The 54,435-nt window shown below is 42.6% G+C and carries 44 protein-coding genes and 4 pseudogenes; 8 read left to right on the forward strand and 40 right to left on the reverse strand.

The features are described 5' to 3' along the window. Positions 1–423: 423 nt before the first annotated feature. Together R7Z10_RS11890 and R7Z10_RS11895 are read right to left on the reverse strand one after the other, a co-directional pair. Positions 424–846, reverse strand: a complete 423-nt coding sequence (locus tag R7Z10_RS11890) for a DUF805 domain-containing protein (protein WP_005379526.1) — start codon at positions 844–846, stop codon at positions 424–426. Between the two features lie 162 nt (positions 847–1,008). After that, complete coding sequence (locus tag R7Z10_RS11895; RefSeq protein ID WP_017820736.1) at positions 1,009–1,356, reverse strand: 5-carboxymethyl-2-hydroxymuconate Delta-isomerase; 348 nt, start codon at positions 1,354–1,356, stop codon at positions 1,009–1,011. 269 nt (positions 1,357–1,625) lie between these two features. On the opposite strand from R7Z10_RS11895, the gene tpiA reads away from it, so the two are divergent. After that, on the forward strand, positions 1,626–2,396 hold the full coding sequence (gene tpiA, locus R7Z10_RS11900) for a triose-phosphate isomerase (protein ID WP_213971934.1): 771 nt from the start codon (positions 1,626–1,628) through the stop codon (positions 2,394–2,396). A 97-nt stretch (positions 2,397–2,493) separates the two neighbouring features. Here tpiA and galU (R7Z10_RS11905) read toward each other — a convergent pair whose 3' ends face one another. From galU (R7Z10_RS11905) to R7Z10_RS11970, 14 genes and pseudogenes are all read right to left on the reverse strand, one after another. Continuing rightward, a complete protein-coding gene (gene galU / locus R7Z10_RS11905; protein WP_213874570.1) occupies positions 2,494–3,372 on the reverse strand; it encodes a UTP--glucose-1-phosphate uridylyltransferase GalU in 879 nt (292 codons plus the stop codon). Positions 3,373–3,420: 48 nt separating this feature from the next. After that, positions 3,421–4,425: an NAD-dependent epimerase gene (locus R7Z10_RS11910; RefSeq protein ID WP_213874571.1), complete on the reverse strand. Its 1,005-nt coding sequence runs from the start codon at positions 4,423–4,425 to the stop codon at positions 3,421–3,423. Between the two features lie 68 nt (positions 4,426–4,493). Next, positions 4,494–5,660: a nucleotide sugar dehydrogenase gene (locus tag R7Z10_RS11915; protein ID WP_213971933.1), complete on the reverse strand. Its 1,167-nt coding sequence runs from the start codon at positions 5,658–5,660 to the stop codon at positions 4,494–4,496. A gap of 97 nt (positions 5,661–5,757) precedes the next feature. Next, positions 5,758–7,860 carry a YjbH domain-containing protein gene (locus R7Z10_RS11920; RefSeq protein ID WP_213896863.1) on the reverse strand — a complete coding sequence of 701 codons (2,103 nt, stop codon included), beginning with the start codon at positions 7,858–7,860 and terminating at the stop codon, positions 5,758–5,760. Between the two features lie 887 nt (positions 7,861–8,747). Further along, positions 8,748–9,167, reverse strand: a pseudogene (locus tag R7Z10_RS11925) (IS110 family transposase); the annotation flags it as partial. A 721-nt stretch (positions 9,168–9,888) separates the two neighbouring features. Beyond that, positions 9,889–10,284 (reverse strand): type II toxin-antitoxin system death-on-curing family toxin, encoded by a 396-nt coding sequence (locus R7Z10_RS11930; RefSeq protein ID WP_213916540.1) that lies wholly within the window; start codon positions 10,282–10,284, stop codon positions 9,889–9,891. Then, the gene (locus R7Z10_RS11935) at positions 10,284–10,454 is read right to left on the reverse strand and encodes a hypothetical protein (protein ID WP_005397970.1); all 171 of its coding nucleotides are present in this window, start codon (positions 10,452–10,454) and stop codon (positions 10,284–10,286) included. Before R7Z10_RS11935 ends, R7Z10_RS11930 begins: the two co-directional genes overlap by 1 nt. A gap of 555 nt (positions 10,455–11,009) precedes the next feature. Continuing rightward, on the reverse strand, positions 11,010–11,594 hold the full coding sequence (locus R7Z10_RS11940; RefSeq protein WP_318104921.1) for a thrombospondin type 3 repeat-containing protein: 585 nt from the start codon (positions 11,592–11,594) through the stop codon (positions 11,010–11,012). 29 nt (positions 11,595–11,623) lie between these two features. Then, complete coding sequence (locus R7Z10_RS11945) at positions 11,624–11,782, reverse strand: hypothetical protein (protein ID WP_213896859.1); 159 nt, start codon at positions 11,780–11,782, stop codon at positions 11,624–11,626. Positions 11,783–11,824: 42 nt separating this feature from the next. Continuing rightward, a complete protein-coding gene (locus R7Z10_RS11950) occupies positions 11,825–13,060 on the reverse strand; it encodes a type II toxin-antitoxin system HipA family toxin (RefSeq protein ID WP_258512413.1) in 1,236 nt (411 codons plus the stop codon). After that, the gene (locus R7Z10_RS11955; RefSeq protein WP_065274105.1) at positions 13,053–13,328 is read right to left on the reverse strand and encodes a helix-turn-helix transcriptional regulator; all 276 of its coding nucleotides are present in this window, start codon (positions 13,326–13,328) and stop codon (positions 13,053–13,055) included. Before R7Z10_RS11955 ends, R7Z10_RS11950 begins: the two co-directional genes overlap by 8 nt. A 562-nt stretch (positions 13,329–13,890) precedes the next feature. Continuing rightward, entirely contained in the window at positions 13,891–15,237 is a 1,347-nt protein-coding gene (locus R7Z10_RS11960) for an ATP-binding protein (RefSeq protein ID WP_318104922.1), read from the reverse strand. 427 nt (positions 15,238–15,664) lie between these two features. Beyond that, positions 15,665–15,952 carry a hypothetical protein gene (locus R7Z10_RS11965; RefSeq protein WP_031780640.1) on the reverse strand — a complete coding sequence of 96 codons (288 nt, stop codon included), beginning with the start codon at positions 15,950–15,952 and terminating at the stop codon, positions 15,665–15,667. 344 nt (positions 15,953–16,296) lie between these two features. Further along, entirely contained in the window at positions 16,297–16,710 is a 414-nt protein-coding gene (locus tag R7Z10_RS11970; protein ID WP_005397605.1) for a UPF0158 family protein, read from the reverse strand. A 727-nt stretch (positions 16,711–17,437) separates the two neighbouring features. Between R7Z10_RS11970 and R7Z10_RS11975 the strand changes: the two genes are divergently transcribed. The 5 genes from R7Z10_RS11975 to R7Z10_RS11995 all read left to right on the forward strand — a co-directional run bounded on the left by R7Z10_RS11975 (position 17,438) and on the right by R7Z10_RS11995 (position 25,282). Then, positions 17,438–19,084 (forward strand): site-specific integrase, encoded by a 1,647-nt coding sequence (locus tag R7Z10_RS11975; RefSeq protein ID WP_213916536.1) that lies wholly within the window; start codon positions 17,438–17,440, stop codon positions 19,082–19,084. Then, positions 19,059–21,992: a site-specific integrase gene (locus R7Z10_RS11980; protein WP_318104923.1), complete on the forward strand. Its 2,934-nt coding sequence runs from the start codon at positions 19,059–19,061 to the stop codon at positions 21,990–21,992. Before R7Z10_RS11975 ends, R7Z10_RS11980 begins: the two co-directional genes overlap by 26 nt. Next, positions 21,985–23,259, forward strand: coding sequence for a hypothetical protein (locus R7Z10_RS11985; RefSeq protein WP_262602481.1), 1,275 nt, complete (start codon positions 21,985–21,987; stop codon positions 23,257–23,259). The genes R7Z10_RS11980 and R7Z10_RS11985 overlap by 8 nt, the downstream gene beginning before the upstream one ends. A 251-nt stretch (positions 23,260–23,510) precedes the next feature. Beyond that, on the forward strand, positions 23,511–24,674 hold the full coding sequence (locus R7Z10_RS11990; RefSeq protein ID WP_318104950.1) for a DUF3596 domain-containing protein: 1,164 nt from the start codon (positions 23,511–23,513) through the stop codon (positions 24,672–24,674). Continuing rightward, positions 24,671–25,282 (forward strand): hypothetical protein, encoded by a 612-nt coding sequence (locus tag R7Z10_RS11995; RefSeq protein WP_318104924.1) that lies wholly within the window; start codon positions 24,671–24,673, stop codon positions 25,280–25,282. The genes R7Z10_RS11990 and R7Z10_RS11995 overlap by 4 nt, the downstream gene beginning before the upstream one ends. A gap of 217 nt (positions 25,283–25,499) precedes the next feature. On the opposite strand, the gene R7Z10_RS12000 is transcribed toward R7Z10_RS11995, so the two are convergent. After that, a complete protein-coding gene (locus R7Z10_RS12000; protein WP_318104925.1) occupies positions 25,500–26,150 on the reverse strand; it encodes a hypothetical protein in 651 nt (216 codons plus the stop codon). Positions 26,151–26,865: 715 nt separating this feature from the next. Next, positions 26,866–27,360, reverse strand: a pseudogene (locus R7Z10_RS12005) (sugar phosphate nucleotidyltransferase); the annotation flags it as partial. 170 nt (positions 27,361–27,530) lie between these two features. Between R7Z10_RS12005 and R7Z10_RS12010 the strand changes: the two are divergent. After that, the gene (locus R7Z10_RS12010; RefSeq protein ID WP_318104926.1) at positions 27,531–28,562 is read left to right on the forward strand and encodes an acyltransferase; all 1,032 of its coding nucleotides are present in this window, start codon (positions 27,531–27,533) and stop codon (positions 28,560–28,562) included. A gap of 299 nt (positions 28,563–28,861) precedes the next feature. Here the strand turns inward: R7Z10_RS12010 and galU (R7Z10_RS12015) are convergent, their stop codons facing one another. The 22 genes and pseudogenes from galU (R7Z10_RS12015) to wecA form a co-directional block, all read right to left on the reverse strand. Continuing rightward, entirely contained in the window at positions 28,862–29,743 is an 882-nt protein-coding gene (gene galU, locus R7Z10_RS12015; protein ID WP_318104927.1) for a UTP--glucose-1-phosphate uridylyltransferase GalU, read from the reverse strand. A 30-nt stretch (positions 29,744–29,773) separates the two neighbouring features. After that, the gene (locus R7Z10_RS12020) at positions 29,774–30,940 is read right to left on the reverse strand and encodes a nucleotide sugar dehydrogenase (RefSeq protein ID WP_318104928.1); all 1,167 of its coding nucleotides are present in this window, start codon (positions 30,938–30,940) and stop codon (positions 29,774–29,776) included. Positions 30,941–31,017: 77 nt separating this feature from the next. Then, a pseudogene (locus R7Z10_RS12025) lies at positions 31,018–32,564 on the reverse strand (IS66 family transposase). 59 nt (positions 32,565–32,623) lie between these two features. Then, positions 32,624–32,977 (reverse strand): IS66 family insertion sequence element accessory protein TnpB, encoded by a 354-nt coding sequence (gene tnpB / locus R7Z10_RS12030; RefSeq protein WP_061897740.1) that lies wholly within the window; start codon positions 32,975–32,977, stop codon positions 32,624–32,626. Then, complete coding sequence (locus R7Z10_RS12035; protein WP_318104929.1) at positions 32,974–33,294, reverse strand: IS66 family insertion sequence element accessory protein TnpB; 321 nt, start codon at positions 33,292–33,294, stop codon at positions 32,974–32,976. Before R7Z10_RS12035 ends, tnpB begins: the two co-directional genes overlap by 4 nt. A 536-nt stretch (positions 33,295–33,830) precedes the next feature. Beyond that, positions 33,831–35,048: a mannose-6-phosphate isomerase, class I gene (gene manA / locus R7Z10_RS12040; RefSeq protein ID WP_318104930.1), complete on the reverse strand. Its 1,218-nt coding sequence runs from the start codon at positions 35,046–35,048 to the stop codon at positions 33,831–33,833. A 56-nt stretch (positions 35,049–35,104) separates the two neighbouring features. Continuing rightward, the gene (locus R7Z10_RS12045; RefSeq protein ID WP_318104931.1) at positions 35,105–36,523 is read right to left on the reverse strand and encodes a phosphomannomutase; all 1,419 of its coding nucleotides are present in this window, start codon (positions 36,521–36,523) and stop codon (positions 35,105–35,107) included. A 4-nt stretch (positions 36,524–36,527) separates the two neighbouring features. Then, positions 36,528–37,274 carry a glycosyltransferase family 2 protein gene (locus tag R7Z10_RS12050; protein WP_318104932.1) on the reverse strand — a complete coding sequence of 249 codons (747 nt, stop codon included), beginning with the start codon at positions 37,272–37,274 and terminating at the stop codon, positions 36,528–36,530. Next, positions 37,274–38,680 carry a mannose-1-phosphate guanylyltransferase/mannose-6-phosphate isomerase gene (locus tag R7Z10_RS12055; protein WP_318104933.1) on the reverse strand — a complete coding sequence of 469 codons (1,407 nt, stop codon included), beginning with the start codon at positions 38,678–38,680 and terminating at the stop codon, positions 37,274–37,276. The genes R7Z10_RS12050 and R7Z10_RS12055 overlap by 1 nt, the downstream gene beginning before the upstream one ends. Before the next feature lie 18 nt (positions 38,681–38,698). After that, a complete protein-coding gene (locus tag R7Z10_RS12060; RefSeq protein ID WP_318104934.1) occupies positions 38,699–39,160 on the reverse strand; it encodes a GDP-mannose mannosyl hydrolase in 462 nt (153 codons plus the stop codon). Positions 39,161–39,167: 7 nt separating this feature from the next. Then, the gene (locus R7Z10_RS12065; RefSeq protein ID WP_318104935.1) at positions 39,168–40,145 is read right to left on the reverse strand and encodes a GDP-L-fucose synthase; all 978 of its coding nucleotides are present in this window, start codon (positions 40,143–40,145) and stop codon (positions 39,168–39,170) included. Then, positions 40,145–41,251 carry a GDP-mannose 4,6-dehydratase gene (gmd, locus tag R7Z10_RS12070; protein ID WP_318104936.1) on the reverse strand — a complete coding sequence of 369 codons (1,107 nt, stop codon included), beginning with the start codon at positions 41,249–41,251 and terminating at the stop codon, positions 40,145–40,147. The genes R7Z10_RS12065 and gmd overlap by 1 nt, the downstream gene beginning before the upstream one ends. Positions 41,252–41,254: 3 nt before the next feature. Next, positions 41,255–42,154, reverse strand: a complete 900-nt coding sequence (locus R7Z10_RS12075) for a glycosyltransferase family 2 protein (RefSeq protein WP_318104937.1) — start codon at positions 42,152–42,154, stop codon at positions 41,255–41,257. Positions 42,155–42,169: 15 nt separating this feature from the next. Beyond that, complete coding sequence (locus tag R7Z10_RS12080; RefSeq protein ID WP_318104938.1) at positions 42,170–42,718, reverse strand: hypothetical protein; 549 nt, start codon at positions 42,716–42,718, stop codon at positions 42,170–42,172. 8 nt (positions 42,719–42,726) lie between these two features. Continuing rightward, positions 42,727–43,902: a glycosyltransferase gene (locus R7Z10_RS12085; protein ID WP_318104939.1), complete on the reverse strand. Its 1,176-nt coding sequence runs from the start codon at positions 43,900–43,902 to the stop codon at positions 42,727–42,729. After that, complete coding sequence (locus tag R7Z10_RS12090) at positions 43,899–45,044, reverse strand: glycosyltransferase family 4 protein (RefSeq protein ID WP_318104940.1); 1,146 nt, start codon at positions 45,042–45,044, stop codon at positions 43,899–43,901. The genes R7Z10_RS12085 and R7Z10_RS12090 overlap by 4 nt, the downstream gene beginning before the upstream one ends. Further along, positions 45,041–46,219, reverse strand: a complete 1,179-nt coding sequence (locus R7Z10_RS12095; RefSeq protein WP_318104942.1) for a glycosyltransferase family 4 protein — start codon at positions 46,217–46,219, stop codon at positions 45,041–45,043. Before R7Z10_RS12095 ends, R7Z10_RS12090 begins: the two co-directional genes overlap by 4 nt. 4 nt (positions 46,220–46,223) lie before the next feature. Then, on the reverse strand, positions 46,224–46,790 hold the full coding sequence (locus R7Z10_RS12100; protein WP_318104944.1) for an acyltransferase: 567 nt from the start codon (positions 46,788–46,790) through the stop codon (positions 46,224–46,226). A gap of 14 nt (positions 46,791–46,804) precedes the next feature. Continuing rightward, positions 46,805–48,082, reverse strand: a complete 1,278-nt coding sequence (locus R7Z10_RS12105) for a hypothetical protein (protein ID WP_318104945.1) — start codon at positions 48,080–48,082, stop codon at positions 46,805–46,807. Positions 48,083–48,213: 131 nt separating this feature from the next. Beyond that, on the reverse strand, positions 48,214–49,599 hold the full coding sequence (locus tag R7Z10_RS12110; RefSeq protein WP_318104946.1) for a hypothetical protein: 1,386 nt from the start codon (positions 49,597–49,599) through the stop codon (positions 48,214–48,216). Between the two features lie 314 nt (positions 49,600–49,913). Beyond that, positions 49,914–50,915, reverse strand: a complete 1,002-nt coding sequence (locus R7Z10_RS12115; protein ID WP_318104947.1) for an NAD-dependent epimerase — start codon at positions 50,913–50,915, stop codon at positions 49,914–49,916. Positions 50,916–51,292: 377 nt separating this feature from the next. Beyond that, positions 51,293–52,372: a UDP-N-acetylglucosamine--undecaprenyl-phosphate N-acetylglucosaminephosphotransferase gene (gene wecA, locus R7Z10_RS12120; protein ID WP_318104948.1), complete on the reverse strand. Its 1,080-nt coding sequence runs from the start codon at positions 52,370–52,372 to the stop codon at positions 51,293–51,295. A 1,148-nt stretch (positions 52,373–53,520) separates the two neighbouring features. Here wecA and R7Z10_RS12125 point away from each other — a divergent pair. Then, positions 53,521–54,357 (forward strand): annotated as a pseudogene (locus R7Z10_RS12125) (MBL fold metallo-hydrolase); the annotation flags it as partial. Positions 54,358–54,435 lie beyond the last annotated feature (78 nt).

Below are 54,435 nucleotides of genomic sequence, written 5' to 3' on the forward strand. Positions count from 1 at the left end.
TAACAGCCTCTAAATCAAAAGAGTGCGTCATTCTAGCGAGCCTTAGCGAGACTAAGGATCTGGTAACAGCAAGCTCTTACTCTTTCACACTCACCTTAGCCACTGCTCAACCGGATGATAGATTCTGGACCACGCTCATTCCTCGCTGTTCAGAATGACAGTGGCTTTAACAGCCTCTAAATCAAAAGAGTCCGTCATTCTAGCGAGCCTTAGCGAGACTAAGAATCTAGTAACAGCAAGCTCCTATTCTTTCCCGCTCAGCTTAACCACGGCTCAACCGGACGATAGATTCTGAATCACCTCGTTCCTCGCTGTTCAGAATGATGATGACTTTAACAGCCTTCAAACCAAAAAGGAGCGTCATTCTAGCGAGCCTTAGCGAGACTAAGAATCTACTTTCAGCACGCACGGTACTTGAAGCGATTACTCCGGCTCAGGGCCATATTGGTTTGGTCCTGATGTCCCCTTTAAGAGACCACATTCAATTAGAATCCATAAACCACAAATCAGAGAAATGGAAGCGACGAACATCTGTGGGGTCGACGGCTCTTGCGCGGCAGGGCTGGTCATTGGCGTGGCAATTCGTCCGATAATCAGCGGAATATTCAGTGCTAGCCAATAGATCGATTTGTTGCGGTCGTGCCAACGTTTGGTGGTGATCGCCAAATCAGGGATCAGCAGAACCACCAAGAAAATAGGAAGAAGCACATAGGAGAGAGTAGGAAGCAGCTGGCTGATACCGGCACCAAAGCCTAGAATGGACACATAGTAAATGACGTTCCAAATCCAGTAGGTTTTACGGTTTATACGTCCTTGAAAAGAAAACAGTAACTCTTTAGTCGACATCAAATTTTACCCCAAAATAGAAAGGTTATAGATTAGCCGAGTCAATATAGTTTGGAAAGGACACCGATAGCTTGGGTGCCCACAACGCCCATATAACAAGCAGAGCCAGGCTGAGAATTCGTAACAATAACCCCTCGCTATTCTCGGGCAATCCAGCACCACCTAGTTCACTACCTTTTGGAAGCTATCTATATCCATGTCTCGGATATTGACCGTTAAACTGTGCACGTGACTAGCTTGCTCTTGAAGAGTCGCCATCAAGGCTCGTGACAGTTCTCGCTTTTGTTCTTGGGAGCGACCAGATAACAAATCAAAGTTGATATGGATAAAATCGAGGCTATCTCCCTCCTCTCCTATTAACCAATTGTGGCACCGGAGCGTTCTAGATTTCACTGACGCGAGTTCAAAAAGGCCACTTTCTAACGCCGTTTTATGTAAATCCTCCAGCAACCCCTGAACATTGACGCGTTCTTCCACCGAGTTTGAATACTCTAAAACGAGATTTGGCATTTTGATTCCTTTCTACAACAATTAATTCCAGCGCGTAGTAATACCAATCTCAGCAGCAATTTCCGAGGAATGAACTATCATTCTGTCTACGCGATCACCAATCGGTTGCTTTTGACAAAAATAACAGGATCGATGCTTGGTCGAATCAACAAAGAAAGCCGGACAAGACATGACGCCAATCATGATCTGTTCACATTATTCTGTTATATTCCTACGTAGATTTTTTACATTAATTGACTATTTACATTAAAGATAAGGGAGATATTCCTATGCGTCGTCCTGTAGTGATGGGTAACTGGAAACTAAACGGCAGCAAAGCAATGGTAACTGAGCTGCTAACTGGTCTTAACGCTGAACTTGAAGGCGTTGAAGGTGTTGACGTAGCAGTCGCTCCACCAGCACTTTACATCGACCTAGCAGAGCGCGTAATCGCTGAAGGCGGTAACAAGATCATCCTAGGTGCTCAAAACACTGACCTAAACAACAGCGGTGCGTTCACTGGCGATATGTCTCCAGAAATGCTGAAAGATTTCGGTGCTACTCACATCATCATCGGTCACTCAGAGCGTCGTGAATACCACAACGAATCTGACGAGTTCATCGCCAAGAAATTCAACTTCCTAAAAGAAAACGGTCTAACACCTGTTTTCTGTATCGGTGAATCTGAAGCGCAAAACGAAGCTGGCGAAACTGAAGCTGTATGTGCACGTCAAATCAACGCAGTTATCGACACTTACGGTGTTGAAGCTCTAAACGGCGCAATCATCGCTTACGAACCAATCTGGGCTATCGGTACTGGTAAAGCAGCAACAGCTGAAGACGCACAACGCATCCACGCTTCTATCCGCGCACTAATCGCAGCGAAAGACAAAGCAGTTGCAGCACAAGTAATCATCCAATACGGCGGTTCTGTTAAGCCAGAAAACGCTGAAGCTTACTTCTCACAACCAGACATCGACGGCGCTCTAGTTGGCGGTGCTTCTCTAGACGCGAAAAGCTTCGCAGCAATCGCTAAAGCAGCTGCTAAAGCAAAAGCTTAATCTCGTTTTTACTGAGAGTAAAAATAACAAAGGGATGCATCATGCATCCCTTTTTGTTTGTGTTGTACAGTCGGAGTACCTAATAGGAAGTTCCGATTTACGCTGGCTCGGCAATTTTCACGGTTGGCTTTTTCGCTAGCTCCGCACTGGAATCTTTCTTATAAAGGTTCTCGTAGCAGTAATTTGTAGCTTCAATGTAGCCTTCTACACTACCGCAATCAAAGCGTTGACCTTTAAATTTGTATGCCAAAACACAACCAGATTGAGCTTGTTGCATCAGCGCATCGGTGACTTGAATCTCACCACCTTTACCTGGCTCTGTATTTTCAATCAGTTCAAAGATATCAGGTGTCAGAATATAGCGACCAATAATCGCTAGATTGCTAGGTGCAGTGCCTGGTTCTGGCTTTTCCACCATGTTATCAATGCGGAAGATATCATCTTTGATCATCTCGCCAGCAATCACACCGTATTTATGCGTTTCTGATTCCGGCACTTCTTGTACCGCAACGATTGAACAGCGGAACTGTTTGTACAGCTCAACCATTTGAGCTAGAACGCCTTGGTCCTCATTCACACAAAGGTCATCCGCGAGCACAACAGCAAACGGTTCATCACCGACCAGTTCACGTCCCGTAAGAATAGCGTGACCTAAGCCTTTCATTTCACGCTGACGGATGTAAGTGTAACTCGCAGAATCAATCAAAGAACGAATATCATCAAGCAGCGCTTCTTTACTTGTACCGCTAATTTGATGCTCTAACTCGTAGTTTTTATCAAAGTGATCCATTAACGAGTGCTTACCACGACCAGTGACGATGCACATACCGTCCATACCGGCTTCAATCGCTTCTTCAACACCGTATTCAATCAATGGCTTATTCACCACTGGCATCATTTCTTTCGGCATCGACTTAGTTGCAGGAAGGAAACGTGTACCGTAACCCGCAGCTGGGAATAAACATTTTTTAATCATTTTGTTCAACCTAACTCAACTAATAGCGAGCACTCAGCTCGCTATTTATTATTTGTTGTAAAACTCTTTATACCAAGAGACAAACTCAGCAACTCCTTCTTTTACTGTTACTCTTGGTTTGTAACCAGTTGCAGAAAATAAGTCTTCTGTCTCCGCGTAGGTTTGATAAACATCACCAGGTTGCATCTCTCGAAAGTTTTTCTTAGCTTCAATACCCAGTTCATCTTCAATTGCTTTAACAAAGTCCATTAGGTTAATCGGTGAACCATGGCCTATGTTATAAACGGCGTAAGGCGCAGAGCTACTTGCTGGAGTACCAGCTTCAACGGTCCAGCTATCATTACGTGCAGGCAACACATCCGAAATACGAACCACACCTTCAACAATATCATCCACATGAGTAAAGTCGCGCCACATATCACCATTGTTATTAATATCAATGGTTTCACCGTCAAGAATCTTTTTAGTGAAAATAAAAGGAGCCATATCAGGGCGTCCCCATGAACCGTAAACGGTAAAGAAACGTAGGCCGGTGGTCGGAATATCGTATAGATGAGAATAACTATGAGCCATTAGCTCATTAGACTTTTTGGTTACCGCATACAGTGACACCGGGTGATCAACACTATCAGATGTAGCAAATGGCACTTTGGCATTTAAGCCATATACAGAACTAGATGATGCATACACTAAGTGCTTAACATCATTTTGACGACAACCTTCAAGGATATTCAAATGCCCTACTAGGTTAGAATCTGCGTAAGCATGAGGGTTTTCTAAAGAGTAACGTACGCCAGCTTGTGCGGCCAAATGAATCACACGATCAAATTTCTCTGTCGAGAAGAGTATTTCCATCGCAGAACGATCAGCAATATCAACGTTCAAAAACTTGAACATAGGATGCTCAATACGGGCTAGTCGAGCAAGTTTCAAGTTTACGTCGTAATAATCATTTAGATTGTCGATACCAACGACTTCATTTCCTGCAGCATTTAATTTCTCTACTGTTGCACTACCAATAAAACCAGCCGCACCAGTCACTAAGTATTTCATCAGATTAATTACCTTAATAAAACGAAAAGCCAGTCAAATACGACTGGCTTACTATAATATTGTTTCAGTTAGTCGCTACCAAACAGGTCTCGTGTGTAGACTTTATCAGCTACATCAGCAAGCTCTTCAACCATGCGGTTAGAGACAATCACATCTGCACTCTGTTTAAACTCATTCATATCTTTGATTACACGTGAGTTAAAAAACTCACCTTCCTTAAGTACTGGCTCATATACCACTACTTCAATACCTTTCGCTTTAATGCGCTTCATAATGCCTTGAATAGACGAAGCGCGGAAGTTATCTGAACCAGCTTTCATAATTAAGCGGTAAATGCCCACTACTTTTGGCTGACGTTTGATAATGGAGTCTGCGATAAAATCTTTACGAGTGCGGTTTGCATCAACAATTGCACCAATGATGTTATTAGGAACTTCTTGGTAGTTTGCTAACAATTGCTTTGTATCTTTTGGTAAGCAGTAACCACCATAACCGAATGACGGATTGTTGTAGTGATTGCCAATACGAGGGTCTAAGCCTACACCTTCAATAATTTGGCGCGCATCAAGGTTATGTGCTTCAGCATAAGAATCCAGTTCATTGAAGTAAGCCACGCGCATCGCAAGATATGTGTTTGAGAACAACTTAACCGCTTCGGCTTCTGTAGAGTCAGTAAACAAAACCGAGATGTCTTCTTTTACCGCACCTTCAACTAAAAGATTAGCGAACTTCTCTGCACGTTCGCTACGCTCACCAACGATAATGCGAGACGGGTGTAGGTTATCGTAAAGAGCTTTACCTTCACGAAGAAACTCTGGAGAGAACATAACATTCTGACAACCGAGCTCCTCTTTAATACGCGCAGTATAACCCACAGGTACAGTCGACTTAATCACCATAACCGCATCTGGATTAATTGCCATCACATCTTTAATCACTGCTTCAACTGAAGAAGTATTAAAGTAGTTCGTTTGAGGGTCATAATCCGTTGGTGTGGCAATAACAACAAACTCTGCGCCTTTGTAAGCCAGCTCTTTATCTAGCGTCGCGACAAAGTTGAGCTCTTTGTTTGCAAGAAAATGTTCGATTTCCGCATCAACAATTGGAGACTTCTTGTCGTTCAACAAGTCCACTTTTTCTTGGATAATATCAACCGCCACAACCTCATGGTTTTGTGACAATAACATGGCATTGGACAAACCGACGTAGCCCGTGCCTGCTACTGCAATTTTCATTTTTATTTCCTATTATTTAACTGACGCTAGCATATCAAAACACCTGCACTCTCGGTAGAGTACAGTGATTAACTCAAAGCCTAACTAGCAACACAACTTAATTCAATTGAGTACCCAAGTAACGCAAATAAGCGTTGCGGATACGCAGCTTGTTCTGCTCAAAGTACTCTTGACCATAACGGCCTCGGTTAAAGTAGCGACGAAGCATACTATTATCCATTACGAGTTCATCACCCTGGCCTGCCGCTAAATGGTTAGCATCATTACCAACCCGTGTCGTAACGTTGAAATCATAAGCCTCGTTACCACGAACTTGTATCACTCCCGGCGACATATCGCGCCATGGCGTTAATGGCAGTTTTACTGACACAGTGACAAACTGCTCTTCGTCTGTATCATTAAACTTTGTCACCTGATAACTTGCTGATACTTCTATATCTTCAAACCAATGTGAGGTCGTGAATTTTGCGCCGACATCCCCCTTCCAAAACTCGCCAGCAGTTGCATTAAACTGCCAATCCCACTCCGGCATAGAGAATGTATAACGAGTTAAAAAGGTTTGGCGGTCTGGATTCGCATAACCATTTTTGTCTTTTTCGTCTTGATGTTGGAAGTAGCTCATCTCTAGCCCCAACTCATGGTTGCCCGATTGAGAGAACCAAGCTGATTCGCTGCGCGCACCGATATAATCCGACTTAACCAAGCCTAGAGAGACCTGGTTAGCAATATCGACATATGGTAAACGGAAGAACTGATGCACCATTGCACGCTCAATCTCGTTCTCGTACGCGCTGTCTTCGAAATACCCACCTTCTTCAAAATCGTCACTTTCTGCTAAAGGTAAAATATGACGAACATCAATTGCCGCGCCAGACCATAGGTAGGTGTATAAGTTGCTAGACATAGCAAAAGAGTAATCATACACACCGTACTCGGTTGCAAAACCATGCCTTACCATAGGAGAAAGCACGATCTGCGAATCTAAAGTGCCTGAATTAACTCGCTCCGTTTTCCAATCAACCATGTCTAATCTTTCCGGTAAATCGCGCGTGATAAACTGAATGTCATCACAAGCTGCGCTACCATTGACAAAACTTTGGTAACAGTTAGCGTCAGACAAAACGCTGACCACTGGTTTTTGGTTGGCAAGCATCACAAGTTCAAATTGATCCGATGCAGCACCTATATCTTGCGCCGCATTTTGACCTAAATGGCTCGAAACAATACCCAGAGCGACACCTAGTCCGTCAACTTGATTATGGTTGTAGCGACGGTTTTCTAAAGCGACTACAACTTTGTCATTTGATACGCCCACTTGAACATTAACGAAGCCTTCATTTTTTAACGCACTAACCAAAGAGGAAATTGACGCTTGTTGCGCTTTGTTTTGCTCAACGACTAAACGATCCATTAACGTCATATTATTCTTCGCGTAGTCGCGAGAGCGAGAGTATTCCGTTATCAATGGCATCGAGAGTGCAGCACTCCAAACGCTTGAACCATCCGATTCATGACCAGAATAAATCTGGTAGCTTAATGAGGCAGTTATATCATTAGGCAGTAAATTATCGGGAGTAAACACTTTTATAGAAGAGTTGAATTCTACTGAATCGTACTCTCCTACTAGTTGAACAAAGTCAAAAGGTTGGTATTCAAAGCCACCAAAAGGGCCATCTAGAACACCCATCAAACGCTCTTCTGACTGACCGAAACCAGCAGAAACCCTTAAGGGAAGTGCATTAAACGTATAATCAGCGACGGCAAAATTAGTCATGAGCTTAGTTGCAGCACCACCGACATCTTGCATACCTAAAGCAAAATCTAAGTTCTCATTCCCCCAAAAATTGGGAACCTGATACTTCAGTGATAGTGATAAATCTCGAATACCGCCACAGCCTGTTTTAAAACAGTTCGAGTTATAATCATAAGTAACGATACTACCGTGAGCCTCTAACCCTTCAATGAGGCCGAAAGATACTTTGATAGAATCTAAACCTTGCACCTCGTCAAGCCAAGGGCGCCCTTGGGCAAAAGATACACCAAAGTTGCCATACTCTTTCACTTGAGCATTAGGTGTAAAAGTCAAGCCGGTAAAGCTCTGATTGGAGGGGAAGCGCTCTAATTGTTCAGTTGCCTTTGCTATCCCCACATAAAAAGGCAATGAACATGCCACAGCCCTCACAGTTATCATTTTTATCATTGGTCATGCCACTACTGAAGTTTAAAATACTTATTTTTCATTAACTTTACATTTGCATCAAGTTTCATTTTAATTAATGCGCTGTCTAACCAAAGCTAGCAACCAAGCTTGATATAAAAACTTCCACACAAATAGCCTCGAAAGAGACATATTTGCCTAGTAAACATAGCTCTTCCAATACACATATTGCTACATTATTTTATGCTGAGAGCGGCTTTGATGTTCGCTCACCGTGAACTGAGTGCGTTAGATCAGATGATATGGAGCAAACTCAAGTGATATCGATGTCATGCTAACCTATCTTTACTAGATCAGTTAGAATTTCAATTCGGCGCCTCATCACAAATTACGAACTTTCTTCTCACTCCATCTCCATTGAGGATGCTAAATAAGTATGTGAATACCTCATTTTTCGTAACACCGCTTAAGACTTGAAGGTTCAATTTGTTGGGAGCAGCACGGGTTCTAATGCACGGACGACGTTCACATCGTTGCAAATAAAGTAGTTCGAACGTTTCGCCAAAGCCTTGCCCTCTGCGATGAAGATGTATTTCTCACGGCCAGCGTTGGCATCAGTATCTATCCGCACTACGGCGGCAACAAAGAGGCTCTATTAAAAATGCCGATACCGCGATGTAGCAAGCGAAGAAAGCGAGACGGAACCGTTATGAGTTCTATACCTCGTCCCTCAACCAAGCACTGCAACAACGGACACTTTCATCACAACTTCGCTACTCTTTGCGTCGTGATGAGTTTAAGCTGGTTTCCCCCGAGTTCGACGTTAAAACCGAGCGATAGCTCGCATGTGAGGCTCTCCTCGGTTGACACCATCAGAACCTAATCAAGCAATGTCACCCGATATTTTCATCCCGATTGCGGAGCGTTCCGATCTGGTTCGACAAGGCAGTTCTGTTCTCCACCAAGCGTTTACGGACACTGCGTATAGCCTTGAGGTCTTGTTGCTCAACAGACTTAACAGGAACAAAATGAATATCAGGCCTAGAAAATGCTTCGTAAATTGCTCTCGCATCATTAGCATCGTTCTTTTGCCGCCCAACAAATGGCTTTACATGCTGAGCTGGGATAAGAGCTACGCTATGTCCAAGCTCTTGAAATATTCTGCCCCAATGATGCGAAGTTGCGCATGATTCCATCGCAATAGCCGTTTTCTCTGGTAATTGCCGGACTGTATCAAGAAGCTTGTCACGCTTTACCTTTCGGTTTGACAAGATTTGTCCATCAGAACTCAACACGCATACTTGAAAGAGGTTTTTGGCTATATCGATACCGACAACTTTAATAGACATGATGATTACTCCTGCTCTTACTGGTTGCACCATTAGTTTGATACAACGGTGCTAGAAGGGAGGTGCGTCCATCACATCAAAGCCTTAGGTTATCGCCACTGTTCGCTTTACTGTCCCCCTGACGATATTCATTACCATCCTGGGTAAACAGAGGGGGATCTTGACAAGTTGTTGCTACAGTCTTCGTCACGACAAACTTAATTAGCCCGCATTTCCTGTACCGTCGATCGATAGTGAGCGCAATGTGCAGTTCCCATACGCTGATGTTTCAAGGGATATTGGCGCCAAAGTCCGGTTCCCGTATCGCCCCCTTTTCCGAGGATAGAGTTCTCACACGACGTTTTGCCACAGATCGCCAGCAAAAAATACGAGCAAAATATCAACAATGTATACGTTAACCCTAATAAAGAGTGAAATTTGGTAGAGACGAATACCTCTAGAGAGTGAAAGTCCGCCCTATTTTTGGGTTCAGTTTGTCAGACCGCAGAGTCAGGCCTTATTTTGGGTTCGGTTTGCCAAAACGCAAAGTCAGCCCCTATTTTGGGTTCACCTTGCCACCGATGCGATGAGGTCGGCACGTGCTCAGGCTAAGATCAGGGATGGCCTGGGCTCAGAGGCGATGGGCACCGATTGTGCCGTTATTGGGAGTGAACTAAAAAATATCTGCCTTGCTCCTGCGATGAAGTTCAATATCAACGATCTCCTCAGGATCAATTCTGACTCAACACTCAAGCCCCGCCGCGTATTGTGCATACAAAATATCCGCGAAATCCGCTTCGGTTAATACACCAAGCAAAAGATCTCTGACGGCATCAGCAAGTAAGGCGTTGTCGATGACAATTTCAAACTCATTAAGTGATAAGTATTCAAGCGCGACCATCAGCCCCGTGCGTTTATTTGCATCAGGTAGGGCGTGAGCGATGGCAATACTTGCCGCATACTTTGATGCAATATCAAAGACATCTTCCAGACCATCATACGCGATCGCATTGTCAATTCGACCCAATGCACCTTGCAGCTTTGGTATATCCACCTCTCCCTGCATACCTGGCTCAGTCGCTAAAATAAACGAATTTATTTCAATCACTCGCTCGAATGGAAAACAGATGATATCCATCACATATCCGCTAATTTCGTGAATGTCTTACGATGCGTTCTTAGCGCTAACTTGGCTTCAGAACGCACAATTTGACGCCCCTGCATCCCACTCAAGTCTAACTGCTTGGTCGCTTTTACTTTCGGTCTTTTTACCTGTGGCACTCCATAGGCTGACAAGTCTTTGCTCATGAAACCTTCTCTCCATACGACTTCTATCTCTTCATTATACTACCGTTTTTCCTTCGATGCCCTAAGGCTTTTTAACCCTACTTAACCATCGCCAAGATAGCATGGTATAAAAAATCACCTGAGACAGTTGATCGAAAGGATCACGAAAATGAGACGTTTTCGATCAAATTAAAATCTATAGAAACAGGAACTTAAATTAAAATAAAAAGAGTGCCGCCTATTGGGCCAGAAGCCCCGTCATCACTGGGCTGCCACTTCGCGCGGCGCTCAGGCCAGATCGGCGACCCGCCATGAGACACTCACCGGCCTTCGCCGCGCACATTGAGACAGTATTACCTTGTCGCCACCCAATGCATTCGCTTGTCTCATGCGCCCCGTCTGCCGGGATCGCCTGGCTGGTTTGACGCGTTGGCTTACGCCAGTAGGGCAGCACGGCGGGATCATGGCGATCCAACCTCTGCTACCTCGGCCCGTCTGCCCTTCCCTCCATTCCTCACGCTAACACAAGAAAACCCCAGCATGGCGGCTGGGGTTTTGACGGTGACGGGAATGACCCTACTTTTTTTTACCACACCTTGACTGAGCTGCTGTGGCGACAATGGCACCCTTTTCTGGTTCCGTTATAAAACCATCCGCGGCAAAACTATTCGCGGTCTGAGCCACGGTTGACACGTATTGGCCATGATTTTTCCATTTATCATCACATTGCACCAATTGCTCAATCGCGCATCCATCACCATTCACGACCGAGCCGAGTGGCGTATTGGGACATTGGTCTTGATCATTCAGAATACCATCTGAATCAAAATCGTTCGTCATGGTGATCATAAAGGACGCAAAGTCCAGTTCGCCTGTTTCTGTGTCATTTCCAAGCCACCCCGTAGCGGTAGGAATAAAGTCATGTTGTAGAGAGCGCCCCGCACTCACATAATAAATGCCCGCCTCTGTCGGTGCAAAAGACTCAAAAGTGAAATGCCCAGAAGGAGCGCCTTGCCTTGTAGAAATTGGGCTACCCACTGTCCGCGTCTGACCAGACCACAAGCCTAAATTGACCGGAGTCGCGCCATTTTCTGCGGCTGGATCGTACCACGCTACGTACAGTTGAATGATACAAGCCGGGCAGTATGACGTGTCTGTCACTCCCCCCATTTCATAATCGCCTTCAAACGTTATGGCGCTACAGGTTCAATGATCGCCGTATATCCATCCACAATACCATTGTCAGTCGCCGTCACTTGTGGATTAGTGAAGACAACCGCATTGTGTAATAAAATGTTGTAAGTGACGTCATCAGACACATCAATCGCTTCTGCGACATTTACATCCACTTATCGTCTACAAAGCCATGGCGAATTTGATTTATCCTACACTTACAGCGCCTTAAATTTTTCTACCATATCCTTATCAATCTCCTTGATTAGATTAGGTGACAAGCCCAGATGTTTGGCCTCATGACTAAACGAGCGTGTTGTTTCAAATATTTCCTCAGCCATAACCATAATCGCTTTCTTTGAAGACACCCCCGACTGAGCAGCTAACTGGTCTAGTGCGCTCTTTGGCGTTCGGCCATTACCACCAAATGCCGTCATATGCTCTTTGTAAGGGTTAGGGCTGTAAACAATGTCGTAGAAAGGCGATAGCGTCCAGTTATCGGCGTCACTGGCAAGGAAACTGAAGTTCTTACTGTGATCATCTTGATTAACCGTTAGGTAATTAAATATGCAGCGCTTAATGAGCTTCTGAGACTCAGTGACACTACACATGATGCGCGTAGCTTTAACTAAATCCACATAGTCCAAAGAAGGCTCTCGAAACGGTGCATCTAACAACCCACACGCAGAAATCATATGGATTCGACCGCCTTGCTCGGTGCAATCAAATCGTTCCTGCTCTAGCCAAAATCGTCCATTACCCGCATCAATTAAATCAAAGTCAGGAACCTCAATGCCGACATTACGGGCCATCTGCATGTAGCAATATTCGACTAATGATTCAGAGTGCTTCAAGTCAAACTTTTCAGATGTCAGCTTTACGATAAGCTTTGTTCCTAGTGCGTCATCTAATGTTGAATATTGCCCATTCGATAAACGTGTAACGTTCATCTTGGGCCTAGCACCACCCGATCCTCCAGTATTCATCAAGTGCTCGAGCAAAGCAGACTCGGTGCCTTCAAACTCTTCAATCGCAGCTCGGCCAAGGGTAATGATATCAATTGACTCCTTAGGCTCATCAAGTAAATCTAATTCAGGCTCATAACTCAACGCCCCCATACATCTGTCACCTAGGTAAGCCAAACGCTCTAGGGCGGTAACTTCCTTTGGGTTATGATCGTTCTGTCTAAATACACGATCCATGAGATAAAGACCCCAACCATCAGGGAGACTATCTCCAAAAACCCCATGAATGCCGTAATGCGGTTCTCTAGGCGCAACTTGCAGGCTTGTATCAGCCTTTAAATTGAACGGAGCCAGAGAGGTTGAGTGAGCGCCTAAATAAGCCTCATCAAATTGAAAGAAGCTTTGCTTACTATTTTCAACGAGCTTGCCGACAAGTACCTTTTCACCTGTGCTAAGCGTTCGTTTTACGGTTAGGGCTGATTTAAGCACGTCGAAGCACATCCTCTATTGATTTAAATTCAGGCTCAGACGACTTTGTCAGCTCTTTCACTTTTTTCAAGTCACCGACTGTCTCATAAAGCATGAGGAACTGACGCAATGAGATGTTGCCAGATGACTCAAACTTTCGGATCGTGGCGTAAGGCACGCCAGAGAGATCGGCCATCTTCTGAACACTGAGTTTATCTTTTTTCCGAGCGGACTTGATAAACTCTTTGAGATCCATTTGCAAATCATAAGCGGTATAAAGAGATAACATACATGCCTCGTAAGTTGCTACCATGACATCGATTATAGCACCAATTATGGTTTTATTGCCATTATTGTAGCAAATATAAGGTAATAATAATCATTGCTTCATTAAAACGAATGACGTAAAAAAACCATCACCGCCACGGTGATGTTATTATTGCTATAATGACAAATTAACGAGTTTTATGGTAAAATTTGCTACCATAATGACAGATTAAAAAGAAAAGCTGACATCCTTCATGTATACGCGCTAGGAATGTAACCTTAAGTTAAGTGAAATGCCGCCTTATAAATTAATCTTTTAACTCACTGTTTTTAATAATAAAATCTACATCTCCCTACGTTTTTTTGTAATGAGTTAGGCTTAAGGCATTGATTTTATTGGCAGTAAAAAAGGGGAACCGGCTGAATCAGATCCCCCGTAACTTATCAGCCTACTAAGAGCAGAGTTACACTTTTGGGGGTTCATAACATCACAATGTCGGTGAAATCGTCAATCGTAATGCCTTTGTGATCTTATGTTCATCGCGAGAGTACAGCGAAAAAGTTCGCAAGCACATAGGTGTTGATTACGCTTGATACTCTTTCATTGTTTCAACTAAGTTATCCAATGAAAATCCACGATATTCAACGTCATAACCTTTTAGATTTAACTTTTTCAAAAGGCAGTGGGACTTCTCTATTAATTTGACCTCACTGTAACGTTTTTGCTGTCTCTTTACTTCGGCAATGAGTATTTTCTTATCTAAGTCATTAATAGCCACTATATCGATCTCATTGTGACCTTTTGCATCCCAGTATCCACCAATCTTTCCGAATTGCTTTGATTCAACCAATATCGCGACGAACAGGCTCTCTAATTCCAGACCAGAGTAAACGGTGAAATCTCGTTCAATATATCTTCGGATGTATTCGTAGTTCTCCATCTCAACAGCACTTTTGTTGGCATGGATGAATCGAAACCAGAAGTTTAGAAACGGATCGGAAATGGAGTAACGAATATCTCGTGAGTTCTCTTTAGAACTAATCGGGCGCTTTTTGGTAATAACATCAAAAACTTCATCAAGCTTTTCCAGATGAACACCGACACTCATATCTAAGAAGTTTTCAATTCGAGCACGGCTTGTATTGCCTTTTGATATCGCACCAAGAATATCGAAGTAAACTCGATGTTCTGAGCCAAACTCTTCAACGAGTCGATGAGTTCCTTCTTTTATTAGTGGTGAAAATTCGGAGATTACCCCCTCAAATAGGTCATCGTTCTCAGCAGAGAATCGGGTTAACCACTCAAGGTATTTTGGTATCCCGCCAGATAGGCACCACCATCGAAGCATGTTTTCAGCATCAAATTGATCGTGATCTTTCATTACCTCGGCAAGATAAGAGGGCTGCAAAGGTTGAATTTTAAAGAATCTATCATCACGATTGAATAGAGGTTCGTCTTTGCCTTTGAAAATCTTCGTCATCATGCTGTAGAGGGAGCCACAGCACACTAGGTGCATCATCGAGTCTCTCTTGTTTGCATCCCATAAATTTTGAATATCGGAGAATAGAGCAGGGTTGACGATGTCGATATCTTGAAACTCGTCAATGATGATTGTCAGAGGTTTTTGCTTTGTATAATCCAACAAGAACTCAATGATATCTCGCAGTGATTGGGGCTGGAAAAACTTAACACCGAGCTCACTATTGATGATTTCTGCGAATTCAGCCACTAAGGAGCGTTCACTCTTTCGACTTATGAAAAGGTAAAGGAATTTGGTATTTTCTTGGTGAAAAGCTTCGTTTAAAAGACGGGTTTTACCTACGCGTCTTCTCCCAACCATTACGCTAAGTTGCCCCTTTGTTTCTACTATCTGCTCAGAAACAGTTTGTAGAGCTTTTAATTCCTTCTGACGGTTATAAAATTTTTTCATTGCTTTCTACTTTTGCTTTCACGTATTAGCAATAGAATAGAGCATGAGGTATTTAGTGTAAATTGGATTACTGTAAAAAAAGTTACAGTAAATTTTTTTACAGTAACCAAAAAGCCATGAAGCGGTCTTCAGGCATTAAGGATTGTTGATTTTACTAGCTGTCAATCTGGAATGTTGATTCCGCTAGCTTTGAATCCGATGTTCTACTGCTTGAATCGCCACCGACTCACACGACAAATATAGAACTACACCCTTATTAAATAATAACCATATCCAATCATTAGAAAAAATGGCCAATTATGGCAAGAGAAGTGTGTACTGCATAAATATTAGGCTAACAACTTTTGAGGCAAATCCGAGCTAGCAGACTCTAATGAACACGCCGACGGACAGAAAAAAGCCCCGCATTAGCGAGGCTCGATGATGTTTATCTGTAGTACTGGTGACGCCTTTTTGAATTATGCTTCCAGCACTTCGCAACGTCATATACGCATGCTGGATAATCATCCCAAGGGTCGGCTAGTGCTTTTCCTCTAGCTGCTCTCAGTTTTATTGGGTACCCTCGACACTCGATTTCATGGAGGAAAAAGTAACTCTTTTCCTGCTTGGTTGAAAAGTGCTTATGAGTCCCACTACGTACACGAGGATACACATCCCACAAATAATGCCCATACTCCTTGTCTCGGCTTCGGTACTGTTGCTTTAGTTTTTTCATTTACCCTCCAGGTTTACGTTACCTAGAAGGGATCCTTTGCAAAGTAGTTCATCTTAAAACCTATCAACTTCGTCTGTTGTGACCGATTTCCGTTAACCTTTTCTTGCTTAAAGCATACACAGCGATACGATATTTGGATTACTTCTATACCCGTTCAACTTGAAGATGCAGGTTTCAACAACTGAAAATTATCCGTAATTCCGGACGTCAGTGAAACTGTGTCATAGCCCGCTTAAGTGGTGAGCGACGCTACCACAAACCCTAATTTTTGCACCGTAAACACAAAAGCCAAATCAAGCCAAAACCGCCGAGCGTTGCGAATCCGTCTTAAAGCATTTGATGTGTTAAGCGACATATGTAACTGAATTTTCTTCACACCAATCTTTCAGAGCTTGTTTTGTGGCTAAACTTTGAAACTGATACCACTGCTCTGTTGCGCCAATTTGTTCTAAACGATGCTTAAATTTAGCAAAAGCACCTTTTCGGCTGAAGTAATCAGATATCAAATCGTATTCACTTGGCAACTCTCGGGAAACAAATTCTAGAACGGTTCTTCGACCTAAACCTAAATCACACTTACTCGGAATACAAAGGTAATGATCTGAGTCCTCGATATCGTCAGGTACAACCTCATCTACGCCATCACCAATGTAGTGAATTTGCCCAGACTGCGTATTCAAATACGCCTCAGCACCAAAACTCAAATCCCCAGAAACAAACTCCATTGCCATTTCCAAGTCATTAAGATCTACCGGCATATTGACCTCCATTTCTTCCTGACACATAGACGCGTTAAGTGATGAGATGGTCTCCCCCTACCACTTCACATGGTCATAAGCCATGCTTGGAGTGTTCAGGTCCTGCAGCAAAAGGAGAAGACCATGACTCATGCATAAAATCATCGGCATCGACTTAGCAAAAAAATATTTTCTTCCTTGTTGAAATAAACCATAAAGACAAGAGTCACAACGGTTACGATGCCCACACCCATATAGGCAATGCTCACAAGATGTCGTTCACACCATTCAACGTAGGCAGGCCCCTATTTCCACTATTACTCATACCACTTCCCCTCCTCGCTGACTCTCATCACGTGCAACGGCGACCGATCTCAGCTCCCAAATGGTGGCCTCCTGGTGATCTCTCGATGATTCTAAAGTCCCCACCAAAGAAAAGCGCCAGGCCCACCTTTTTTGCCACAACCTCTCAATATTGAAGCCACTTTTGCTCAGATATGAGATCAATCGCACATTGTCCGTGCTATTATTCCCCGTTCCTCCCTTGACGAAAAACCCACCAATACGCCTATAATAAAACCCAATATATTGGGCGCGAAACACAAATGACACACCATATATAGAATTAAACAGTCCTCTAAACATACCAGTGGCCAAAAGCACCGCGTGACGATGTGAGACGCTTTCTTCTCCTTTTGGACTCTGGAGGCAACAGGCTTGGTATTGGACAACCAGAGGCAATCGATCGATGAGAGACTCAGAGCAACGAAGAAAAGCGGAGCGAAAACGAAACGCAGGAGGGGTCGCCCCGAATGCGAAACGTCACGCCTTAAAGCTGCTGGCCGCCATTATACGTCTCAAACAGCGATTCTCCGTTCAGATTGCCCCCCACCTTGATGCCAACCTGACCAATACCGAGAAAATCTCTCCGCTGGACAGAGCGCTGCTGCTCTTTCTCTACCTGTGGCTGATCAATCGCTTGCCTCATTGCCACTCGATTGAAGATATCCCCGATCTTCGCTTAGTCAGTGGCCGTGACGATTGCGACGCGTATCGCCTGCGAAAGATACGAAAAACCGCGCCCAGCTGGGTAGAATACGCGATGCCCCATCGCACACCGCAAGGCACCGAATGGCGCTGGCAGCCCATCCCAAACGGTCTCAATCACTGGTTCGTGGGTGCCCTCGCCCACACCAAGGCGAACAGCCAGGCGTGGCACATGAGTGAGGATGAAAAACGCGCGTTCTTGAGATTTCTTCAGACAAAATGGCGCACGCCCGTTGCCTTAAAGGGGTACGACATGATGCGGCGCGATCATTTTTATCACTATATTGACTCAATGATGCATCGCGATCCGCACGTGTCTGTGTGCACCAAATACAGCGCACTTCAGGACAAGTCGCTGCATCATCATAGCGCGCCCGCTTATCAGAGCAGTAATACCAACGCTGTTCGGTATGAGCTTTTTCATGCCCAAGGTCGCTATCTTTCTCGTCTGCACCAAGCCATGCCGAGTGACTTACTGGCGCTGTTTTGCGCGCCCGAGCCTGTCACCGGCAACGATGCGCCGCTGTTCAAAGCCCAGTCATCGGTTCCGGCCTATTTGGCCACGCCCGGAGAGATTGTTGCCTTTCGCTACGCGATCACTGATTCGACGCGCGAGTATCTTCCGATACCGGCTCAGCCGATTGGATCGACTCGACAGCTTTTGGTTAATGACGTTCGCCAATTTTTCGCCCGACTTGCCAACAAAGGCCGAGCACTGGAGAAAAAAAGACACACCACCGCCTCACTGCGTGAGCTTCACAACTTCCGCGCTTATGAACTGGCGCTGCTACTGATCGCGCTCACGGGGACTCGGCCCACCCACGCGATTTCGCTTGAGAAAGCGCTGTGTTTTGATCGGCGTTCAGCGCTGGTGTTCGATAAAGGCATTTATCGAACCTTGTATTTATGCCCCGCCTTTGAACGTACCCTCCGTCGCTATCTCAGCCTGCAGCGCCAGCTGGCCGACATGACAGGGGTTGCGTTAGAGAGCCCCTACCTTTGGTTTACCGTGACCGAGGCGATGAGTATTGCGCACCTCAATGCCCAATCACTTCGCCAGTTTATGAGTTCAACGTGGCAGAGCGTGAACCCGAGCGAGCGTGTCGATCCTTATCAGCTTCGCCATTTTTTTGCCCAGCATGCACTGAACTCGCTTGATCCTATGTTAACCGCCGGAGACATCGATAGGCTCATGGGGCATGCAAATTTCGGCGAGCAGCTCGGCAGCGATGTGCTGTTTCCCGCCAAGCAGCGCAAGCTGCATCGCTTTCTCGATAAGCTACCCGATTTTTTGCACCTATCTGAGCCGATGGAGGAGTACGATGTCACACACCACGCTGCGCGCTGACGCGATTGCCGAGTTCCATGATAATTTGGGGCTGCCATGCGCCGCAAAAGCGGATCTTTGCTGGGTATGTGAACAGATTGAAGCGTTTGAATTACCCACGCGTGCGCTCAGCGTGCCGCAGCTTAACGCTCTCAATACTCGTATCCGTCAATTTGTCACCGGTCGTCAGCGCCACCTCAAGGCAGCGCTCGATCAAACCCTGCATTATCTCAAAGAGCGTTGTGAGTGGGAGCTACCGGCCGTACAAACGCCCGTCTTTAAGGATACCCAGCAGCAATGGCTGCTCTCCATTCTCAAACAAAGCGCGGCCGCCAGTTCGCTCCTGCACGCCTATCACGCGCAGCGAGCCTCTTTTGTGCGTGAGCGCTGGGAGGAAATGGGCTGGCTTTTGCTGGTGCTTAACATTGAGGTGGCGCCACTGCCCCTACGATATTGGCAGCGCATCTTAACCTCTCCCGAGTCCATTGAATGGTTTGAAGGTCGCATGACACTCACCGTGGAACACACGCAAGCACTGGCCAACTTTACCAGCAAAGAGCAACCGAGCTTTACGCGCTATCCACTGAGCCTCTTTGCCTACAAAGTCTTACAATCCTTTTATCTTCACCCTCCCTGTAAACACCTTACGACGACAAGACTCACGCGTGCACTCAATGCCTGGTGCGAAGGCGTGCCCTATTGCATGCCGCCAAGATCAGACCAAGACTGGCATAAACTCTTTCAGGCCATCTGGTATCACCATCACGCCCTTCCCGTGCCTCTTTTGCGTGATTTTAGCGATCCTGAGCGTCACGTCGCGACACTTGAGTGTGCGCATCAAAGGCAGGCACGTGCGTCCACGAAGTCCTCAACGCTGTCGCCCAGCGCGCGGGTTCCCCTCCTATCAACGCCTTCAGAGGGCAAAGCCAGCTCCCCCGCTTCCGCTTCCCGTTCATGGCCACACAAAACGCTTATTCGTTCCTTAAAGCCGCAAAGCAAGAAAAACCGATTGCCGCCCACACTGGGCAGTGACAATGTCCTACCATGGTTTTTTTATCATTTTGCGGACTCACTGCATCGTGAAGGCGGCGTCATCAAAAAGACGCTTGGGGCCGACACCATCGACCGTTATACCAATTTTTATTCGCAGCTTTCGCCTTTGTCACTCAAAGACGCCTGCGATCCTGAAGCCCTGCCACGCTGGGCTCGTGATCAGTTTGAACGGATAACGGACAAGACGACCCCTTGGCATCTTTTCAATTTTTTGCGTTTCATGACACACATTGAGCTCACCGACCACCTTGATCTGTCGCAATTTGAGCGCCCGACACTGCCAAGCCAAGTCGACCCTTTTCGCCTCAGTGCCCAAGAGGTGCACGACGTGGCTATGGCGCTGCTCCGTGACGATCAAAGCGGCGCTCTTGATGGCCTGTTTTCCGCCACTGCCGTTTTACTGGGTTACTATGCGATGCTGCGACGGGGAGAAATGCTAAGACTTCGCCTTGGTGACATCAGTTATCATGAGCATGACAAACAGCGCTTTGAGCTCATCATCACTCGAACCAAGGAAGGGGCACCCAAAGGCAATAAAACGCGCATCACGCACGCCTACCTACCTGAGGTCTGTGCCAAACTGATACGCGCCGTCATTAAGCTCAAAGCGCAGTGCCCTCCCGACACGCCGCTGCTCGGTTATGCGGGGGAAAGCTTCGCGCAGAGAGATCACTATTACCTTTACCCTGTCAGCCAGCGGCTTAAAGCGCACTTTGGCCCACAGATCCGTTTTCATCATTTAAGGCACAGCGGCGCCGAGCTTCTCTACCTGCAAGGGCTGCATCTTGCCTACCAACGAAGCGGTGAGCACCTTCAAGGCATTCTTGAACCCACCACGCTGAGCCTGCTCACCCCACAGGCATGCCAGGCCCGCTTCGATTTTTGGCTGGAGGGACGCGCCTTCGATGACGTCAATGATGGCATTTTACTGGACGTTATTGGTGATGAAATCGGTCATAGTTACTACAGCACGACTCGAAAGCACTACCTGCATGACATGGTCAAGGTGGGGCTGCTCATTTATCCCCACAGGCGAGTGTATCACCGTGATGAACTTCGCTATCTGCTCGGCATGTCACCGGGTTCTAACGATATCTCGCGCGTATTGAATGCGCTCGAGCCCAATTACGCGCTGATGACCAATGAGCAAAAAAAGCGGTGTTCGCTCTCGCTGCGTGACGCGCAGCTCATTACGCTGGTTTGTGACTCGACGACGCGCCAGGCCAAAGCCCTTAGCCAGGACATCACCACTTATCGCAGCGCGGCGTTACCTAAGCCACCGCGCTGGGATGAGAATACGCTGATCAAAGCGTGGCTCAGCACACTTGATGCGCAATCCCACGCCCTTGCCCCGTTTTCACCCTTCACCAAGCGTTCGCTCTCGTTACGTCCAGGACAACCGGTCGCGTTCCTCACGCTCAGTGAACAATGGCTCGCGATGGCGCGAGGTGACGTGTTTCGACTTGACCGAAAAGCCAGAACGCAGCTTCGCGCTCTGGGCCGCGCCACGGTAGGCGCGACAAAAGCGCCAGATGGTCAAGCGTATTTGACGCTGTCCTTTGACTGTCGCTGCAATGACAAAACGCGCAAGGCCTACCTGGCCTTGTTCCATCACGGACCACTTCAGCGCTGCAACGCCGAACTCACGCTGTATCAAAATCGCAAACAAAAAGCACGCAGCCCGAAGCTAGACAAGCTCAACGCTGAGTTTGCGCGCCCACGCGATCGCGTTAAACGCCTCATCGTGCCGGCCGGCGATACTCGTCTGGTTATTACGGTCCACACACGTGTGCCAGCGCAGGACTTACAAGACTCACTGCAAACCTATTTCGATCACCTCACGCATAACAAACAAAAGGATGCCGTCTATGCCTAGTTTATCTATCGACCCAAAGCACCATGATAATCTCCAGCATCTCCTTGCTCCCATAGCCAAAAGCGACTCTACGGCTCTGCTCACGTTTATTATTGATAAAACTCATGCCTATGTGATCGGTGGCCTTCTCGAAGCGCTTCAATACATCACGCTGCCGATAGAGCGCGACTGGAAACTCAAACCTGGCCAATGGAGCCTCAATGCCAGCAGCTTTAAAGAATACTGGGCATTGCAAAGTCCGCTACGAGCGCAAAAGCAGACCATTACGATACAGTTAAACTACGATCAATATCGCACCCTGCCCCAAATAGACACCCTGACCGAACGAAAATCGCGGCTGTATATTCAGTCGATTGACGCGTTAGACACGCACCTTGCCTTTTTTGCGCGTCATCACGATACCTTTTTTAAGCCAATTCAAGAGTCCAGCGGTCATCGTGAGCCCACCCGTGAGATATTAAATACGCTTGATGTCGCTGACACTTATCGTCCATTTGATGCGTATGAGCTAGAAAAGGGAAAATCCAGCATTCGTATTGAACGCGGTGGCAACATCCACTCGTATGCGCTGCCCGAGGAATTTGTGCCAAATTGTAACTTACTGCTCAACAAAGAAAGCGTGGATACACTAAGACACCTGTGCGAAACCACGGACTCTGACGAGATCCAGATCTATACCGATGACGAGTGTGCCCTCTTCTCCGATGGTCAGCGCTGCTTCAGCAGTTCACTTAAGTCGTTACGCGAGTATCAAAAAAAGCAAGAGGTCGCGTATCACACCGAGTTTCGTCTCGTGGTCGACATCCACCGATTTAAAGAAGAAATCGATAGCTACCGCGCCATGGCTTTAGTGAAACAAGCCAATGAAGCGCTGCTTCTGGTGAGTCGAGATCGTGTGATGCTCGCCGGCCTGACGCTGGAGACCGGCGAAAATGCCTTTCTCAATGTCAAAGACATCAAACACAAACACGACATGGTGCATCGCATCAATTTAAGTGAGCTGGCGAAAGTGCGGATAACGGACATCACGTCGGCTAAGCAGATCAAACTTGCGCTACTCAAAAATGCGAGCGAAGGCGTGTATAAACTTGGCTTTTATAATGATGTGAAAGGCGAGCACCCTTACGCGTACGTCGACGATGTCGCCCCAGCGCCCGATAAGCTCTCACTGGCCCTAGACGCCAAAAACAAACTCGAGGCGCAGCTCGAAGGCAAAGTGGATGATGAAACGGCTCAGATTGACATGGTTGGCTATGACGACATTTAACATTTGCCGCAAAAAAAGAACTGGACAAATAACCAGTACCTGATATGGTAATTGATGAGATTTTCACCAATAGTGGCTAAAAACGCACTTTTTGAAAATCAGACAAGCAGTTGGGATAGGAAGGCGGCAACCTCCCTACCCCGTACCGGCTGCGAGGACCTTAAACCCGACCCAGCCGATGGCACAATTCTAACGAATTCCATCGGTCAGGGACAGATCTATTTATGGATCCCACACTGATGGAGGCCACCATGGCGCACATTCGTATTCGCCCCAACGGGCGTATTCAATTCGATCTTCATTTGTATGGTCGCCGCTTTCGTGAAGGCACGAAGCTGATGGCGACACCGAAAAACCTCAGTCAAGCCAAAGCGACTCTCAAGCAGATGAATGCTGAGATTGACCTCAACACCTTCCAGTACCGCGACTATTTCCCCGACAGCAAAAAAGTGCCCCTCTTTGAAACGCTGCAACGAAAAAAACACCCTGACCGTCTCTATCCGTTTTTCGATGATTTTGCCAATCAATGGTTTGACCGCCAAAAAGGCAAATGGAAAAGCAGCTATCAAAATACAGTGCGCAACACCCTAGACCGTTATCTTATTCCCGCTTTTGGTAATACGCTCATAAATGAAGTGACGTTAGCCAATGTGGAATTCTTTCGAGAAACCTTAATCAACCAACAGGACGACAAGGGCAATCGCAAGCTCTCAAATAAACGTATCAACGGCATCTTCTGGCCGCTGGTCTCCATTTTAGGCCTCGCCGCAGATGAGCATCAATTTACCTACCCGCTTCGCCGCTATAAAACGCTCAAAGAAGAAAAAGCCGATTCTCACCCGATGACCCTACAGGAGGTTCAGCATTTTCTGGTGACAGTACCTGTAGAATGGCGCGACTATTTTATTGTCCGTTTTTGGACTGGGATCCGCAGCTGTGAAATTCATGGCCTGCACTGGGAGCACATCGACTTTGACCACCGCCTCATTCGTGTTCGTCAGAACCTGGTTAATGGCGAACTGGGCGAAGTCAAAACCCCGAAATCACGCCGAGAGCTTAAAATGTGTGACACCCTATTGGAGGTATTCACCCGTCTAAAAGCGCAAAAAACGGATGACTCCCCCTTTGTGTTCACGCAACAAGGAAAACCGCTCGACACCCACTTTATCAGTAAGAAGATTTGGTACCCGACCCTCGAAAAAGCCGGGCTTAGACGCAGACGTCCCTATGAAACCAGACATACCGCCGCCGTGCTTCATATCGCCGCACACGAAAACCCGCTTTATATCTCTCACATGCTTGGGCACAGCGATACCCGCTTATTATTCAAAGTGTATGCGCCCTATGTCGCCAATGCGTCAAGAAGCGATGGCAGTGCGTTTAATGAATTGATGAAGAAGGAGGGTTTTCTATGAATGATGGCCTCTCATTTGAAGCGCAATGGGATAAGCTCCATAGCTTGCTTGATTCTCAAAACGCTCACGACAATACACTGATCATCATGGCATTAGGCGGGTTATCTCTGGATGTGCAGCGGCTTTGGTGGCTGTCCGAGGAACCCTTTGATTTGCATCCCTCGGCGCTTTTACAAGACAGCCTGTCGCTTTATGCTCAGCGCAGCTGGCAGCAATACCGAAACGATACCGCTTTGTTTCACGCGCTTAATGACCACGTAACCGCATGTTATAGCTCTCAGAGCCATTGTTATTGTGATCTTGAGTTACACCAGCGCTATCCTGATCTGCCGCTAATTAAGTTTTGGCTCGCGTCGGCGTCATGTTGCTGCCGAGAATATCCGGTTAATCAGGGAGACTTGTGGCTACAACACCTTCGCTTGACTCAGGCCATGAGCCTCGCGATGGAGCAAAAGACATACTGTCCTGAACGACTCGTCGGATATGGCGAACAATGTGTCATCGTCATGGATGTGGAAACTCAGTGGGTGGTGATTTGCAGTGACAAACCGTTTTTGCCGTTCAAGGCATTGGGATGTCAATTTTGGCATTGTTGGTATCCCTCATAAAACTGAGGTGGCATTGCTATAGTCTGATGCGCTGCTCAATTTCATCGTGTAAATCGACAACGGTTGTGGCGTCCAATTTCATCATGAAATAGACGCCAGGCCGTGATGTTGAATTTCACAGTGAAATCGACAGGTGTCGGTAGGCATATAGTAGGTTTTATTATGGGCTGTCTTAATTGCCTATATTTACCTTTTGCTCCATCCTTGCCCGCCCCCATTATTTTCTCTGTGATCCTAACGCAGGAAAATCATCGTTGGTAAAAGTAGGTGCGACCAGAGGGAAACGCGTATTCAATAAAGTGATAATGCCATTATCTGCATGAAATGCGCCTTCTGCAACGGTTTCTCCACCATCTCCGGCAAGATCCGTAGCCCATGAAGGAGTCGTTCCAAGATTATTATTTACCCAGCCACTCCAAGTTCCAGTACCTCTCCCTGTTGGAGTGTAATTTTTCCGACTAACCCAAGTCCTTTGGTCATAGTTAGCAGTATCAGCAATAGTGATATGTAAGCTATCCGCATTCTCATCATTATAACTGTAGTGCCAATGCACCGTCCCTTCGCTTCCTGTCAAAGTGTTATAATCACCGTAGACCATAGCTAACTGAGTTGGTGCTGAATCATCATTTGTCCCACTCTGAAAAACACCCCCATATACAGCTTTCACGTGAGACGAATTATCCTGTACTTCACTTTTACGGAGGATAACTTTTGAGTCAGAGTAGCTATTAGCGAGTTCCATTACTTTCCTTTGAGCGATAGCTTCAGGTCGGTTATCCACCAACCAGGTAGCTTTCTTTTTGCTATTTTTTCTCTGAGCAATTGCCTTATTTTTACTCTCATTTTGCTTATCTACTTTTTCGTACATATCTCAAACCCTTCAATTGGATTTTATTGCTTGTTATAGGATTTCTTTTATTGCCTATAACAACCCATAATCGTTAGGTGAAGTTTATCTGCTATTTTTCTTTATCTAATGGTAGCTCAATAACCCCTAAAATCAGTGTTATTGAGTCAATCACTAAAAATATCTTTACGATATAGTCGTCTTGTTAATCAAAAATAGGACTAAGAAAATCGGTATGAAAAAACCACATTTGAGATCAAACTAAATCGCCCTCTGACAACAGGTAGATGTGACGTTAAATTTCATCTTGAAATTGGCCGTTGGTTTAGGCCTCCGATTTCACCATGATAAATGGAGGGCTTAGGTCTCGATTTCACCATGAAATCGACAAAGTAATGCGGAGGTCAATTTAGTCACGAAATCAATCGCTGCTGTAATGATCTATTGGGGGAGAAAACGACAACCTCAGAAAAGTGTCTCAATATCGTCTCACTGCTGAGATGGACGCTAAGCTAATACCCTGTAAAACAAAGGAAAAAAAGGATCACCAACGATCATTACCAAGGGTTTTGACAATTGGAACATCAATTTTGGCATGGCTGGTATCCCTCAAAAAAACAGAGGTCATAGTGCGATAAGAAGCTCAGCGAGCTCCGATAGCCCACAAAAAGAGAGGAAAGAGGAAGGAGATAAAGAAGAGAGAGCACCAACCATTAAGTCGGCGCTCTGAATAGAATTAGGCGACTTCAGCGTCAAGTATCTTTTGCTCAGTTTTCTGAGGCGTCTCTACCGAAGGCTGCTTGTAAATGTTTTCATAGCAATAATTGGTGGCTTCAATATAGCCTTCCACACTACCGCAATCGAAACGTTGACCTTTAAATTTATACGCCAACACACAGCCATATTTCGCCTGTTTCAGCAGCACATCCGTAATTTGGATTTCACCGCCCTTGCCAGGCTCGGTTTGTTCGATCAGATCGAAAAAATCTGGCGTTAAACTATAACGACCGATGATCGCCAAATTACTCGGTGCCGTCCCCGCTTCTGGTTTTTCGACCATGTCATCTACACGGAATAGGTCGTCTTTGATCACTTCACCAGAAATCACACCGTATTTATGGGTTTCAGATTCCGGTACTTCTTGTACAGCAACGATTGAGCAGCGGAACTGATTGTACAACGCCTTCATTTGAGCCAAAACACCTTGGTTTGGATTGACACAGAGATCATTAAGCATTTCTTTCTTTGATGGTAGCTGTACCATCTTAAATGGTGTCCAGATTCATAAACCACAACAATTATACGGTGGTAACACCCATATTTATATTCTTAAAAATTTAGGTGGAAAAATTAAGGTTAATATACCATAATAAGCTTTTTATTTAATCATTTATTCATATTATGCTTAGAAAATCAAATTTTGAATTATTAAGAATTTTTGCAATGTTTCTTATTGTGGCCCATCACTATTCTGTATATGGAGAATGGGAATATCCAGTAGGTTTTGAGATAAATAAATTTTATGTTCAATCACTCTCTGTTGGGGGCAAGTTAGGCGTTAATTTGTTTGTGCTAATATCTGGATACTTTTTATGTAGGGCGCAATTTAAATGGGATGCTGTTGTGAATATTTCAAGCAAAACTTGGTTTTATTCGATATTTATAGTTGTTGTATTCTTTAGTTTCAATGTCGTAAGTGTATCTATTAAAGATATATTTAAATCATTAATGCCATTTGGTTATTGGTTTGTAACTGCATTTATATGCATGCTTATCATGAGCCCATTTATAAATATCATGATTAATAACCTAAATAAAAAATCACATTTTAGATTGATTATTGCTTTTAGCTTTCTAGCTGTTATTCCCGTACTCAATAATGCTATTGGAAATTTGAGTTTTTTCGTTTATTTATATTGTATAGGAGCATTTTTAAGAAAGTACTACGAGCATAAGTCTTTCCCTAAAAAAAATATTTTGATGATAATAGCCTTTAATTTTATTGCTATATTTAGTTCAATAGCAATCCTTGACTACTTGTCTAGTTTCAATGCGCTATTTGATCATCCTTTCTACTTTATCGGAATGGAAACCCCATTTATTCTGTGTCTTTCAGTTAGTATTTTCCTTTATTTCAAACAACTTAGCATTGGTAGTTTTAAAATCATAAATACCATTTCATCTACAATGTTTGGGGTTTATTTAATACATGATAATTTTTTAGTAAGGCCTTTTTTGTGGAGGGAACTGTTCAATAATGCATCTTATTTAAATAGTGATAACCTTTACTTTCATTCTATATTATCAATTACAGTTGTGTTTATATCATGTTCTTTCATTGACTGGGCACTAAGTAACATTACAAGACTATTGAAAATAGACACCTTAAAAAACAAGGCAATTATTAAATCTAACAAGTATCTTAAAATATAAATACCGTTATATATTTGTACACATTACAAGTTATTATATAGATTCTTTTTGAGCAAGTGCTAAATTTACCATATTGAACTTTAATTCATGACTAAATGAATGAATTCTTATGGTCATTAGATTATATTTGGGTAATAAACTGTTTTCACCGCTCAGGGCATTTAGTGTTCAATTCTGGCATTCCTCATAATATATGAAGTAGCAGTTCGTTCAAATGGGCTGCAAGATTGGCTTTCCGAAAATAGAGTGAGAGAGAGTACGAGCATCGAGCCATAACTGAATCGATGCTCTTATTAGGACTAAGCGACTTCAGCCTCAAACACCTTTTGCTCAGTTTTCTGAGGCGTCGTTGCCGAAGGCTGCTTGTAAATGTTTTCATAGCAATAATTGGTGGCTTCAATATAGCCTTCCACACTACCGCAATCGAAACGTTGACCTTTAAATTTATACGCCAACACGCAGCCAGATTTCGCCTGTTTTAGCAGCGCATCCGTAATTTGGATTTCACCACCCTTGCCAGGTTCGGTTTGTTCGATCAGCTCAAAAATATCTGGCGTTAAAATATAGCGACCGATGATCGCCAAATTACTCGGTGCCGTTCCGGCTTCCGGTTTTTCGACCATGTCATCCACACGGAATAGGTCGTCTTTGATCATTTCACCAGAAATCACACCGTACTTATGGGTTTCAGATTCTGGTACTTCTTGTACAGCCACGATTGAACATCGGAACTGATTGTACAACGCCTTCATTTGAGCCAAAACGCCTCGGTCTGGATTAACACAGAGATCATCCGCCAATACTACGGCAAATGGATTATCACCGATTAATGGACGGCCCGTTAAAATAGCGTGCCCTAATCCTTTCATTTCACTTTGACGGATATAAGTAAAGCTTGCCGTATCAATCAATGAGCGAATATCTGTTAGCAGCGATTCTTTGCTGGTACCGCTAATTTGATGCTCGAGTTCATAGTTCTTATCGAAGTGATCCATCAACGCGTGCTTACCGCGACCGGTAACCACACACATATCGGTCATACCCGCTTGGATCGCTTCTTCCACGCCGTATTCAATCAGCGGCTTGTTCACCACTGGCATCATTTCCTTTGGCATGGATTTCGTCGCAGGAAGAAAGCGAGTTCCATATCCGGCGGCCGGGAATAGACATTTTTTAATCATAATTTGTTCTAACCAACTATTTGTTTTTTATTAGTCGTTGCCAAATAAGTCGCGAGTATAAACCTTCTCTGCGACACCACTGATTTCATCCACCATACGGTTAGATACAATCACATCACAAGCCGACTTAAATTGCTCCAGATCGGTAAGAACCAGCGAGTTGAAAAACGTTGTTTCTTTCAGTACTGGCTCATAAACCACCACTTCAATACCTTTCGCTTTCAGACGCTTCATCACCCCTTGAATCGAAGATGCACGGAAATTATCAGACCCCGCTTTCATTACAAGACGATAAATTCCGACACGTTTAGGATTACGCTTTATAATAGAATCCGCGATGAAATCCTTACGGGTGGTATTCGCATCAACAATCGCGCCTATAATATTGTTTGGCACTTCCGCGTAGTTAGCGCGAAGTTGCTTGGTGTCTTTTGGTAAACAATAACCGCCGTAGCCAAACGATGGATTGTTATAGTGGTTACCGATACGCGGATCTAAACTCACCCCTTCAATAATTTGGCGGGCATTAAGACCGTGTGTTTCAGCATAAGAATCTAACTCATTGAAGTAAGCCACACGTAGAGCTAAGTAGGTATTAGAAAACAACTTAACCGCTTCTGCTTCAGTGGAATCAGTGAATAGAATTTCAATATTCTCTTTCACCGCACCTTCAACTAATAAACCTGCGAAAGCCTTAGCACGTTCACTTCTTTCACCCACGATAATGCGTGAAGGATGAAGGTTGTCGTATAACGCGCGGCCTTCACGCAAAAACTCCGGAGAAAACAGCAAGTTTTCGCAACCCAACTCCTCTTTAATACGAGCCGTGTAACCGACCGGAACCGTCGATTTAATCACCATCACCGCATCAGGATTAATGTCCATCACATCTTTAATCACTGACTCTACTGAAGAGGTATTGAAGTAGTTGGTTTTAACGTCATAATCGGTCGGCGTTGCAATCACGACAAAATCCGCATTCTTATACGCCAGCTCTTTATCCAAGGTAGCGTAAAAGTCGAGCGGCTTATTCGCCAAAAAGTCTTCGATCTCAACATCTACAATCGGAGATATCTTATCGTTTAATAGCTGTACTTTTTCTTGAATAACATCTAAAGCAACGACTTCATGATTCTGTGCGAGTAACATCGCGTTTGATAAGCCTACGTAGCCGGTACCGGCAATCGCTATTTTCATTTTAACTAGTCCATACCTGTTTAATTTTTATATATATTTTTCGTAAGCGCCCCATGATCCCACGGGGCGTTTTAGTTTCAGTGTGAGAAGTTCCAGGGAAGAAGTGAGTCGATATCAGGCTCGGACTTTGCCAACTCTTTCATACATTTCACCATGTAATCGTAGAGTATGAGCCCGTTAGCTTTTGCTGTCTCGATGATGCTGTATAGTAACGCACTGGCATCAGCACCATTGGGGTTGTTGGCGAAGAGCCAATTTTTTCTGCCAATAACCAGTGACTTAATTGCACGTTCGGCTCGGTTGTTATCGATAGATAAATGCCCATCTTCAACATAGCGTATCAGCTTAGGCCACTGACCCAAGGTGTACTTGATGGCTTTACCAAGAGGACTCGATTCGATGACGTTTTGCGAGGTTAACCAGTCATAGAGGTCATCCAGCATGGGTTTGGCACTGGATTGCCTTTCAGACCAACGCTCTTCAGCCGAAGCGAGTTTTAATCGAGATTCAAGTGCATACAGCTTTTGGATTTTCGCTAACGCTACATCTGCTTTCCCCGATTTACCTTTACCCTGAAGCTTTTTCGCCTCCATGAACTTACGACGTGCGTGAGCGAAGCAACCAACATTGGTGACTTTGGTTAATCCGTCATACGCACCGTAGCCATCACTTTGCAGATAGCCAGAGTAATCACCCAAGAAGTTCACGGGACACGCTCTCGCGCGACTGTTTTGATAGTCGAACAAGACGATGTTTTTCATGCCAGGAAGTGTGGCTTCGGGCGAGTCGGCGCCTGAGCAGTACAGCCACATGTAACATTGCTTGTCTTCCTTAAGCACATTGAGCGGTGTTTCATCGGCTTGAACCACGACTTGCTCAAGTAAGTGCGTTTTTAATGCTTGATAAAGCGGTTTGAACTTTTCACTTACCTGGATAACCCACCTTGCCATCGTGGTTCTCGACAACTCGATGCCCGACTGGGTGAACAAGGTTTCCTGACGATACAGCGGAAGTGCATACTGATATTTCCCCAGAACAATGTTGGCAAGCAGGCTTTCGGTGGCGAAGCTTTTAGGGATGATGCTCTCTGGTGCAGGCTGTTGGTGAATACGGCTAGCTCAGAGGTTTGTTCACACTGACGACAAGCGTATTTAGGGCGAACATATTCCAACACTTTCAGGACAGCAGGTGTGAACTCCAGCTTTTCGCTGCGGTCTTCACCGATTTTGTGGAGAGTATGCTGACAGCACGGGCATTGCTTCTCGTGCTCATCAAGGTCGAGCACGAGAGTTTCACGCGGCAAGTCTTTAGGAAGCGGTTGACGTTTACCTCGGCGTTTTGTGGTCGTCGTTGTCGTAACAACTTCCTCTTCTTTCGCGGCTTCACACTCCGCCTCATTAAAGAGGTCACCCTGCGCTTCATTATAAGGCTTCAACGCTTCTGAACGTTTAGCGAACTGGCGGTCAAGAGCAAGCTTAAACTGCTCTATTAAGGATTGGCGCTCTTGTTGCCATTGCGCTTCCTTTTCTTGCCAGCCTTTTTGTTCAGACATTAAGGCTTTCACCATAGCTTGAAGCTCGGCGATGTCTTGGCTTTCTGGGTTAATATCGGGCGTCTTTTTCATGACATTTATTATACTAAAAACACCATGCTAAGGCTTGGCAGAACTGACTTTTATCGGGTTCAACTCATTGTAAAATTGTCTATTTTTATCGGCTTATGGCCGATTATCGTGAAGCCAGATAACAGTCGGTCTAAGTCAAATTGAGTCAGGGTGTACACCTGTTTTTTCTCTTGAGTGGGCCATTTGAATTTGGCTTTTTCCAAACGCTTATACCAAAGAGCGAAGCCCGTTTTGTCCCAATACAACACTTTGATTTTGTCGCGTTGTTTATTGGTAAACAGGAACAGCGCACCGCTTCCTAACGGTAAATCGGTTTCGGACTCGATAATCGCCGCGAGGCCATTGATGGACTTTCTAAAATCCACGAACTCCCGATACAGGTAAACATTCGGAGCGTTCAGCATTCTCTTCATGACAGCTCTCCAATTAATTCGGCTAAGTAGGCCGCAGGTGTTCCCTGGGGAATGCTGAGTTCAACGTCATTAATGAACAGTGTCATGTTGGCAACAGGCGTTTGAGTCATCTGGTAGCGTGTCGTTTTTTCAACGACTTCGGCTTTGATGAAGCCACCTGTTTGAGGTGGCCCAGAGCACTGCAACTGTTGACGTTTTGCATAGAAGGTCGAAACACTCAGACCATGGCGCTCGCAGAACACGCGTTGGGATAGCTGACTGGATTCGTATTGCTCGAACAGGTTTTTCCATTCTTGGTCAGTACGTCGTTTTGCCATTTCAGATCTCCTTGAGGTTGGGAGATTTGATCTTAGGACGTACCGATATTGATTAGAATGTGGGGTTTATGACGCGCTTACTATTTTTCTATAAGATATTTGGGATTCTGTAATACCAACGGGATGACGTTTGAAGGTTATGATTACAAGAACCACTTAGATTGACAATAAATGATGCTGGGCTTCCTGTAGCGCAAGAAATAACATATTGGAGAGGAAACGACAGTTACAGAACATTGTATAAATCGTCTTACGTTAAAACACACGGCCGAATCACTGACTCGTTATTTGAAACAAAAAAAGACCAAAGGATCATTTCCAATAGTAATGACGCTGAGATAGTTGCCTCATTCCTCCGCTCACCTTCGAGATTTCGTCACCTAGGTCTGGCTGTGACTCCACACGTTTAAATGTCTAGTAATGACTTTTTGAACAACTCAGTGCAGACTCTTCTTGTACTTCCTCAAGGTACCCTGACTTATTACGCTCCAGACTCCATCACAAGCTAATTTTCACCTCCCGCAGACGTAAAAGGTCTAATTGTACACTCGAGCAATACGCCCTTCAGAGCAAAGAGTGTATTCTTTAGCATAAGCTGGGATCAATACCGACTCACCCTTTTTCAATAGAATAAACTCACCTGACGGATGATAAACTTCTACATCATTATCAATAGCAAAAACTATTTCAGCGCTGTGAACCTTAATCACCTCATTTTCTGCTTTAAGAAAGCAGTCAAACTCAAAATCAGGAACAGGGATTTCGTAACTTTGCTTATTGCCTTGCAGGCTTGGTTGTACAAGTAACATGTCTTTAGGTTTTTCTTCAAACAACGTACAACTTGCCAACTCTTCAACGTCAATATGTTTAGATGTAAGACCTGCTCGTAATACATTGTCAGAATTCGCCATCACTTCTAAACCCGTACCTTTCAAATAAGCGTGTGGTGTTCTGGCATCAAGATACATCGTCTCACCAGGTTGTAGTGTGAGGACATTCAGAATCAATGGAGCGAACAATCCGATATCTCCGGGATAAGTGTTCGCCAGTTCAAGTATCAACGCGAATTCATCACCGTCCGAACCGTTTTCGAAGCACTCATAAGCGAACGTCAACAAGCCATCGACAGCTTGTAGTTTATCACTACCACTCAGAGATAATATTCCGACAAAAAACACCTCTAACCCGTTAGATGTTAGATCTTTTTCAAACTGTTCAACTAACGCCTGAACTTTCGGAATAGAGATATGCTCCGTAATGCGAGAGAACATTGAAACAATTTCATTAAAGTTTCTAAAGCCATTCATCGCTTGATAAGGTGTTAGAGCAAAGACTAATTCGGGCTTATGGTTAGCATCACGATAATTTCTTTGTGGATGCTTACGGTCAATACCCAAACCGTTTTCCTTTGCAAACCCCAACTCGGCTTCTTCTTTACTTGGATGAACCTGAATAGACAACGCATTATCAGCAGCAAGGACTTTAAACAGGTATGGTAATTCACCAAACTGTTCAGCAGTAACCTCTGATAAAAAACCAGATTTATCTGATTCAATAAGCGTTGAAAGTAGGTGCATTTCTCCACCTAGCTCTACTTTAGAACACCCGTTCGGATGCGCACCCATCCATAATTCAGCTTGAGGTTCCTGATTAATGTTCTCGATTCCAAATAATTCCTGAATAGCAGTTTTACTACCCCATACATAATTCTGAATCGTATTATCTAATTTGAAGAAATTCTTTTTCATAACCATATAAACAAAAAAGCTTAATTTGGAAATCCTAAATTAAGCTTTAAATTATTGAAGGTTTACAGTTGCTGCACTTTATCAAGCACCTGTCTAACGATTTGCTGAGCTTGCTCAAAGGAGCTCGCTTCAGCATAACAACGTAGCTCTGGCGCATTTCCGGAAGGACGCAAATGGAAAATCGTTTGATTAGATAAAGTGATTCTTAACCCATCAGTAACATCTACTTGTTCCACAAGAGCGTCATTAAAGCCCAATTGGACTGCCAGATTCTCAGGATTGGACTTACCAACCGACAAGAGAGATAGGCTTTTTTCGGTAGCAAAGTTCTGAATTCTGTCGCTGTGTGTATAACGGGCTGGTAATGCATCCACCAAAGCTGCAATACCTGAGTTCTTCGCAGCGGAAAGCAACATGATAAAAGGTAATACTGCGTCACGCGTTGGCAGAGCTTTGAGAATTTTGCCATTAATTTCGACATCTGAGCCCAGCAAATATCCGCCGTTGGCCTCAAAGCCTGAAATTGCCTGATACTGTTTAGCCAGCTCAGCAAATTCAGCAATGACGTATGGTGAACCAATTTTGGTACGGGAAACTTTACTAAACTGTGGGATAGTTTCGATCACTGTATTACAACTGACAGGGACAGCAAGCGCTTGCATTTGCATTGTCTGAGCACACAATACACCAAGAATATCACCCCGCAACCACTCTCCATTCTCATCGGCTACTAACGGGCGATCACCATCTCCATCAGTAGAGAATATAGCGTCAAGCTGATACTGTTTCGACCATGCTCTAGCTTTGGCTTTATCGACTTCTGACACGGCTTCCGTATCAATCGGGACAAACTCATCACTTCGTTCAAGGGAGATAACTTCTGCGCCAAGTGCAGAAAAGAGTTGAGCATAAATATCCCGCCCAGCACTGGAGTGTTCATATATACCAATTCGCTTGCCTTGCAATAAATCAGCATCAAACAGACTGGTGTAGCGTTCAACATATTGTTTAACCGCAATGGTATTAATAGATAACGAAGGCAAATTGCCTAATGCCGCAAACTCTTCGTTCGCACTTAAAATAGATTGCTCATCCGCCTTAGTGATTTCACCATCAGAGGTATAGAACTTCAGGCCATTGCGATCAAATGGAATATGGCTACCTGTTACCATAATGCACGGGATACCTTCTTGCATCGTAGAATAGGCTAACGCTGGCGTTGGGATAACTCCGTAATAAACAGGTTCGATCCCTCTCTGCATAAGGGCTGCGATACAAGCCTGAGCTATAGCCGGACTACTAGGACGATTATCAATCGCAATCGCCATACGCTTTACCGGATACGTACGTTTTAGACTGGATACAAAAGCGTGGGTGAATGCCGCGCAAACTTCGGGCGTAAATTGAGTCACCAAGCCACGCGCACCACTAGTACCAAATTGGATACCAGATTTCTGAATAACTGTCTGTGTAGAGAACATATATTTATCTTCTGAAGAATTGAGGAATTTTTGAAAAGTTTTTTATAAAAATAGCTTTGGGCCAGAACACATTATTATTTTTAAGTGCCTGTATATCCTCACAAGTTTTTTTATATATATTGCTAAGGCTACGATTACTCGCCCCGCCAACCCGCATTTTGATTAAAACTTTTGGCAAATAGCTCATAGACACATTATTTGACCATAGGTAACGCAGTAGCGAATCATAATCCGCCGCGATCTTAAAGCCTAAGTCGAACTGCCCAAGTGAAAGGTAAAGCTCACGTTTCATATAAAATGTCGGATGAGGCGGCATCCAACCGCTGAGCATTTTATTTCTTTGATACGCTCCAGAATTCCATAAGCGAACTATTTTGTCTGTATCTTCTTTTGAAACATAAGCTAAGTCCGCATAAGCAGCCTGAGATTGATTCTTTTCTAAAGTAGCCACTATATCCGCTACCGCATCAGGGTAAGCAAACAAGTCATCAGAATGAAGAAAACCGATAACATCACCCGTTGCCGCTTGAATACCCTTGTTCAGAGCATCATAAATGCCTTTATCCGGCTCGCTAATGATTTTGCTGACTCGAGAGCAATTATCACGAACAACCTCCAAGGTATTATCCTTTGAAGCACCATCGATAATGATGTATTCAATATCAGGGTAAGATTGTTGCTCTAACGATTTAAGCGTATCAACAATGGTTTCACTACTGTTATAGGTCGCGGTGATGATGGAGACTTTCATTAATAACCGACTCCATACTCTTCTAAACGGACCACATCATCTTCTTCCAGGTAGCTACCTGAACGTACTTCAATTAGGTGGAGGTCAACCTTACCCGGGTTTTCAATCCGGTGTGCTGCTCCTAAAGGAATATAAGTAGACTCGTTTTCACTGACTAAAAAGCTCTTGTCATCACTGGTAACTCTAGCGGTACCCTGAACCACTACCCAGTGCTCAGCTCTGTGATGGTGCATTTGCAGCGCCGTTCTTTCACCCGGTTTCACGCGTAGATGTTTGACCTGGAATCTGTTGCCAAGCGCAATCTCATCGTGAGAACCCCATGGGCGATAAACTTCACGGTGCTGTTCACACTCGCTGCGCCCTTTGGACTTCAGCTGATTAACGATGTTTTTTACATCCTGCACTTTGTCTTTATTGGCAACCAGAACCGCATCTTTGGTTTCAATAATCACAAGATTTTCGACGCCAACCGCAGACACCAATTTGTTTTGCGCGTAAATATAGCTGTTCTCTGTCTGGTCGGTGACTACATCACCAACAATGACATTGCCTGTCTCATCTTTTGCAGAAACTTCCCACAACGCGCTAAACGAACCAACATCACTCCAGCCCGCATCCATAGGTACAACAAGCGCATCCTTAGTTTTTTCCATGACGGCATAGTCAACAGAATCTTCAGGACATTCAGTAAACGCATTTTCGCAAACACGAATAAAATCTAAGTCGGTCTTTGAATATTCAATTGCTTGTTCACAAGCGGAAAGAATATCTGGACGGTGTTGGCCTAATTCAGTTAGGAATCGAGAGGCTTTAAACAGGAACATGCCACTATTCCAGTAATAGCCACCTTTGGAAAAGTAAGCTTCCGCCGTCGCCAAATTTGGTTTTTCAACGAACTGTGCGACTTTATAAGCAGATTCACCGGCAGGCTCACCTTGCTTAATGTAACCATACCCTGTTTCTGGGGAAGTTGGTACGATACCAAAGGTCACTAACTTTCCGTTCTCAGCAGGAGAAATGGCTTTCTCAACTGCTTGTGTAAACGCTCTATCGTTCTGAATAATATGATCCGCAGCCAACACAAGCATCAGCGGATCTTCACCATTTTGTGTTGCATGCAACGCTGCTAACGCAATAGCTGGAGCCGTGTTACGTCCCACTGGCTCCAAAATAATACCGCTGTGATGGGCATTACTCTGTCGAAGCTGCTCTGCAACGATAAAACGATGTTCTTCGTTACAGATAACCACAGGAGCCTGGTGCTCAATGCCTCTAAGACGAGCAATCGTTTCCTGTAGCATGGTTTTATCACTAGCCAAACTGATAAATTGCTTTGGATATAGGCTACGGGAAAGGGGCCATAAACGACTACCCGAACCTCCGGCCATCACAATAGGTAATAACATGATTGTTACCTTTTAATTCTATTTATCTGAAAAATAAGCTTTAGTATTTATATGCACTTGTTCGGACGCTAATAAATTTTCGACTTCCCACCACTGATAGTTATTATGTTGTTCGTCGGGTAGGGAAGTCAGCTCAATATTCAACTCCAACTCATAGCCTAAAACGACATAATGTGTGGAGAAGTCATCGTCAGAAAAGTTATCTTTGTAGAAATGTTGGTAAGTACCGAGAAATTGAGCTTGCTTAAGAGAATACTCTTCACCCAATTCAACTTTCGTTAACCTTTGAAAAGCCTGTTCAAAAGTCTCATCTTTGCAAATACGCCCTCCGGGAACAAACCAAAACCCTTGAGCAGGCCGGTTTGTTCGTTGACCCAGTAGGATCTGTCCCTTTGAATTACGAATAATGAGATCAATAGAGACAAGAGGCGTAGATGCAACGACCAGCTTGAAAGCCTGCTCATCAAGTCGTTGCGTCATAAAGTACCTATTTACGGAAGTTATCCTGGTTGGCTAAAAACCATTGATAGGTTTTCGTCAGTCCGACTTCTAATTCGACCTGATATCGCCACCCGAGATCAGATAAGCGGGATACATCCATCAATTTACGTGGCGTACCATCTGGCTTAGTGCTGTCGAACACTACGTCACCTTCAAAACCCACTACTTTCGCCATGGTTTCAGCCATTTCACGAATAGTACAATCAACACCAGTACCAACGTTAATATGGGAAAGCATTGGATGAGTGTTAGCCTGATAGGTTTCGCTATCCAGTTCCATTACATGAACAGATGCCGCAGCCATATCGTCTACATAAAGAAACTCGCGCATCGGTGTACCCGTTCCCCAAACGACAACTTCAGCATCGCCGGCCTCTTTCGCTTCATGAAAACGACGCATTAATGCGGGAATAACATGAGAGTTCTCTGGGTGGAAGTTATCATTTTCGCCGTACAAGTTTGTCGGCATGACACTTCTGTAGTCTCGACCATATTGGCGGTTATAAGACTCACACAGTTTAATGCCGGCAATTTTAGCAATCGCATACGGCTCGTTAGTTGACTCCAGAACACCGGTTAACAATGCAGATTCAGACATAGGCTGCTCTGCAAGCTTTGGATAGATACAGGAAGACCCTAAAAACAGAAGATGTTGAACATCGTGTTTATGAGCGGAGTGAATGATATTGCACTCCATGATTAGGTTCTGATAGATAAACTCTGCCGGGTAAGTATTGTTGGCGTGAATCCCCCCCACCTTAGCGGCAGCGAGATAAACTTCATCTATCTTTTCATTAGCAAAAAATGTGTTGACGGCCTTTTGATCAAGCAAATCCAGCTCTGTACGGTCACGAGTAACAATTTCTACATCAGCACGATTTTCGAGTTGACGAACAATTGCTGAGCCAACCATGCCTTTATGGCCAGCGACAAAAATACGCTTTTTCACAATTGACTCTTCCATTAGTTTTCAAGTGAAATTGAAACATCAAATCCGTTAGCTTTGAGAAGCGCATGCTGTTTCGCTTTGTCGACATCTGCCGCTACCATTTCTGAACACATTTCTTCTACGGTAATCTCAGGTACCCAACCAAGTTTTTCTTTAGCTTTACTTGGGTCGCCAAGTAAAGTTTCCACTTCAGCAGGACGGAAGAATTTAGGGTTCACTTGAACAATCACATCACCGACCTGAACTGCAGGAGCCTTTTCATTATCGACTGCTGTGACTGTGGCAATTTCGTCAACACCTTCGCCAGAGAATTCAAGTTCAATACCCGCTTCTTTTGCAGACATACGGACAAATTCACGAACAGAAATCTGCTTACCCGTTGCTATAACAAAATCATCAGCCACGTCCTGTTGAAGCATCATCCACTGCATACGAACGTAGTCTTTCGCGTGCCCCCAGTCACGTAACGCATCCATATTGCCCAGTTTCAAACAAGACTCTAAACCTTGAGAGATATTGGCAATAGAGCGAGTGATTTTACGGGTCACAAAGGTTTCACCACGACGAGGAGATTCGTGGTTAAACAGAATACCGTTACATGCGTACATGCCATAGGATTCACGATAGTTTACCGTAATCCAGTAAGCGTACATTTTAGCAACAGCATAAGGAGAACGAGGGTGGAATGGGGTTGTTTCACGCTGAGGGATTTCTTGGACTTCACCATAGAGTTCAGATGTAGACGCTTGGTAAAAACGAGTTTTCTTTTCTAAACCGTTAATACGAATTGCTTCGAGCAAACGAATCGTACCCATAGCATCAACATCAGCCGCATATTCAGGTGATTCGAACGAAACGGCAACATGAGACATTGCGCCTAAGTTGTAAATTTCATCTGGTTCAATTTCTTTTACAAGACGGATTAAATTAGATGAGTCTGTTAAATCGCCATAGTGAAGGTGAATGTTTTCACTTCCATTGATTGTTGAATCAATGCGCTCTGTATTAAAAGATGATGCGCGACGAATTAAGCCATGAACTTCGTATCCTTTTTCTAATAACAATTCAGCTAAATAAGAGCCATCTTGACCTGTTATACCTGTTATAAGTGCTTTTTTCATAATTTAAATATCAAATCCATATTTATTTTTAATAACATTTTTGACATCAATGCCATCTTTAGTTGACAATTTAATTTCAAATACTTTTGCATCGACCATCATGCGATACCAGAACCCTTGGAAAAAACACCACAAAAAACCCTGTTTACCGTCTAAAAATCCGCCTAAGAAAAAGTATCTATAAAAAAAGTAAAAAAACGGTCTTATAAATAATGGAAAAGAATTATAAAAGTTTTTAAGTAATCTAGTTCTCTGGGATTTTGCACCGAAAAGTTTAGCTTCAAAGCTACTACGCTGTTCTTTTAACTCTGTTGTTATGATATCTATAGCTTCGCGTGTTGAGTAATCAACATGTTTATGAGCCCACCAACTTAGCGTATTTAAATTATCATCAATTAGTTTACCATCAGCTTTTATAGTATCGCCGCCTGATAAAACAATATGTTCATCCATCCACCGCTGCTCACAACGACCAAAACCATTTCTCCAAATTCTTAGTATCCAATAATCAGACATACCACCATGACTAAGAAGTTTATTCATAAAAGTAATATGACGATTAAGGTATACGCCAGATGTTGATTGAGGTAACTTACTTAAGTTTTCTTTAAAATAAGCACGTAAGTCCTCATCAATATACTCATCAGCATCGATTCTCAGAACCCAATCAGAACTGATATTAAAATTATCCAATGCATAATTAAATTGATCAGCGTGGTTTATGAATTTATTTTGTAATACTGAGACATTATCGTATCTAGAAATTATATCTAATGTCAAATCAGTTGAGTAAGAGTCCAATATATATATGTGTTCAACAACAGGTAATAAAGATTCTATACACCGTTTAATATGTAATTCTTCGTTGAACGTCAAAATTATTGCTGAAATATTAGTTTTCATTATTAAACCGACAATCTATATACTTAATTTTCTTTTATTTATATATTTCGCTGGATTACCTGCAACTACAACCCATGACTCTACATCTTTATTAACTACAGATCGCGCACCGATAACAGCACCTTGTGAAATATGTACACCAGGACCGACAAAAGAATCAGCACAAATCCAGGCTTGGTCTTCGACTATAATACTTGGTTTAAGTAATGGCAGATCTGGAACAGTATAATCATGAGAACCAGCACACAGGTGTGACTTATGAGAAATAGTACTTTCTTTTCCTATAGTAATTTTCCCCAAATTATAAACGTAAACATAATCACCTATTGAAGACCAATCTCCGATCTCTAAATTCCAAGGGAAATATATACAGGCAGTATTTGAAATATTTACATGAGACCCTACTTTTGCGCCAAATAGACGAAGCAACATTCTCCTCGGCTTATAAAATGGCCTTGGTATAACCCGAAATAAGATACGCCCCCCCCCCCATAAAACTCGCTTAAACTGAATAATTGGAGGGTATTTTTTATCTTCTCGGTTTTTACTAATATTTAATTTCATATTAATACTTAGACATTACAAAACTGTATACACTCAGGTGGATTTTCACCAGTAATACACCATTCATAAACATCGTTCATAACTTGACCTATATATTCCCAAGTAAATCTATCTTCAACTAAATTTCTTCCATTACTTCCTATTTTAATTAACTCTTCAGACGAGAGAGAGAAAAGTATATTAAGCGCAGACGCTATAGAATCTATATTAGGTTCAGCTTTTAAAGCAGCTCCGTATTCGAAACCCTCTGGAAGATTACAAAATTCAGTCATGACTACTGGTAAGCAATATGCCCATGCTTCTAAAACAGACATCGGCAGTCCTTCTGAGAATGAGGGCAATATGAAAGCATCGGCATCTTTTAATATTTTGTCTTTTTCATCATTAAACTTGGGTCCCACAAATGAAACAGATTCTATTATACCAAGATGCTTCGATTGCTCTTTTAAGCCCGCTTCGTATCCACCATCATCCCAACCAGCAATAACCAATTCCCAATTGGATGAAATGGAAGATTGGTGAGTTATCTTAGCCCATGCGGCGAGTAACTCTCTTATACCCTTCTTAGGGTGGATTCGTCCCAAAAACAACAACTTCTTGCGCTGACCCTCGACATTACTCCCTAAGGAAGTCAGTTCTTTGGTAAAGTTTGGTACTGAAATACCATTTGGAATTACTGCTATAGGATTTGTAAGTCCGTAATCGCGCATAGATTTGGCTTCTGATTCACACAATGCGTGCAAACAAGTAGCATTTTTTAGATGCTTGTCTTCAAAAATGGCACTAGCAAGTTTTTTCTTAAATGATGAGTTTTTTAGTGCCCAAGGGTCAAGCATCCCTCTAGGTGATATTACATAAGGCGCTTGGTTGCTTTTAAAAGAACGATTAGAAACGATAGACGGAAACAACCACATTCCATGAACATGAAAAATATCACATTGAGACTTCGTGACTGTGGAAACAAATTTTTTTGACAGAGGGAAGAAACTTGGACCAAGCGGTTTGAAAACCTCAATAGATAACGGAGCCCAAACCTCTTTATCTGTGTTTGTATACTCGTCACAAAAACTATATACGTGTGCATCCACGCCAAGTTTTTGAACAGACTGTGATAATTTACGAACGGAAGTAAATAATCCACCAGCATTCCTTGATATTGAATTTGTAAGAACACCTAATTTCAATTTTTCACTCCTTTCATATTATCTATACCAATAATTAGCCTTTGAACATTTTCCTTAGGCGTGAACTCTTTACTAAAATGAAGCTTAGAGTTATTTCCATGAACTTCTATTAACTTGGGGTGTTCAACATAATTTAAAAGGGCTTTACTCAATGAACGAACTGATCCGGCTTTCACACAATAACCATTGAAATCATTTTTGATGATGTGTAAAGCCGCCCCCGATAAATCAGTACCAATTATAGGCAAACCAATAGATGCAGCCTCATTCAAAACCGCGCCCCATCCATCAAACCTCGATGGGAGGACAAACACATCAGACGCCTTATATACTTCAGCAATTGAATCGATAGGGTAGGCCCCCGTAAAGAGAACTTTATCTCCAATACCCAATGAATTAGCTAAACGCTGATACTGCCCGTTAGCTTTGTCAAGCCCACATAGAACGAGACACCAATCCCGATTAGCTACGTTAGTAAAAGATTTCAAGAGAATGTCAATTCCCTTTCTACGACATAAAGCTGATACACACAGTAACACACGACGGCCTTGAGCAAACTCTTTTATTGACAACGCTGGCGTGAGATTAGGCAAGGGTTCTGGTACGTAATACAAATCGAATATCTTCTTATGTTTGACCCCCATCAGAGTAAAAGCAAATCTAGCTAACTTTCCTTGTGAGAATGCTCCAATAGCATGTCTAGAAATACGGCTCCCCTCCTTCCTTTTCATAAGTAACATCAAAGGATACAAAAACCTAAAAACAGGCATCCTGAAATTAAGCAACTCAGCTAACCTAATCCCAGGCATTTCGGACCAGTGTATCCACTGAATACTATTATTACAGAAGTACCTTACAAGTTCTGGTGAAAAACTAGAGCTAATAATGTGGATACGTTCTCTAGCATCAGGTACGGTCGCTAGCATCTGCTCAGGAGTGATTTGTTTGTTTACACATTTTTCATAATTTTTGTATATATACTCACTGTTCCAACCTTCTGCGGTACGATTCTTCGAGCGCTCTTGAAAATACCTTACTTCAATAGATATATTATCGTGCTCTTCTAATGACCGAAAAAAACCTGATTGATGATGTGATGGTATATTCATCCAAATACATATTTTATAACTAGGAGCGTTCATTTAATCGCCTCTATTAACCTAGTGCTATATGATTCAATTGTATAATAGTCAAAACGTTGCTTTGCATTATTAGCTATAGTATTTCTAAAATTGCGATTTTCTATTAAGTTACAGATTTCCAAAAATAATGCATCCACATTATCTTCGTCGATATAAATCCCTTCAACTTTGTCCTTAATAAGTAAACCACTAGCTTTTGTCGTTATAATAGGCAAACCATGTGCTAGCGCTTCCAATACAGATCCTGCAAGCCCTTCAGCACATGTTGGAAATATAAACACATCGGCTTTACCATACTCTTTTATTAATTCATCTTTAGAAAGCTTGCCCATAAAATTTAAACACCTAGACTCCGCTTTATTAATTATTTTATCATCAACTTCACCAACGATTCTAAAATCAAATTTCTTGTTGTTTTTTCTGGCCATCTCAGCAACTTTACTAATGACGTGTATTCCTTTCCTTACGTCTCCAGAACCAACAAATAACACATTTCCAATGATAGGGTTATTGTTTCCAAGGGTAATACTACTACCATAAGGAACGATTTTAAGTCTATTATCTGGAGTACGGGAGAGGAGTTTAACGTCTTCCGCGACAACCTTAGAAGGACAAAGGATAAGATCTGCTATTTTTAAATTTCTCAGAAATTGATGCTCAAACTTAGATATTTCTCTGTCAGATATTTCTGATTCCCAGCCTTGGAACCTACGTTGACGGTCACGAACTTTTCTTAGAGCTAGAGGAGTTACACATGTGTCGAGTATTATTTTTAATCCTTTGGCTTTTGCATACAACAAAAATTCGTGACTTTCATCCTGCATAGCATAAACAGCATCTGCGTTACGACACCCCCAGTTTATTAGCACTTTAGAAAATACCTCATGCTTACTAAGTTTGTGTTTTTGAGAAGCCTTTAAAATTAGCTTACTTGATACATCAGAAATTACTAACTTATCGGTACTTTGAACCAAGTTAATTGGTATATCATTTATTATCCTTTTAGCCAAGCGGCCTAAGCGACCAGTTTTGAAGTTGCACTTTTTTGCCATTTTACCCAAGAATGAATAATTTGAACTGTCAGTATATAGTGCTTCTAACATTGACTCATTTGCTAAAATTTTTGCGACTAAGTACCTGCGTCTGGCCCCTATTTGCGCCACTATGACTTTCATCGAATCACCTTATATGTCGAATAACTCTTGCCGGATTACCTGCAACAACTACATTACTTGGTATATCTTTAGTTACGACGGAATTTGCACCTACAACAGAAAAGTCTCCAATTTTCACACCAGCCCCGATATAGCATCCTCTACCAATCCAGACGTTACGCCCGATAGAAACAGGTGATGAATCGTAACCTTGAGATGAAATACCGCGTTGGGTATCACAAAATCGGTGATTTTGATCTCTAATAGAAACAAATTCTCCAATAGCTGTATTTTCACCAATTTCAATATATTTAACAGCTACTAAGTGGCAACCTGTATTTACGGATACATTGTGGCCAATTTTTATATTAGCTCCTTTCGAAGCCGATATAAAAAAACCATCACCGAAACTACATTTATGAGAAATTGTAATGCCAACGCCTGAACTTCCCAACTTTGCTGAGCCATAAAAAATGCAACGACCACGAATTTTACAACCAGATAAAATAAACTTCAAATACCCCAAAAAAGTACTAAAATACATTGAAATCAATCTAATAAATTTATTTAAAATTAAAAAAACAAAATTCATAAAATAAATCCATATTAAAATCTACTATTTATGATTCTTATCATAGGATAGATTATTATAAAGAAATAGATCCAAACTCTTACAAGGATATCATTCGTATTATGAGTTATAGAGACCATCGCAACAGTTAAAAATGACAAATATAATAATTGTGGTAACCAATAACCATTCTTAGCACTTTTAAATAACGTACCCATCATATAACCAATAATTAAGAATTTTATAAACCCTAGCCATCCAAACGAACCAAAACTATCCAAATAACCTGTAGCTGTACTTCCGACGGGTCTATATGCTCCATATCTATAACTAATAAGTTCTATGATGTCTATTGTGGGTATCATTAAAGAGTTTTTTAAGTCATTACCAAAAATCTGCGCAGGAAAATAATTTAAAACAACTCTATTCCAATGATATGCACCAAAATCGTAATCTCCATAATCTTCATAAGCCTGACGACTAAACAGATAGTTTTCAAACTCAACTCCTGAGCCTTCAAAGATTTTATTTGTTTGTTCAAGATAATTAGCATTTGTAACAATGCTTATTTTAGTTGCTAAATCCAAATCACGATCTTTCATTACTCCGCGATATAAGCCTATTGAGTTAATAAGAATCAGCCCTAAACAAAGCCCAACAATTAGATATTTTCTAGGAAAAACTATCCCCTTAGCAAACCATAGTCCAAAAATCAAATATACGGTTATATTCATCATTTCAGATCTTCTACCAAGTAGAACCGCAGCATTTAACAAAAGTAATGCGCAAGGAACAATAAATATCAAATATTTTATATTTAACCACTTACCATTTTTTAAATATTGCATCCATAAAATAATAAATCCGTATTTAAATACACTACCTAAAAATAAGTATTTGACAGTCGCACCACTCCATTGATTAGCATCTAACATTTCTTCAGGCAATGACCATAGCTTTATTTGAAAATAAAAACCAAATAGACAAAAGAACGCACCAACGTTATATAGCCTATTTTCTTCTATATTATTAGATAACCAACTTTTTTTAGAACTATGCTTATAAACCGATAAATACCAACCAAAAAACAAAGAGATGTTACAAATTGTTGCAAATAATAGCGCACTTATATATGAGTATGGCGGGTATTCCTTTATATGAAAATATCCGCCAATAGCTTGTGGGTAAAACCAACCTAACGATATAACAGATATCCAAAAAGGAAAATAAAAATAACCCTGTTTACTTGATAGGCCTTTAATTATAATAGTAAAGTTCACAAGGCCATATAACAATAAAATAATAAAATCCATACAATTATAACCAAATTAAATCCTGGCAAACAACTTAGTTAATTTCAACAATAGATTAAATCGAATAAATAAAAACTTTCATTTAAACTCAACCTTTAAAAACAACTAAATAGTTATGTTATAAAAATAACCTAAAAAAATAAATTCTTCACATTGATTTTTATTTTATTAATAATTAAAAATGGAAAAATAAAACTATTACAAATCCAAGATATAGTACTTACATTTATTAATTTCAATGCCTTAGGAACAACAAATAATAACATGACCGTTTCCATCAATATAAAGGAAAAACCTACAGCCTTTAATTCAAAGCCCGTAATTTCGTTTAAAACCCAAGCAGAAACCGGTACAACACTAGAAGCGAGGAAAAATATTTTCGATATACTTGCATGATTATTAGTTGCATTAAAAATAGTAGATGATGTATACCATATAGAATTAAATACAATTGAAATTATAAATAACAATAATAAATCACGTTCTACTAAAACCTCACCTCTCGTCCATAACTCAATTAGATTAGGGCCAAACATTAATAGGAAAGTAGCAGTAGACACTCCAAATAAAATCCCGATAGATGTAGAAAACTTAAATAACTTTCTTAGGCCATCTAAATTTTTTTCACCATGCAGCCTAGAATATTCAGGCCAAGTAGATAAATGAATCAGATTACTAATTTGGAACGCCATATTAACAAGGCTTCTTAAGCTTGTTAATATTACGACACTTGCACTCCCAACATAAGCATTAGTAAACAATAACATACCTTGATTCGTTATGGCTCTACCTAATGGATAAGCCATGAATGCCAGTCCTAGATTTATTGATTCTTTGAGGCTACTTATATCAAATGCCTTAAACCCAGGTCTCAAATTAGGAGCAATTTTAGCTGAGTCATAAGAAATAAATAAAATACCAACAATATATGACAAAACCATTACAGCCGATATATTTGTAACATTTTTTATACCTAGAATTAACAAACACGCTACTGAGACAATACTAAAAAGCCGTATGGTATTAATTATTACAACTCCCCTAGAGTTTTTGCCAACAGCACGATATATTCCTCCAAATATACCTACTTGCAGGTTCAGCAATGCAAAAACTGCAAGCTCACAGAAGACAAATCTTGCATCGTCTTCACTAATATATTTTAATTTTAAAATACTAGCCAAATCTAGTACATTGACTAGTAGTAAAATTAACGAACCCACAATAATAGATATCCCTAATTGTGCCGTCCATACTGTATGTAAACTAGTTTTAGCACAGGCTAAATCTCCTTTGCTCATAGCTATAGTCATTTTATTCTGAGCGACATTCATCAATCCCATATTTGAAAGTGCTATATATGATGGTAACGCTGATAAAACTAACCACTCTCCATAAAGTTCAATATGCCAAAAACTTAAATATAATGGCACAGTAAGAACTAAATATATTAAACTCACAACCTGAGCATAAATATTAGCTAAAAAGTTAACAGTAAGCCTTGCTTTTAATTTTGTCATTTGTTATTAACATCTTTAATAAATTAGATTAAAGGTTCAAATAGAATCACCATTTATAATTCATCACCAAGTCCTAACCTGCATTCTGTTTTCACATCGTAAATGGTTATAAACTTCTAATTAAAACATAGTTATATAGTCTTAGAATTAAATCAAAATCTAATTATTTTAATTGGTATCGACACAACCTTAAATATATTCACCTACAAAACCAGGTTATAACTTCTGGATTATACTTTGGACAATTTCATAACAGTATTTTTTTTGGGGGGGAGGGCGATTATTACTTAAATATGATATTGTATTACGAGTTTCTATAGGTAATAGTTTCTAAACCACTCGACAAACTCATTCACACCTTCTCGTACATCGACTTCAGGCTTATACCCAGTAGCCTCATATAGAGCTGTCGTATCTGCAAAGGTTTGATAAACATCGCCAGGCTGCATAGGCATAAAGTTTTTCTTCGCTTCTATTCCTAATGATTCTTCTAACGCTTGGATGTACTCCATGAGCTTTACAGGTTTGCCATTTCCAATGTTGTACACACGATAGGGTGCAGAGCTAGTTGCCGGTGAACCTTCTTCAACAGTCCAATCACTATTCTCCTCAGGTATAACATTCTGGATCCGAATGATTCCTTCTACGATGTCATCGATATATGTGAAATCACGGCGCATGTCACCATTGTTATAAATATCGATGGTTTCGCCTTTCACGATTTTATGAGTGAACTTGAGCAGCGCCATGTCCGGACGCCCCCATGGACCATAAACAGTAAAGAAACGTAATCCGGTTGTAGGAATGTCGTAAAGGTGAGAATAAGTGTGTGCCATCAACTCGTTAGACTTTTTGGTTGCGGCATACAGAGAGATAGGATGGTCGACAGAATCATCGGTACTGAAAGGCACCTTTCCATTTAGACCATAAACAGAACTGGAGGAAGCATAAACGAGGTGTTTAACTTTATTGTGGCGACACCCTTCTAAAATATTTAGGTGTCCCACTAAATTGCTGTCCGCATACGCGAGAGGATTATCAATAGAGTAACGCACACCAGCTTGAGCCGCTAAGTGGATTACTCTATCAAACTGTTCACTGACAAACAGCTCTGGGATTGCCACGCGGTCGGCAATATCCAGTTTGATAAACTTAAATAGACGGTGTTCGATTCGCTCTAAACGAGCATACTTCAAGTTAACGTCGTAATAGTCGTTAATGTTATCAATGCCAACAACATCGTGGCCCATTTCTGTCAGGCGTTCGACAACCGCACTGCCAATGAATCCAGCAGCGCCTGTTACTAAGTATTTCATATTATTTTCCTAGACAACCTAAATCCCCCTGTAAAGGGCATATATTGGTTTATATTTATCAACACGAGACACGTACAAAAAAACGTACTGGCGTTAACAAGATTAGTGTTTGTAACCAGCATTTTTCTTATTTAATTTTTATTTTGGTCTGTGCTTCATCACCTCACCGCTTGTGCAATCGAAGCTGTTTTTCCAGCGATATCTATAGAATCCTTCACCTTAAATCGTGAAGTTTTTCTACATTTCATCTCAGACTTCGGTTACGCATAAGACAGTTTTTATTCATTTTGAGACAGTCAGTTTTCGCTAACCACCTGTAATTACTTGATTTGGCCTATTTTGGCTACCCTGCCCCAATAGGCCTTTTTTTTAATTTTCTACTTAGACGTAAACTGAAGTCCTAAAGTATGAAATAGCTTGTTAAACCAAGAAGAGATACGCCAAATATGGCTAATTACCGAAAAATAGCATGCAAACAAAATCAAGAAAGCTACAAACATTACTGATTCACTAATGCCAACAAAGTCAGCCCACAAGCCGATAGCGGCACAAATCGATGCCATCGAACAGATGAAAATTAACGTTGCACCTGGTGAAAGCCCAATACGTTGGCAAATATGGTGTAGATGTTCTCTGTCTGGTTGGAATGGGGACTGACCTTTACGAATACGACGGATCATAATGGTTGCCATGTCCATCAAGGGTAAGGCAATTAACCACAGAGCGGTGACTGGCTTGAAGGCTACAGCTCCTGGTTCTTGCGTGCCACTAATTAGCATCCAGACCACAGTAAAGCCGATGAACATACTGCCTGCATCACCCATGAAGATCTTAAAGCGACGACCTAGTGGGAAACCTAAGTTCAGGAAGATATAAGGAAGCATCGCAGTCACTATCATTAAACAAATCGTCACCAAATATTCATTTCCGTTGTACGCAAAGACAATACCCAACGCTGTAAAGGTGACCGAGGCTAACCCGCCCAGCAAGCCGTCTATGCCATCAACCATATTAAATGCGTTAATTGCGCCTATTACCGCAATAACGGTGATCACTGCGCCAGCGACTTCATTAAGGGCAATGGTTTCGCTCCCCATTAAGTAGCCTAAATCGTGTAAGCTGTGGCCTCCGATGTAAATCATCGCAAGGGATATTCCGGCTTGGATAATAAGACGAATTTTGAAACTTACATCGTAGTAGTCATCTAATGCGCCGAGCACTATAAGCACAGCCGAACAAGATAAGTAGAGTGATAGGTTGTCATTCATTGGTAGGAACAGAAGGAACCCGACCAGTATAGTAGAGAAAATGGAGATACCTCCTACAAGGGGTACGACACCTTGGTGAAGCTTTCTTGCATTGGGTTTATCTACTAGACCTACGCGCTTAGCAACTTTGCGCATAACAAAAAGTAGAACGAACGACAAAATAAATACAAATAAATATGCATTATTCATGATAGCCAACTGTGTTATTAAATAAGTTTGAGGTAAATCTATAACGCATCCGACTGATTTCCTTTACGGATTCCATTGCATCACAGGTCCGATACTGCTAATTCTTGCTTCGCTCGTATCTAGACACGCCGAACTCTAAGAATGAGCAGGTGATTTTTGGGCGTGACAAAACCGAATTAGCCAACGTGGGTTGTAACGCATTGCAAACGCTAATTCCTAATATTGAATATGTAAGTAACTGAGTTCCACCGACACTAGCTCGTGACGGTCATCGGTTCTCAGCCTTTTATAGGCAGGCCAAATACAAAGCTGAACATACTAACTGACGGTTTGGACCGGTAGTTAAGTACTTCTATAAACCTAGTATTTGGTTTTGATAGGTATGAGAAATGAAGATTTAAATTGTAACCTATGCCTAACCAACATTTGCTCGCCACTTTGTTAGCTTTGAGCGTCCCTCTGACAAAAGGGAATTACATAAATTTGTAATAGTTCTCGTTTTTTATAAATCAATCTTGCCAGAAATGCACTTAGATGCTTATTATTATTAAAAGTTATTTCACTTTTCAGATGCTTAGCTTTAGAGACCTCGGAGTTATAACGACTTCGGGCACGCTACCGCCCCTAGGTCTGGCTCCTAGAGGCAATTGAAATGTTCACGATTTAATCGGTTGCATCTCCGATCTGGTGACGAATTGTATAGTAAACTCGTTGCAACGAAAAGCCATTCAATCGAAAAACTTACAAAAAAATAGCTCTTTCCTGACACTTAAAGCGTCAGAAATGTGTCGGTTTTATAAAATTATAATTATCAGACGCCCATTTACGCAGTTAGGACTAAGCAGCCAGTGACGTTGATTCCAAAAGATTAAATGCAAATAATTGCAATAATATGAATTGCATCACAAGCAGTTGCAACTTAACACAGTCAAATTTATGACGAACATCTAAGTCTCTCTAAACTTTCAGTTTTGCCATTTTCTTTCTCCTATTTTGCTTGCCTACAATACGCTCACTTATTCACTATCTGCCTGCTTACCCTACCTACTGAGCGATTTACCGAATCGCTGCCAAATAGTGAGGTTTGGCTACGTGTAATATAGATACTCACAAGCGTAAGCTAGCAAAGGTAAAAGCGTCGTTTTGTTATGAAAGTACTGCACCACGGTGGGAAAAATACGGTTACTGGCTCTTGCCACGAGCTCGTGTTACAAAATGGAAGTGTGCTGATCGACTGTGGTTTGCTACAAGGTGAAGATAATGCTCAGCGGCAGAGTTTGAATATCGACTTTTCTATCTCTGATCTCAAAGCGGTTGTTCTAACCCATTCTCATATCGATCATGTTGGTCGGCTACCTTGGTTATTGGCTGCTGGCTATAAGGGGCCTATTTACTGTACGGAAGCCTCCGCTGAGCTCGTACCGCTTATGTTAGAAGATGGATTAAAGCTCCAACTAGGCATGAGGCATCATCAAAGGGAAAACGTGCTCGATTTTATTCGAACGCTTATTCGCCCTTGCCCTTATTCCCAATGGATAGAGATTGAAGAACATGCCTCTCTTCGCTTTCAACCAGCAGGACACATTTTAGGGTCTGCATATGTTGAGTTTCGTTTATCAAACAATGAGGTTGTTGTGTTCTCAGGGGATTTGGGCCCTCGTAACACGCCTCTCCTACCGGATCCGGTATCGCCTGAAAAAGCTGACTATTTGTTTATCGAGTCGACATACGGCAATAAAGTTCACGAAGATGTAGAGTCTCGCAGTAGGCGATTGCTTTCTATTATTGAGCATGCACTTCAGGATGGTGGCGTAATTGTTATACCGGCTTTTAGCGTCGGGAGAACTCAAGAGTTACTCTTTGATATAGAACAGCTTATTCATGAGCACGCTTTGCAAGATTCACTGCCTATTATTCTTGATTCTCCTTTGGCTAAAAAGGTAACTAATACCTATCGCCAATTTAAAAAGCTTTGGGGAGCAGAAGGGCTTTGTTGCGTAATTCGATGGAACTAAATCAAGAAACTACGATCTGAGCGGCTACGCCCATCAATCGTCGTAGCC

The sequence above is a fragment of the Vibrio sp. Vb1018 genome, assembly GCF_033338775.1.
Classification (GTDB): Bacteria; Pseudomonadota; Gammaproteobacteria; order Enterobacterales; family Vibrionaceae; genus Vibrio; species Vibrio alginolyticus.

Excerpts from the sequence above, each read along its gene's own strand:
- R7Z10_RS12090 (WP_318104940.1), bottom strand. The coding sequence starts at position 45,044 with ATGAACGCTCCTAGTTATAAAATATGTATTTGGATGAATATACCATCA.
- R7Z10_RS11990 (WP_318104950.1), top strand. The coding sequence starts at position 23,511 with ATGGCGCACATTCGTATTCGCCCCAACGGGCGTATTCAATTCGATCTT.
- R7Z10_RS11970 (WP_005397605.1), bottom strand. The coding sequence starts at position 16,710 with ATGCCGGTAGATCTTAATGACTTGGAAATGGCAATGGAGTTTGTTTCT.
- R7Z10_RS12035 (WP_318104929.1), bottom strand. The coding sequence starts at position 33,294 with ATGGCAAAACGACGTACTGACCAAGAATGGAAAAACCTGTTCGAGCAA.
- R7Z10_RS12065 (WP_318104935.1), bottom strand. The coding sequence starts at position 40,145 with ATGGAAGAGTCAATTGTGAAAAAGCGTATTTTTGTCGCTGGCCATAAA.
- R7Z10_RS12000 (WP_318104925.1), bottom strand. The coding sequence starts at position 26,150 with ATGTACGAAAAAGTAGATAAGCAAAATGAGAGTAAAAATAAGGCAATT.
- R7Z10_RS11995 (WP_318104924.1), top strand. The coding sequence starts at position 24,671 with ATGAATGATGGCCTCTCATTTGAAGCGCAATGGGATAAGCTCCATAGC.
- R7Z10_RS12115 (WP_318104947.1), bottom strand. The coding sequence starts at position 50,915 with ATGAAATACTTAGTAACAGGCGCTGCTGGATTCATTGGCAGTGCGGTT.
- R7Z10_RS11890 (WP_005379526.1), bottom strand. The coding sequence starts at position 846 with ATGTCGACTAAAGAGTTACTGTTTTCTTTTCAAGGACGTATAAACCGT.
- galU (WP_213874570.1), bottom strand. The coding sequence starts at position 3,372 with ATGATTAAAAAATGTTTATTCCCAGCTGCGGGTTACGGTACACGTTTC.
- R7Z10_RS12095 (WP_318104942.1), bottom strand. The coding sequence starts at position 46,219 with ATGAAAGTCATAGTGGCGCAAATAGGGGCCAGACGCAGGTACTTAGTC.
- R7Z10_RS12060 (WP_318104934.1), bottom strand. The coding sequence starts at position 39,160 with ATGACGCAACGACTTGATGAGCAGGCTTTCAAGCTGGTCGTTGCATCT.
- R7Z10_RS12055 (WP_318104933.1), bottom strand. The coding sequence starts at position 38,680 with ATGTTATTACCTATTGTGATGGCCGGAGGTTCGGGTAGTCGTTTATGG.
- wecA (WP_318104948.1), bottom strand. The coding sequence starts at position 52,372 with ATGAATAATGCATATTTATTTGTATTTATTTTGTCGTTCGTTCTACTT.
- R7Z10_RS12080 (WP_318104938.1), bottom strand. The coding sequence starts at position 42,718 with ATGAAATTAAATATTAGTAAAAACCGAGAAGATAAAAAATACCCTCCA.
- R7Z10_RS11910 (WP_213874571.1), bottom strand. The coding sequence starts at position 4,425 with ATGAAATACTTAGTGACTGGTGCGGCTGGTTTTATTGGTAGTGCAACA.
- R7Z10_RS12020 (WP_318104928.1), bottom strand. The coding sequence starts at position 30,940 with ATGAAAATAGCGATTGCCGGTACCGGCTACGTAGGCTTATCAAACGCG.
- R7Z10_RS12050 (WP_318104932.1), bottom strand. The coding sequence starts at position 37,274 with ATGAAAGTCTCCATCATCACCGCGACCTATAACAGTAGTGAAACCATT.
- R7Z10_RS11930 (WP_213916540.1), bottom strand. The coding sequence starts at position 10,284 with ATGGATATCATCTGTTTTCCATTCGAGCGAGTGATTGAAATAAATTCG.
- R7Z10_RS11920 (WP_213896863.1), bottom strand. The coding sequence starts at position 7,860 with ATGATAAAAATGATAACTGTGAGGGCTGTGGCATGTTCATTGCCTTTT.
- R7Z10_RS12075 (WP_318104937.1), bottom strand. The coding sequence starts at position 42,154 with ATGAAAACTAATATTTCAGCAATAATTTTGACGTTCAACGAAGAATTA.
- R7Z10_RS11965 (WP_031780640.1), bottom strand. The coding sequence starts at position 15,952 with ATGAAAAAACTAAAGCAACAGTACCGAAGCCGAGACAAGGAGTATGGG.
- galU (WP_318104927.1), bottom strand. The coding sequence starts at position 29,743 with ATGATTAAAAAATGTCTATTCCCGGCCGCCGGATATGGAACTCGCTTT.
- R7Z10_RS12100 (WP_318104944.1), bottom strand. The coding sequence starts at position 46,790 with ATGAATTTTGTTTTTTTAATTTTAAATAAATTTATTAGATTGATTTCA.
- R7Z10_RS11935 (WP_005397970.1), bottom strand. The coding sequence starts at position 10,454 with ATGAGCAAAGACTTGTCAGCCTATGGAGTGCCACAGGTAAAAAGACCG.
- R7Z10_RS11895 (WP_017820736.1), bottom strand. The coding sequence starts at position 1,356 with ATGCCAAATCTCGTTTTAGAGTATTCAAACTCGGTGGAAGAACGCGTC.
- R7Z10_RS12110 (WP_318104946.1), bottom strand. The coding sequence starts at position 49,599 with ATGACAAAATTAAAAGCAAGGCTTACTGTTAACTTTTTAGCTAATATT.
- R7Z10_RS12105 (WP_318104945.1), bottom strand. The coding sequence starts at position 48,082 with ATGGATTTTATTATTTTATTGTTATATGGCCTTGTGAACTTTACTATT.
- R7Z10_RS11985 (WP_262602481.1), top strand. The coding sequence starts at position 21,985 with ATGCCTAGTTTATCTATCGACCCAAAGCACCATGATAATCTCCAGCAT.
- tpiA (WP_213971934.1), top strand. The coding sequence starts at position 1,626 with ATGCGTCGTCCTGTAGTGATGGGTAACTGGAAACTAAACGGCAGCAAA.
- tnpB (WP_061897740.1), bottom strand. The coding sequence starts at position 32,977 with ATGAAGAGAATGCTGAACGCTCCGAATGTTTACCTGTATCGGGAGTTC.
- R7Z10_RS12010 (WP_318104926.1), top strand. The coding sequence starts at position 27,531 with ATGCTTAGAAAATCAAATTTTGAATTATTAAGAATTTTTGCAATGTTT.
- gmd (WP_318104936.1), bottom strand. The coding sequence starts at position 41,251 with ATGAAAAAAGCACTTATAACAGGTATAACAGGTCAAGATGGCTCTTAT.
- R7Z10_RS11980 (WP_318104923.1), top strand. The coding sequence starts at position 19,059 with ATGTCACACACCACGCTGCGCGCTGACGCGATTGCCGAGTTCCATGAT.
- R7Z10_RS11975 (WP_213916536.1), top strand. The coding sequence starts at position 17,438 with ATGAGAGACTCAGAGCAACGAAGAAAAGCGGAGCGAAAACGAAACGCA.
- manA (WP_318104930.1), bottom strand. The coding sequence starts at position 35,048 with ATGGTTATGAAAAAGAATTTCTTCAAATTAGATAATACGATTCAGAAT.
- R7Z10_RS12045 (WP_318104931.1), bottom strand. The coding sequence starts at position 36,523 with ATGTTCTCTACACAGACAGTTATTCAGAAATCTGGTATCCAATTTGGT.
- R7Z10_RS11915 (WP_213971933.1), bottom strand. The coding sequence starts at position 5,660 with ATGAAAATTGCAGTAGCAGGCACGGGCTACGTCGGTTTGTCCAATGCC.
- R7Z10_RS11955 (WP_065274105.1), bottom strand. The coding sequence starts at position 13,328 with ATGTTATCTCTTTATACCGCTTATGATTTGCAAATGGATCTCAAAGAG.
- R7Z10_RS11960 (WP_318104922.1), bottom strand. The coding sequence starts at position 15,237 with ATGAAAAAATTTTATAACCGTCAGAAGGAATTAAAAGCTCTACAAACT.